The sequence below is a fragment of the Oerskovia enterophila genome, from assembly GCF_001692445.1.
In the GTDB taxonomy this organism is placed as follows: Bacteria; Actinomycetota; Actinomycetes; order Actinomycetales; family Cellulomonadaceae; genus Oerskovia; species Oerskovia enterophila.
Window position 1 is genome coordinate 1 of sequence record NZ_MAQA01000013.1, and the last position, 57,671, is coordinate 57,671.

Genomic DNA, 57,671 nt, shown 5'->3' on the forward strand with positions numbered 1-57,671 from the left:
CCGTCCCCCGTCACGCAGCCTCCTGCCCGGCCCCCCGCCGAACCCACCTCGCCGACGCAGGGCGCGCCGGTCGTGCTGACGAGCAACGGGGACGACTTCGGCGACCTGGTGGTCGGTCGGGCCGGGGTCGTCGGGTTCTCGCTCGCGAACCCGGCGGGGGCAAGGATCTCCGCGCTGCGCGCCGAGATCCTCCTACCGCCCGGAGTCACTCTCGCCGATCGACGAAGCACGGTGTCCGACGGCGTGGGGTGGGTGTGCACGGCGAAGGAGGGCGAGGGCTCGGTGTCGTGCGGGCTCGACGAGCTCCTCCCGGGGGCGACCACCACGGCCGTCGTCCCCGTCGACGTCTCCCCCGCCCTCGTCGACCACGTCGTCCCGGCCACGATCCACGTGAGCGGCCCCGGCATGAAGGATCTCGAGATCGTGCAGGACCTCCACGTCACCGCGCAGGGTATGGGGGCGCGGTTCGTCGCGGCGGGCGGGTTCGCGGTGACCGAGGTCGGCGCACCCGTGTTGCACTGCGCGGCCCACCTCACAGGGTGCTCGCAGGTCGCTGCCGGTGCGACGACCGGGTCCGCGCGGAACAACAACGCGTGGTCCATGGTGGCCGTGGACGAGCGAGGCACGGGGACGACGTCGTCGAGCGCGGTGCTCCGCCTCCCGGCCGGGTCACAGGTCGTCTCGGCACGGCTCTACTGGGCGGGCCGGTGCGCGTCCGATCCTCGCAAGGTCCGGATCCAGCCCCCGGGGACCGGAGCGTTCGCACCGGCCGGACGGGCCGAGGACGCCGATCTCGACCGGAGCGGCACCGACTACCAGGCGAGCATCGACGTGACCGCGGTCGTCGCGGCCCACGGCGCCGGCGAGTGGGCGGTCGCGGACGTGTGCGCGACCCCGGGGACGGGACGCTACGGCGGATGGGCCCTCGTCGTCGTCCACACCGACCCCGCCGCGGACGACCTCGTGGTCCTCTTCGACGGGTACGCCCCCGTCCTGTCGCCAGCCGCACCTCGCACGTTCACGGTCGCAGGCCGTGCGGGGGCATCGGCACGCGTCGGGGCCGTCGCCTGGGAGGGCGACGCCGGGAGCGCGGGCGACAGACTCCTCTTCGACGACGTGCCCCTCACCCCGAGGACGTGGTCGCCCACCGGCCCGCCTCGTGCGGGGTCGGCCGGGAACGCGTTCGACTCGACCGCGACGGGATCTCGCTACGTCAACTCGCTCGGGGTGGACGTCAAAGCCTTCGAGGGGGCGCGATTCGCCACCTCCCGGGCCACGGTCACCGCGACGACGACCGGCGACCAGTACTTCGTCGGTGCCCTCACGGTCTCGACCCCGCTCGGGACGACGGCGTCTCCCTGAGCGGGCTCGCTGGACGACGTGCGATGGTGCCGCACCGGGCGCTGGTGCGGCACCACGTCTCGATCTCATCCCACGCGGAGCCCGCCGACCAGACAGGGACGGGTGATCCTGCGGGTGATCACCGTCGTCCCGCCCAGGGAAACAGCGAGAGAGCGCGATCCCACGCGGCATAGAGTTCATCCAATGTCAGGAAACCTTGCAGTCGGTCGCGCCCGCTGGTCGTTGATGGCGCTCTTCGCGCTCTTCGGCATCGTGGGCACGAGCTGGATGACGCGGCTGCCCTCGATCCGCGACGCGCTCGGGGTCTCGTCGGCCCAGCTCGGGCTGATCCTCATCGTGGGCGCGGTCGGCGCCCTGTTCGCGGTGGTCTCGACGGGCGCGATCGTGTCCCGGTTCGGCAGCCGCAGCACCCTCGTGGCGGCCACGGCGCTCAACCTCGTGGCCCTGCTGCTCGTCGCGTGGGGCACCGCGGCGGGCAGCGTCGGGATCTTCGCGGTCGGCGCCTTCCTCAACGGCGTGAGCGGCGCGCTCATGAACGTGCCCATCAACCTCAACGGCGCGCTCGTCGAACAGCAGGTGGGGCGCGCGATCCTGCCGCACTTCCACGCGGCCTTCTCGATCGGTGCGGGCGCGGGCGCCCTCGTGGGTGCAGCGTTCTCCGCAGCCCACATCCACATCTCGGTACAGCTCGTGATCGTCACGGTCGCGGTCGCGGTCGCGCGCGCCCTGACGATCGGACCCGCGACGGTGTTCGCTCCCGAGCGTCGGGCTGGTGCCACGACCACGCCGGGCGTGAGCCCGGCCGACCTCGAGCACGACCTCGCCGAGTCCCCCGCGGGCGGTGCGACCGAGCCCGCGGTGTCGGGGGCCGTCGTCGACGCGGCGGACGGCGCGGCCGGCGCGGAGGCATCGCGAGCCGCCGCCGGAGCCGCCTCGGCCGGTGCGACCGGCGGATCCGACGGTGGCAGCACTGCCCGTGGCGCCCGGGACACGGCGCAGAAGCCGCCCCGGCGCGGCGCGGGCATGCGCTCGGCCCTGTCCGCGTGGCGCGAGCCGCGGACCATCCTCATCGGCCTGGTCCTGCTGGCTTCGTCGCTGTCCGAGGGGTCGGCGGGCAACTGGCTCTCGATCGCCATGGTCGACGGCTTCGAGGTGCGCGAGGCGGTGGGCGCCATGGCCTACGGGACGTTCGTGGGTGCCATGACCGTCTTCCGCTTCGCCGGGACGGGCCTCATCGACCGGTTCGGTCGCGTCACGGTGCTGCGCGCCTCGGGCGTCTCGGCCCTCGTGGGCCTCCTGCTGTTCGGCCTGGCCCCGCAGATCTGGCTCGCATGGTTCGGGATCGTGCTGTGGGGCTGCGGCGCGGCCCTGGCCAACCCGATCGCGATCGCCGCGGCGTCCGACGACCCGCTGCGCTCGCCCGCACGCGTGTCCGTCGTGACGTCGTTCAGCTCGTTCGCCCAGCTCACCGCTCCCCCGGTGCTCGGCCTCCTCGCCGACGAGATCGGGGGCCGCTACGCGCTCCTGACCATCTGCGCGGCCATGGTGCTGAGCCTCGCGCTCGCCGGTCAGGTCAAGCCACTGCCTCGCGAGGCACGGACCCTCGTGCCCGAGCGCGCGTGACCGGGTCCGGGCTCGCGGTGCGCACTGCCGGAGCGGCGGGCACTGACGGAGCGGCCGGGGCTGCCGGGGCTGCCGGGGCTGCCGGGCCCTTCGGCGGTGCCCGCACACCCCCTGACGACACGGTCTGACGGCCACTTCGGCGGGAGGCGCCGCACCCGGCGCGACGTCGGCCGCCCCACCGCCGAGCATCACGTCATGACATGCCCGAATCCGCCTGTTCGCACGGATTCCAGCCCGTCCATGCTTGGTATCTTGGGGGGTCACCCCAGAGGAGGTCGAGCAGTCCTATGATCCGCATCGGCGTGGTCGACGACGAGTCGGCGAGCAGGCAGATCGTGCTCGATCACCTCGATCGCTACCAGGCGGAGAACGACGTGACGTTCGACGTCCGCACGTTCACCGACGGACGCGAGCTCGTCACGGGGTATCGACCCGAGTTCGACATCCTGTTCCTCGACGTCCAGATGAACGACCTCGACGGCCTGGACACCGCCCGGCACATCCGCACGCTCGACACGCGGGTCGTCATCGTGTTCGTCACCAACATGGCCCAGTACGCGATCCACGGCTACGAGGTCGACGCCCTGAGCTATCTCGTCAAGCCCGTCCCCTGGTTCGCGTTCTCTCAGGAGCTGCGCCGCAGCATCGAGCGCGTCCGGCGCAGCGGGACCGACTCGGTCATGCTGACCGTGAACGGCGAGCTGGCCCGCGTCGACCTCCTCGACGTCGTCTACGTCGAGAGCATCAAGCACCGGGTGGTCGTGCACGCGGTCGACCGGACGTACTCGTTCACGGGCACCCTCAAGGCGTTCGAGGCCGACCTCGGCGAGAAGGGGTTCTTCCGGAGCAACAGCTGCTACCTGGTGAACATGCGCCACGTGACGGCCGTCAAGCAGAGCACGTGCGTCATGCTCGGCGGGGACGAGCTCCAGATCAGCCGCCCGCGCAAGCGCGCGTTCCTCGATGCGCTCGCCGACCACGTCGGAGGGCACGTCGCGTGATCGGGGATCTCCCGACCGACATCCCCCGCGGCTTCACGGCCTTCGCCGAGTGGTCCGCGTGCCTCGTCTACATCCTGCTCCTGCGCAAGCGGTTCACCCCGCCGATCCTGGCGCTGTCCCTCGGCCTGGGCCTGGGTCTCCTGTGGGCCGTCCAGACGTTCGCGGGCGGTCTGCCGATCGCCCTGTGGACCGCCGGCATGGCGATGGCCGTGGCCGCGATGTTCGGCGTGGTCGTGGTCTGTGCCGACGTCTCGACGCGCGAGGCCGGGTACTTCACGGCGCGCGCGTTCGTGCTCGCCGAGCTCGTCGCGTCGCTCCACTGGCAGCTCTACAGCTATGCCGTGGACCAGGGCTTCACGGGGGTCGGCATCCAGGTGGGGCTCCTGGTCCTGGTGTACGGCGCGGCCTTCACCGCGGCCTACCTCATCGAGCGGAGACACTTCCCGCCCGACCAGCGGCTCGACGTCGACCGGCGCGGCCTGCTGAGCGCGGCCTCGATCGCCGCTGTCACGTTCCTCATGAGCAACGTGAGCTTCGTGAGCTCTAACACCCCGTTCAGCGCGCAGTTCGGTCCCGAGATCTTCTACATCCGCACGCTCGTCGACCTCGCGGGGTATGTCGCTCTCTATGCGCAGCAGGGGCAGCGGCTCGAGCTCCAGCGCGCGGTCGAGGTCGAGGCGATGAACCGGATGCTGCGTTCCCAGCACGAGCAGTACCTGCACTCCAAGCGGAACATCGACATCGTCCACCGCAAGTACCACGACCTCAAGCACTTCGTCACGGCGATCCGGTCGGAGAACGACCCGGACGCGAAGGCGTCGTACCTCGACCAGCTCGAGGAGAGCATCCAGGGCTACGGTGCCCAGGTCGAGACAGGGAACGCCGTGCTCGACACGATCCTGACGTCCAGGACGGCACAGTGCGCCGAGCTCGGGATCACCCTGACGTGCGTGGTCGACGGCGCAGCACTGTCCTTCATGGACGCCATGGGACTGAGCGCGTTGTTCGGGAACGCGCTCGACAACGCGATCGAGAGCAGCGCGACCCTGCCGGACCCGGAGAACCGCCTCGTCCGCGTCGCGGTCTACACCCAGAACTCGCTCGTCCTGGTGCGCTTCGAGAACTACCACGTGGGCGACCTGGAGTTCGACGACGGGATCCCGCGCACCACCAAGGGCGACGCGCTCAACCACGGGTACGGCCTGCGAAACATGCGCCAGGTCGTCGAGGGCTACGGCGGGTCCCTCACGGTGCACGCAGAGTCCGGGTGGTTCGTGGTGCGGGCCCTGATCCCGCTCCCCGAGCGCTGAGGGCGGGGGCCCTGATACGGGGCCGGGCGCCCAGGTGCCCAGGTGCCCAGGTGCCCAGGTGCCCAGGTGCCCAGGTGCCCAGGTGCCCAGGTGCCCAGGTGCCCAGGTGCCCAGGTGCCCAGGTGCCCAGGTGCAGGGTCTCCTCCCCCGAGGGGAGGGTGTTGTTTTCGTGTAGCCACCACATTTGTGGTGGCTACACGAAAACACCACCGGGGGATCTTGCTGTCGGCCGGCCAAGGTCCCGACGCGTGGGCGGGCGCTAGTTGAAGCCGATGACGCGTTGGGCGGTCTTGTAGGCCAGGACGGAGATGCCGCGTCCGGGGCGTCCGGGCAGGTTGGAGATCTGGTGCAAGGTCGTGCGACGCAGGCGCCGGTACAGGGCGGGGTCCTGGGTGCGGACCTCGGCCCAGAAGGTGTCCTTCTTGGCCAGGGACTGGGGCGTGCCCGAGCGCAGCAGCAGCATCGAGGAGACCATGCTCACGATGTTGATGTAGTGCAGCATGTAGCGCTGCAGGGCCCGGGGAGCGCTAGGGTCGGCGCGCACCGCGCGTAGGTGGTTCATCATGGCGCGGTTGATGCGCAGCTGTTGATCCACCCGCGAGATCATGACGTCCTCGTTGACGGACTGGTCCGCGCGCCCGATGTAGTACCGGTACAGGTCCACGTCCAGGTAGTACAAGGTCCGCACCGCGGGCAGGGGCGCGTAGGCGTAGAGGTTGTCGACGTAGAACGAGTGCTCGGGCAGGACCAGACCCACCTCGCGCAGCAGGTCGGTGCGGTAGATCAACGAGTGCATCAAGATGTACTGCGACTTACGGAAACGTCCGACCTGGTCCCAGCCCATGACCCGGTTCCTGGGCAGCGCGTTGGTGTAACGCACCGCGGTCTTCTTACGCTTGTCGACCTTCTCGTAGACGAAGTTCGAGACCAGCACGTCCACCCCGGTCCCGGCCGCGGCGAACCCGCCCAACGTCTCCAGGACCCGGCGGTAGGCGTCCGGGTCGAGCCAGTCGTCGGAGTCCACGATCTTGATGAACCGCCCCGACGCGTGCCCGAGCCCGGTGTTGATCGCCGCCCCGTGCCCACCGTTGACCTGATGGATCGCGGTCACGACCCCCGGATACGCGTCCGCGTACCGGTCCGCGACCGCCCCCGTGGCATCGAAGGACCCGTCGTTCACGATCAAGATCTCGACCAGGTCACCACCAGGCAACAACGACTCGATGCACCGCTCCATGTACGCCGCAGAGTTGTAGCACGGCACCACGATCGTCAACAGCTTGCTCATCAGGACAACACTCTTCAGACTTCCTGGCCCGCACGGGCCGACGACGCATCCACCCCAGCAGACCCACCAGACCCACCAGGCCCAGCCGGGTCAGGCATCTCAGCGGGCTCGGGCTCACGCTTGAAGATGACCTTGAAGATCGGGAAGAACACCCAGAAGGATAGAACGGCGTTGATCATCATCGTGACCATGTCGGCCACCGTCTCCCCCGTCTTGCCCATCCCCCACGTGTCGATCAACAGCTCGTACACCGGCGCCTTGTACCACCCCTGCAACGCCGCCGCCGCGAACGTGATCACCACGTACGCCACCGTGTACCAGAACGCCGCCCGCCAGATGTTCGTGTTCGACTTGAACGTCACGTTGCGCTGAGCGAAGAAGTTGATCACCTGCGCGATCAACAACGTCACCTGCACCGCCAAGAAGTACGCCAACCCACCCCCACCCTCAGGCAACCCACCCGCGGCATAGTCGAACAGGTAGAACGGCGACCCATCCGGATTCGACCCCACCGCCAACACCTGAAAGCTCGTGTCCACCAACGACGTCATCCCGAACACAGCCTTGAACGCCGGCATCAACGCCAGCTGCAACACCGTCACACCATTGCTCAACACGAAGAACACCACGAACTGAGCCAACCCCGGCCGACGCTCCGCGAACGACGACCACCCCACCCGCAACCGACCGAACATCCGGGGCTTGCCCCCGGAGAGCGGGGTCTGGGCCGTGGTCGGCGCCGCCGTCTCCAGGGTCGGCGTCGGGGCCGCCTCCGTCTCGCCGCTCATCGGCGCGCCAGCTCGGAGCGCATGCGGCGGGTGGACCGTCGGTTCCGGAAGAACGCCGAGACGAGGTCTCCGACGCCCCGGAAGAAGCGGCCGTTGACGATCGTGACCAGCGCGGCGGCCATGTCCATGCTCACGGCGCCGTTCGTCATCTTCGCGATGGCGCGGAACGGCATCCCGCGCAGGAACAGCAGGTTCAGGTCGGGGGTGCCCTTGGCCTCGGCGCGGGCGATCCGTCGCGCCAGCTCGCGGTATGCGAGCCGGGCCAGGGGGCTGCGCGCGTGCTCCAGGTCCGACAGGGGGCTGTTGACCCCGAGCGGCCCGGTCGCTCGGCCCCTGGCTGCCAGCGGGCGACCCAGGAGGGAAGCGAACACGTCGTCGGGCACGTCCGTGACCGCACCGGTCCGGTACTGCTGCGGCACGGCCGTCGCGGCAGCGCCGGGAGCGGTTCCCGTCAGGACGTGCTCGGCCGCGAGCAGCACGGTCTCGACGTCGGAGCCGACCTCGAGGGACCACGTGCCGCCCTCGGTCTCCCAGGTTCCCGTCGCCGTCGAGAAGTGGCGGAAGGTGAAGCGGTCGAACGCGATGCGCGCGCGCTGGGACTCCCCCGGCTCGAGGTGGACCTTCGCGAAGCCCTTGAGCTCGCGCACGGGGCGGTGCACGCCGTCGGTCTCCCGTCGGCCCACGTACAGCTGCGCGACCTCGGCTCCCGCGACGTCCCCCGTGTTGGTCAGGGTGAACGTCACGCCCTCGGCGTCGACCTCGAGGTCCGCGTACGCGAACGTGGTGTAGCTCAGCCCGAACCCGAACGGGAAGGCCACCGGCGCACCGACGCTCGAGTAGTAGCGGTAGCCCACGTAGGGGCCCTCGCGGTACTCGGCGTCGACCCCCTCACCCGGGTAGTAACGGTACGTCGGGGTGTCCTCGAGCCGGACGGGGTACGTCTCCGCGAGGCGACCGGACGGGTTCACCGCACCGGTCAGCACCCGGACCACCGCCTCGGCGCCCCCCTGCCCGCCGAGGTAGCCGTGGACCAGGGCGGAGCACTGCGAGAGCCAGGGCACCTCGACGACCGAACCTGCACTGAGGACGACGACGATCCGGCTCGTGACCGAGGAGATCCGCGCCAGGAGCTCGACCTGGCTCGAGGGAAGCCGCAGGTGCGAGCGGTCCTGGCCCTCGGACTCGCTGATCTCGTCGAGCCCCAGGTAGAGCAGGACGACGTCGGCCGACCGGGCCGCGTCGACGGCCTCGGCGACGAGCGTCGGGTCCGACGCCCCGCCGCGCGTGAAGCCCTGTGCGGTCGCGACGACCTCGAGGTCGGAGCCGGCGAGCGCGTCGAGCGCCGTCGTGAGCCGGGTCGGGTTGACGACCGAGGAGCCGGCCCCCTGGTAGCGCGGCGTGGACGCGAAGTCGCCCACGACCGCGACCCGGGTGCCCGCAGCGAGCGGCAGGACACGGTCCTCGTTGCGCAGCAGCACGGCGCTCTGTTCGGCAGCTGTGCGCGCGAGCTCGTGGTGGGCGTCAGGGTCGACCTCGCGGCTCGCTCCCCCGATCCGGCTCACGAGGACCTTCATCTCCTCGACCCGCGCGTCGAGGTCGGCCATGTCGAGGTCGCCTCGACCGACTGCGTCCACGATCTGCGCGGCGGAGTCGAGCCCCGGCGACGGCATCTCGAGCGTCCCGCCCCGACGCACTGCCTCGACCGCGTCGTTGCCACCGCCCCAGTCGGTCACGACGGCCCCGTCGAACCCCCACTCGTCGCGCAGGACCTGCTGGAGCAGGAACGGGTTCTCGTTGGCGTAGGTGCCGTTGAGCAGGTTGTAGCTCGACATGATCGAGTACGGCGCGGACTCACGGACGACGACCTCGAAGCCCGTCAGGTAGATCTCGCGCAACGTCCGCTCGTCGACCACGGAGTCGCTCGTCATGCGACGCAGCTCCTGGCTGTTGGCCGCGAAGTGCTTGGGGCATGCCGCGACGCCGCGCGACTGGATGCCGCGCACGTAGCCTGCCGCGAGACGTCCGGAGAGCAGCGGGTCCTCGGAGAAGTACTCGAAGTTGCGCCCGCACAGCGGGCTGCGCTTGACGTTGAGCCCCGGGCCGAGGAGCACGTCGACCCCCTGGTCGGCGGCCTCGGCACCGAGCGCCTCACCCACGGACCGCGCGAGCTCGGGGTCCCAGCTGTTGGCGACCGTGGCCGCGGTCGGGAAGCAGGTCGCGGGCTGCGAGGCGCCGAGACCGAGGTGGTCGGCCGAGCCCGTCTGCTTGCGGACGCCATGAGGCCCGTCGGACAGCCACAGCGTCCGGATCCCGTGCCGCGGTACCGCACGTGTCTCCCAGACGCTCTCCCCGCTCAGGAGTGCGGCCTTCTCGAGCGTCGTCAGTTCTTCCGTCATGGTCTGCTTCCGTTCGCCCCGCGGCACGTGTGCGGCTCGCGGGTGTACTGGTGTGGTTCTGTCTCGCCTGCTCGTCCGGACGGTCCGCGACGGCCCGGCTCCGGGACGGGGACTACGTCGCGTGGGCAGGGACCCGCTCGACGGCGTCCGGCACCGGGCCGGAGTCGCCGTCACCGTCGCTACCCGGCCCGGGCTCCTGCCTGAAGATGATCTTGAGGATCGGGAAGTACACGACGACCGAGATCAGCGCGTTGACGATCATCGTGACGACGTCGGCCCCGGCCTCCCCCGTGCTGCCCCAGCGGTCGACCATGAACTGGTAGATCGGGTCCTTGTAGAACCCTTGGAGCGCTGCGGCGGCAAAGGTGATGACGACGTACGCGACCGTGTACCAGGCCGCCGCGCGCCAGATGTTCGTGCTGGACTTGAAGGTGATGTTGCGCTGGGCGAAGAAGTTGATGACCTGGGCGACGAGCAGGGTGATCTGCACCGCCAGGAAGTAGGCGAGCCCTCCGCCGCCGTCCGGCAGCGCCCCCGCCGCGTAGTCGAAGATGAAGAAGGTCGAGCCGTCGGCGTTCGTGTTCACGGCGAACGCCTGGAACGACTGATCCACGAGCGACGTCATCGTGAAGACCCACTTGATCAGGGGCATGAGCGCCAGCTGGAGCACGGTCATACCGGTGCTCAGGAGCGAGAAGACGACGAACTGTGCGACGGCCGGACGCCTCTCCGAGAAGTCGTTCCACGACCTGAGCACGCGCGTCTCCCTGATGCTGTTCGGTCTGTCCACCTGCGTGTCTCCTTCGACTGTCCACGAGCTGTCGCAGGGACGAGGCCGCTCGCCCTCACCGCCGATGCGGGGAGGACGTGAACGACGTCCCGGGTCGCGACCACCTCCGCGCGGGGCTGCGACGCCCGACGACCGGTGGGTGGCGCCCGAGGGCGACTGGTAACGAACTCATCACAGCCCACACCCGACGAGGCGCCGAGCCGGTTTGCATAACCTGTCGGTTCTGGCGCACAAACTGTCGCGCGCCCCGGCCGGGGACCGACCAGCGACGCGTCCTCCTGGGGCCGGGCGCAGGGGAACCACGGCGGTGCGGGGAAGCCGTCGGAAGCCGGGCTCGGGGGATCGTCCGGCTCACCGACAGGCCGACCGGCCCGGTCCTGGTGGCGTTCGGGAGCCGGCCTCGCCGTGGGAGCGCGTCGCGCCGCCCGCACGTGGGAGCGGCGGTCGCCGCGGGCCGCTCGTGCGCAACCGACAGCGGCGCCTTCCGGGGACCCCCTGCTCCCCCGGAAGCGCCGCGCGGGCGCGCTCGGACGGGACGCACGACCCCCAAGGCCTCGACCGTCACGAGCTACGACACCCGTACTCTACTGACGGCAAAGTCGCCTCGAGGTCGAAGTTCCCGCAGATGAGAGAGCTCTCATGTGAACTGCACCACATCGTCACGAACGGTGCCCCTGATCCCCGTCCGCACCCCACGCACGTCAACCCGGCCCAGCCCGCGCGGCACCGGACCGGTCGCGGCAAGCCCCGCCGTCGGGCCTGTGAGATCTCTCCCTGCGGAGTGCCACCAGCACCCGCCCGTTCCTGGGACAATCGAGAGGTGACGACACACGAGAACCCTCCGGGCGAGCGGCTCAGCCGCGCGTTCCAGCACCGACTCAACGAGCTCTTCGCGACCCGACAGCGTGCCGGACGCGGCGCGACCAACCGCGAGGTCGCGAACTGGATGACCGAGCACGGCTACGCCGTCAAGGAGGCCTACCTCAGCGCGCTCCGCGGCGGCCACCGCACCTCGCCCTCGCTGCGCATCATCGAAGGCCTCGCGGCGTACTTCGGCGTCGAGCCCAAGGACCTCCTCGACACGGGAGAGGACCCCAAGAAGGAGCTCCGGCTCGCCCTCAACGACCACGGCGTCGAGGCCTTCGCGCTGCGCGCCGAGGGCCTGTCCGCGGAGAACGTGCGCGCCGTGACCCAGCTCCTGGACCAGATGCGCCGGATGCAGTCGCTCCCGGCCGTCGATCCCGTCGACGAGTCGTGAACGAGCATCGCACCCGCCTGACCGCGGCAGGACTCGACCGAGCCCGCAGCATCGACGACGCCCGGCGCATCGTCGCGACCCTGCGCGAGCGGCCCATCGACGTCGTCGACGGCCCACTGGGTGAGGGGATCTCGGGGATGTGGCTGAGCATGCCCGACGGCGAGAAGATCATCGTCAACTCCGAGGCGACCCTGTCCGAGCGCCACCGGCACCACATCATCGCGCACGAGCTGGTCCACATCCTCGACGCGTGCGACGACCCCGACGCCCCGCCGCCCGGACCCCAGCGACGCAACCGCTACGAGGACCCGGTCGAGCACCGTGCCGAGTCGATCGCGAGCGAGCTCATGATGTCGATCGAGGCCACGGGCGGTGTCGCGCACCGCCTCGCCGGCATGGAGCGGTACCGGTGACCCTGCTCGCCTTCGCTCTCTTCGCCGGGGCCGCGCTCTGGACGGCTCTGCGCCACCGATCGCAGCACCGCGGGGACTACGCCCTGACCTGGGGGCTCGCGCTCGTGGCCGCTGCCTCGGCGCTGCGCATCAGCCAGGTCGAGTCGTTCCTGCTCGAGCACGCGCCCCCCGGCGCCCACGAGCTCGCCAAGCACGCCCTGCTCGTCGCCGGCTGCCTGTGCATCGCGGCGTGGGTCCAGGGCACCCAGGGGCCTCGGCCTCGTCCGACGTACCTCGCCTCGGGGATCGTCGGGGTCGTCGGGGTGCTCGTGCTCGTCTTCGCGCTCAACGGCCCGTGGGAGCGGCAGGACTTCGACCTGCAGACCGGCGGCAAGCCCTGGATGGCCCTGTACTGGGCCGCGTACTACGGGGCGTTCCTCTGGGCCACGGCGACGTTCGGCGTCTCGACCGTCCGGAACCGGCAGGACCGTCCCCGTAGCGACCGCTGGGGCATGGACCTCGCCGCCGCGGGTGCGTTCGTCGGGGTGCTGTGGGCACTCCTGAGCGCCGTCAACATCGTCCTGCAGGAGCCGGGGGCGATCGAGCAGTACCGACTCCTCGGGATCCGCACGCGGTACCTGATCGCGGCGTCGAGCATCCTGCTCACGCTCGGGATCATGGGGCACCTGCTCTCGGCCGCACGGACCCGGCGACGCCGCCGGGCCGACCTGAGCGCGCTGCACGCGCACCTGGTCGACGCCGTCGCGGAGTCCCGCCTGTCGTCCGTGCGCCCCGAGGTCGCCGAGTACCACCGGACCATCGAGATCATGGACGCGCTCGCGACGCTGGCCCGCTACTCGGCCCCCCAGGACGCCGCGCAGGTCCGGACCCTGGTCGGCGACGCGCCCGAGCCCGTGCTGCGGGCGCTGCAGATCGACCTCGCCGCGACCCGGCGCGGCATGGACGAGCGACCAGAGGTCCCCGCGGACTGGAGCGCCTGGGCCGAGGACGACCACGCCCTGCGCCACCTGGGCAGGGCGTTCCGTGAGCAGACGAGCGAGAAGCGCGCGGTCGTGCTCGCCGGAGTCCTCGGCACCGAGCAGGAGCCGCGATGACGCCCCCGGCCGGAGGGGCGGTCACCGCAGCCCCACCCCGCTGGGCCGTCGTCGTGACGGAGGTCCTCGCGCCGGGCTACACGGTCGCGGCTCTCGTCCTGGCCGCGGCCCTGTACGCGTCGCCCGGTCTGGCCGGCGCGCGCTACGTGGTGCTCGCGGTCCTGCTCTGCGGCGGGCTGCCCTACCTGTTCGTCCACGGGCTCGCGCGGGCCGAGGTCCTGGAGTCCCGTCACGTGCGCCCCCGGGCCCAGCGCCTCGTGGTCTTCGCAGGGCTCCTCGTCATCGAGGTCACGGCGATCCTCGTCCTGCACCTCGCGGGAGCGCCTCCCCTGCTCCCCCGGCTCCTCGCGGCCTACCTCGCGGGGATCGTCGCGATCGCCCTGGTCACCCCGTTCGTGCGCGCCTCGGTGCACACCGCCGTGTTCTCGGTCGCCGCGGGCGTCTCCACGGCCCTGTCCTGGTGGCTGGCGGCCGCGCTCCTGGCCGTCGCGGTCGTCGTCGGGCTCTCCCGCCTCGCGGTGCACGACCACTCCCGCCGCGAGGTCGTGACGGGACTCGTGCTCGGCGCCTCGGTGGGGGCCGCGGCCGCCGCGGCTCTCCTCGGCTGACGTCCGGCGCGGCACCGGCGCCCGACACGTCTGAGCGCGCCCGTCCGGACAGGTACCGGACCTCACGCGGCGAGCCGATATCCCTTGACCTTCCCCGTACTGCGCGCGATCCTCGATCCATGCCGACGACGCCCCTCCTCGTGCCGCTGCCCGCTGCGACCACGCGACCAGCGGGCAGGCAGCAGGAGCTCCGGCCCCGGCGACCTCGCCCGGCGCCATGACGAGCGCACTGCTCGCCGGGCTCGTCGCGGGCTACGCGATCGCCATCCCGGTGGGCGCGATCGCCGTCTACCTCGTGACGCTCACGGCCCGCACGCGTTTCGCGGTCGGGGCGGCCGCGGGCCTCGGCACCGCGACGGCCGACGGCATCTACGCGACGGTCGCGGTCGTCGCGGGGGCCGTCGTCGCCCCGCTCGTCGCAGCCGTCCGCACGCCGCTGACCTGGGCGTCGGTCGCGGTCCTCGCCGTCCTCGCGTGGCGCACGTTCCGCCCCGCGCTCCAGCGCGTCCTGCCCGACGGCGCCACGCCCCGTCCGGCGACCGCCGACACCACTCCCGTGCGGGCCTACGCGACGCTGCTCGGCCTCACCCTGGTCAACCCCGCGACCGTGATCTACTTCGCCGTCCTCGTGGCCGGTGGCGCGCTGAGCCCCGACGCGACGGGCGCGGAGCGAGCGGTCTTCGTGCTCGCCGCGTTCGTCGCGTCCGCGAGCTGGCAGATGCTCGTCGCCGGTGGTGGCGCGGTGCTCGGGCGCGCCCTCACGAACGACACCGGCCAGCGCGTCACCGCTGCCGTGGGCGGCCTGGTGATCCTCGCGCTCGCGGTGCACCTGGCGCTCGGGGCCTGACGCGAGGGCGTCAGGCCCCGACGAGGTCCGCCGGAGCGAACGTCCGGACCGCAGCCCGGAAGTACTGCTCTGCGCGCTCGCGCGCCTCGCCCCGCGAGCACTGCGCTTCTTCGAGACCTCGCGTCCCGCCGTGCGCGAGCTCGAGCTCCTCGGTCACGAACCGGCCGATCGCGGCACCGGCCGTTCCCGTCCCCATCTCGCGGGTCACGGCCTTGAGCGCGACGAGCTCGCCGACGGCATCCTGCACGGTCGACGAGGCCTCACCCTGCGCGAGCAGGGTGAGCAGGTCGAGGGGTGGGTTGCTCGCGTCCGGGTGGACCCGCAGCCACCGCAGCACCGCGGCGGGCCGCAACGCGTAGAAGACCTTCTTGAGGGAGACGTCACCGCCCTCCCACCGGTCGCGCTGCCGACTGCCGAGGTACGCGTAGTGCCGGACCAGGGCTCCACGGTCGACGACGTCGGAGGCGAGCGCCCGCAGACCGTCGCGGAAGTCCTCGTCGCCGCGGTACACGATCCCCGACTCCAACCACTCGACGATCGTCGCGTTCCCCTTCACCAGGAGCTGCACCGCCTTGACGAGGTCCCAGCCGTTGACGTCGAGGACCGCGTCGAGCGGGGTCTCCAGGACGTCGCGGCGCGGCCACGGCCCGAGGTAGTCCTCGGGAGCGCGGACGTACACGAACCGGCAGTCGTAGTCGCTGTCGGGCGACGGGAAGCCCCACGCCCTGCTCCCGCTCTCGACCGCCCACGGGATCGCGACGCGCTCGGTCACGGTGAGGGTCTCGAGGCGGTCGTCGATCGAGGCGACCACCGCGGGGTCGAGAGACGAGGGGAGGAAGCGCATCCCGGGAGACTAGCCGCTGCGCGCGCCGGCTCCCCAGGCAATTCTCGTGGGCCTTGTCGGTCGGTCCTGCCGGTGGAGCATCGCCCGAGCAGGCCCTCCTTCCGCAACGCCGAGGCCCCGGTGGCCGGCCGCGCGAGGAGCGCGGCCGGCCACCGGGGCCTTCGTCGAACTGTCAGCGCGGATCAGACGTCCGTGCTGTCACCGATCCGGTGCACGAGGATCGAGTTCGTCGTGCCGGGCTGGCCCACCGGGGCGCCCGAGACGACGACCACGAGGTCGCCGACCTCGGCGAGGCCGTTGGCCTGCAGGGTCGTGTCGACCTGGCCGACCATCGCGTCGGTGTTCGCGACCTCGGGCACCTGGTACGACTGGGTGCCCCACGTGAGCGACAGGACGTTGCGCACGTGCTCGCGCGGCGTGAACGCGAGCAGCGGGATCGACGAGCGCAGGCGCGACATGCGTCGCGCCGAGTCGCCCGACTGCGTGAAGGTCGCGAGGTACTTCGCGCCCAGGACCTCACCGATCTCGGCAGCGGCACGCGTGATGGCGCCACCGCGCGTGTGCGGGGTCGAGCCGAGCGGCGCCATGCGCTCACGGCCGGCTTCCTCGGTCGCCTCGATGATGCGGGCCATGGTCTCGACCGTCAGGATCGGGAAGTCGCCCACGCTCGTCTCGCCCGAGAGCATGACGGCGTCGGCCCCGTCGAGGACCGCGTTGGCGCAGTCCGACGCCTCGGCGCGCGTGGGGCGCGGCGAGTTCGTCATGGACTCGAGCACCTGCGTCGCCACGATGACCGGCTTGGCGTTGCGACGAGCGAGCTCGACGATGCGCTTCTGCACGAGCGGGACCTGCTCGAGCGGGAGCTCGACCGCGAGGTCACCACGGGCGACCATGACGCCGTCGAACGCGTCGATGATCTCCGCGAGGTTCTCGACGGCCTGCGGCTTCTCGATCTTGGCGATGACGGGGACCGAGCGGCCCTCCTCGTCCATGATCGTCTTGACGTCGTCGAAGTCGGCCGCAGAACGGACGAACGACAGCGCGATGATGTCCGCACCGAGGCGGAGCGCCCAGCGCAGGTCGTCGCGGTCCTTCTCGGACAGCGCCGGCACGGAGACCGCGACACCCGGCAGGTTCAGACCCTTGTTGTTGGAGACCGGTCCGGCCACCTCGACACGGGTGACGACCTGGGGGCCCTCGACCGCGGTGACGCGGACGAGCACCTTGCCGTCGTCGATCAGGATCGGGTCGCCGACGCGCGCGTCCCCGGGCAGACCCTTGTGGGTCGTGGAGACGAGCTCCTTGGTGCCCACGACGTCCTCGGTCGTGATCGTGAAGGTGTCGCCCTCGTTGAGCCAGTGCTTCTCGTCGCCGCCGAAGCGACCCAGGCGGATCTTGGGCCCCTGGAGGTCGACGAGCACAGCCACGGAGCGGCCCGATGCCGCTGCGGCCTCGCGCACGCCGTGGTAGACGGCCTCGTGCTCCTCGGCACTGCCGTGGCTGCGGTTGATCCGCGCCACGTCCATCCCGGCGTCGACGAGCGCCCGGAGCTGTTCCTTCGACTCGGTCGCGGGTCCGATGGTGCAAACGATCTTTGCTCTGCGCATTTCTCCAGCCTCGTTGTTCCTTCGTGTCCGGCGGAACCGGACCGCCTCGGGCCCCTGCCTGGGCCCCGTCTCCACCCCGGACGTCCTCGCGGACGCCGGGGCGCGTCTCACACTCTTGTCATGCTCTCAGCGACACGGTCGATGCGCGCACCGGGGCAGGGAGCTCGGTGCGTCCCTGCAGGTACGCGTCGGCCGACGCGGCCGCGGCACGACCCTCGGCGATGGCCCACACGATGAGCGACTGCCCGCGTCCCGCGTCACCGGCGACGAACACGCCGGGAACGGTGGTCGCGAAGTCGTCGCCGCGTGCGACCAGGCCACGAGCCGTGAGCCCGATCTCCGACTGCGCCGAGAGCGTCTGGGTCTCCGGTCCCGTGAAGCCCATGGCCACGAGCACGAGATCGGCAGGGATCTCCTTCTCGGTGCCGGCCTTCGGGACGCGACGCCCGTCCGGGAGGTACTCGGTCTCGGCGACGCGCAGGGCGCGCACCCGACCGTCCTCGCCCGCCAAGAAGTCGACCGTCGACGCCAGGTAGGCCCGCTCGCCGCCCTCCTCGTGCGAGGAGGAGACCTCGAAGAGGATCGGGTCGGTCGGCCAGGGCTGCGTCGCCGAACGCTCGAGCGGCGGCCTCTTGCCGATCGCGAGCGTCGTGACGCTCGCCGCCCCCTGCCGGAGCGAGGTGCCCAGGCAGTCGGAGCCGGTGTCGCCGCCACCGATGACGATCACGTTCTTGCCCGTCGCGAGGATCTGGTCCTCGACCACGCCGCCCGCGACCACCGTGTTGGCCTGGTGCAGGAACTCCATGGCGAAGTGCACGCCGGGGAGGTCGTTGCCCGGGACCTGCAGGGCACGCGGGACCGTCGCGCCGGTCGCGAGGACCACGGCGTCGAAGCGACGTCGCAGCTCGTCCCAGGTGATGTCCACGCCGATCTCGACGCCCGGGCGGAAGCGGGTGCCCTCGGCCTCCATCTGCGCCAGGCGACGGTCGATGTGCAGCTTCTCGAGCTTGAAGTCCGGGATGCCGAACCGCAGCAGACCGCCGATCGCCGCGTCACGCTCGTAGACGACGACCGTGTGACCGGCACGGGTGAGCTGCTGGGCCGCGGCCAGGCCCGCGGGCCCCGAACCGACGACCGCGACCGTCGACCCCGTCAGACGCTGCGGCACCTGCGGCGTGACCAGCCCGCGGGCGAACGCCTCGTCGATGATCGAGACCTCGACGTTCTTGATGGTCACGGCCGGCTGGTTGATGCCGAGCACGCAGCTCGACTCGCACGGCGCCGGGCACACACGTCCCGTGAACTCCGGGAAGTTGTTGGTCTCGTGCAGCCGTTCGCTGGCCTCGGCCCACTGGTCGCGCCAGACCAGGTCGTTCCACTCGGGGATGAGGTTCCCGAGGGGGCAGCCCTGGTGGCAGAACGGGATGCCGCAGTCCATGCAGCGGCCCGCCTGCTCCTTGAGGAACGGCTGCCCCTCGACCAGGTGCTCGTGCACGTCGCGCCAGTCGCGCAGCCGGACCTCGACCGGACGGTTGGGCGGGAGCTCGCGCTCCCGCACCTTCAGGAATCCACGGGGATCAGCCACGAGCCACCTCCAAGATCTGGTCCCACACGCCGGGGGCGGCGGGGTCGAGCCCGTCGAGCTCGGCCTGCGCGAGCGCCTTGCGCACGCGGGCGAACTCGGCGGGCAGGATGCGCGTGAAGCGAGCACGCGCAGCGTCGAAGTCCTCGAGCAGCTCGGCCGCGACCGTCGAGCCCGTCTCCTCCAGGTGCGTGCGGACCAGGCCCTCGACGAGAGCCGCGTCCGCGTCGTCGAGCGGGTCGAGCAGGAGCTCGCCCGTCGCGACCGCAGCGGTGTTCATGGCCGCGGGCCGCAGGTCCAGCACGTAGGCCGTCCCTCCGGACATGCCCGCGCCGAGGTTGCGTCCGGTCGGGCCGAGGATCAGCACCGCACCACCGGTCATGTACTCGAGCCCGTGGTCGCCCACCCCCTCGACGACGAGCGTCGCCCCGGAGTTGCGGACCGCGAAGCGCTCGCCCACGAGCCCGCGCAGGAGGATCTGCCCGGACGTCGCGCCGTAGCCGATGACGTTGCCCGCCACGACGTTGCTCGACCCCGTGAGGACTGCCGAGCGGTCGGGACGGACGATGATGCGTCCACCCGAGAGGCCCTTGCCCACGTAGTCGTTCGCGTCGCCGAAGAGACGCAGCGTGATGCCGCGGGGCAGGAACGCCCCCATGGACTGACCGGCGGACCCCGTGAGGGAGACGTCGATCGTGTCGTCGGCCAGCCCCTCGCCGCGGTACCGCTTGGTCACCTCGTGACCGAGCATGGTGCCCACGGTGCGGTTGACGTTGCGGATCGGCAGGGCGATCCGGACCGGCTCGCGGTTCTCCAGGGCGTCGGCGGCCAGCGTGATGAGCTGGTTGTCGAGCGCCTTGTCGAGGCCGTGGTCCTGGGTCGTCGTGTTGCGCAGCGACGAGCCCTCGAGCGGCTGAGGCTTCTCGAGCACGGGCGCGAGGTCGAGACCCTGCGCCTTCCAGTGCTCGATCGCCTGCCGGGTGTCGAGCGCCTCGACGTGTCCCACGGCCTCCTCGATCGACCGGAACCCCAGGCGCGCCAGGTGCTCGCGCACCTCCTCGGCGATGAACTCGAAGAAGTTCACGACGAACTCGGGCTTGCCCGTGAAGCGTGCCCGCAGCTCGGGGTTCTGGGTGGCGACGCCCACCGGACAGGTGTCCAGGTGGCACACGCGCATCATGACGCAGCCGGAGACGACCATGGGAGCGGTCGCGAAGCCGAACTCCTCGGCACCGAGCAGCGCACCGACGACCACGTCGCGGCCCGTCTTCATCTGCCCGTCGACCTGCACCACGATGCGGTCGCGCAGGTTGTTCAGCACGAGCGTCTGCTGGGTCTCGGCCAGGCCGAGCTCCCACGGGGTGCCCGCGTGCTTGAGCGAGGTCAACGGGCTCGCGCCCGTGCCGCCGTCGTGCCCCGAGATGAGGACGACGTCCGCGTGCGCCTTGGACACACCGGTCGCGACCGTCCCCACGCCGAACTCGCTCACGAGCTTGACGTGCACACGAGCCGACGGGTTCGCGTTCTTGGCGTCGTGGATGAGCTGCGCCAGGTCCTCGATCGAGTAGATGTCGTGGTGCGGCGGCGGCGAGATGAGCCCGACGCCCGGCGTCGAGTGCCGGGTCCGGGCGATCCACGGGTAGACCTTGTGCCCGGGCAGCTGACCGCCCTCGCCGGGCTTGGCACCCTGGGCGAGCTTGATCTGGATGTCGTCCGCCGCGGTCAGGTACTCCGACGTGACGCCGAACCGGCCCGAGGCGATCTGCTTGACCTTCGAGCGACGCTCCGGGTCGTACAGACGCTCCGGCTCCTCGCCGCCCTCGCCCGTGTTCGAGCGACCACCCAGGCGGTTCATGGCGATGGCCAGGGTCTCGTGCGTCTCGGCCGAGATCGAGCCGTACGACATGGCGCCCGTGTTGAAGCGCTTGACGATCTCGCTGACCGGCTCGACCTCGTCGATCGAGATCTCCGGGCGCTGACCGTCCTTGAACTCCAGGAGCCCGCGCAGCGTCATGAGACGCGTCGACTGGTCGTCGACGCGCTGCGTGTACTGGCGGAAGATGTCGTACCGGCGCTCACGCGTCGCGTGCTGCAGCCGGAAGACCGTCTCCGGGTCGAACAGGTGCTCCTCGCCGTCACGGCGCCACTGGTACTCGCCGCCCGTGGTGAGACGGACGTGCGCCTGGTGGTTGCCCGAAGCCGGGTAGGCCTCGGCGTGACGGGCCGCGACCTCGGCCGCGAGCACGTCGAGACCGATGCCTCCCAGACGGCTCGTGGTGCCAGCGAAGTAGTCCGCGACGAGCTCGTGCGACAGACCGAGCGCCTCGAAGACCTGTGCCCCGCGGTACGAGGAGATGGTCGAGATGCCCATCTTGCTCATGACCTTCAGGACGCCCTTGCCGAGCGCCTTGATGAGGTTCTTGACCGCCTTCTCCGGCTCGACCGTGACGAACCCGGACTTGGCGAGGTCCTCGACGGACTCCATCGCGAGGTACGGGTTGACCGCCGCGGCGCCGTAGCCGATGAGGAGCGCCACGTGGTGCACCTCCCGGACGTCCCCGGCCTCCACGACGAGCGAGACCTGGGTACGGGTGTGCCTGCGCAGCAGGTGGTGGTGCACCGCGCTCGACAGGAGCAGCGACGGGATGGGCGCGAGCTCCTGGTTGGAGTCGCGGTCGGAGAGCACGATGAAGCTCGCGCCGTCGGCGACGTGGTCGTCGACCTCGGCGAAGATCTCCTCGAGCCGCGCGTGCAGAGCCTCTCCCCCGCCGCTGACGGGGTAGAGCCCCTTGACCGTGACAGCCCGGAAGATGCCCTCGAGGCCCGGGTCGCGGTCGACGCGCAGGATCTTCGCGAGCTCGTCGTTGTCCAGCACCGGGAAGGGCAGGATCAGCTTGCGCGCGTGCAGCGGGCTGTCGTCCAGGAGGTTCGGCTCAGGACCGATCGCACCGCCGATCGACGTGACCAGCTCCTCGCGGATCGCGTCGAGCGGCGGGTTGGTCACCTGCGCGAACATCTGCGTGAAGTAGTCGAACAAGAGGCGAGGACGGCTGGACAGCACCGCGATGGGCGTGTCCGTCCCCATCGCGCCGAGCGGCTCGGCGCCCGTGCTCGCCATGGGGGTCAGCAGGATCCGCAGCTCTTCCTCGGTGTACCCGAAGGCGCGCTGACGACGCTGGACCGAGGCGGGGCTGTGCGCCACGTGCTCGCGCTCGGGCAGGTTCTCGAGGTAGACCGAGTTCTCGGCGACCCACTGCGCGTAGGGGCGCTGGGCGGCGAGCTGGCCCTTGACCTCCTCGTCCTCGATGATCCGGCCCTGGCCGGTGTCGACGAGGAACATGCGCCCCGGCTCGAGGCGCCCCTTGCGGACGATCGTGGCCGGGTCGAGGTCCAGGACGCCGGCCTCGGAGGCCAGGACGACGAGGCCGTCCTCGGTCACCCAGTAGCGCCCCGGGCGCAGCCCGTTGCGGTCCAGCACGGCACCGATGAGGGTCCCGTCGGTGAAGTTGAGGCAGGCGGGCCCGTCCCACGGCTCCATGAGCGTGGAGTGGTACTCGTAGAAGGCCCGGCGGTCCGGGTCCATCTCGGCGTGGTTCTCCCAGGCCTCGGGCGCCATCATGAGGACGGCGTGAGGCAGGGAACGGCCCGAGAGGTGCAGGAGCTCGAGCACCTCGTCGAAGCTCGCCGAGTCGCTCGACCCCTCCGAGCACACGGGCAGCAGCGGGGCGAGGTCGCCCAGCTTGTCGCTCGCGAGCATGCCCTGACGCGCGGCCATCCAGTTGCGGTTGCCGCGCACCGTGTTGATCTCGCCGTTGTGCGCGATCATGCGGAACGGCTGCGCGAGCGGCCAGGACGGGAACGTGTTGGTCGAGAAGCGCGAGTGGACGAGCGCGAGCTCGCTCGCGTAGCGCGGGTCCGAGAGGTCCGGGAAGAACGGCTCGAGCTGCGCGACGGTCAGCATGCCCTTGTAGGTGAGCGTGCGGGACGACAACGAGGCGAAGAACAGACCGAGCTCGTGCTCGGCGCGCTTGCGCAGGCGATAGGTGCGCCGGTCCAGGTCGAGCCCGGACAGCTCCCGCGTCAGGTCCGCCACGACGAGCTGGCGGAACGTCGGCATGGAGGCCCGCGCGCTCGGCCCCACGAGGTCGGCGGTCACGGGCACGTCACGCCACGCGAGGACGACGAGTCGTTCCTCGGCCGCGAGGGCCTCGACCTGTCGCACGACCTCGGCGGCGGCCTCCGCGTCCTGGGGAAGGAAGGCCATGCCGATCGCGTAGTGCCCGGCCGGCGGGAGGTCCACGTCGACCACGTCCCGCACGAAGGCGTCGGGGATCTGGGTCAGGATGCCTGCCCCGTCTCCGCTGTTCTCCTCGGCGCCGACGGCGCCGCGGTGGTCCAGGTTGAGCAGGGCCGTGAGCCCCGCGTCAACGATGTCGCGTCCGGGTGTGCCGCGGAGCGTCGCCACGAAGGCGACGCCGCACGCGTCGTGCTCGGCCACAGGGTCATACAGGCCCTGTGCCGAAGGCGCAGCAGCCCGGTGCAGCGGCGTGGTCATCAACACCGTCCTCACAGGCGCCCGGCCATGGGCCGGGCTTTGATCCAACTTGGGGGATTGTGGGACTTCATCGGCCCAACGGACATGACTGAACCATCTGGACGGTTGTCCAGCGGGTTCGCCTATGAAAAGACGGGTGCCTCAGTGACCTGGGTCGGGTCGGCCAGCACCTGCCTGCTCGGGCTCCGCAGCATCGAGCGATACTGTCTCTTCGCGCCCTGGGTGTCGGCGCCCGATAACGATAAACGCTATCAACGCACAGACTCCGACCAGGATGGAGGTCCAGACGTTCAGTCGGAGACCGAGCACCAGCTCGGCAGTGTCGATGCGAAGCATCTCGATCCACACGCGGCCAAGCGTGTAGAAGAGAACGTACAGCCAGAATACCCGACCATGACCCAACCTGAAGCGACGGTCGAGGTAGATGAGCAGGAACGCCGCAGCGACGTTCCACAGGAGCTCGTAGAGGAACGTCGGGTGGAACAGCGTCCCGGACTCGTAGCCTGCCGGGAGGTACTGGTCGGAGATCTGCAGACCCCACGGGAGCGTGGTCGCGCTGCCGAACAGCTCCTGGTTGAACCAGTTGCCGAGCCGGCCGATCGCCTGGGCGAGCAGCAGCCCCGGTGCGAGCGCGTCGGCGAACGCCGCGAAGCTCACCTTCTGGCGCCGGCAGCCGATGTAGGCACCCACCGCGCCGAGCGCGATGGCCCCCCAGATCCCGAGGCCGCCGTCCCAGATCCGCAGCGCCTTGAGCGGGTCGCCGTCCGGGCCCCAGTACGGGTCCGGCGTCGAGATGACGTGGTAGAGGCGTCCGCCGACGATCCCGAACGGCACGGCCCAGAAGGCGATCTCCAGGACGTCGTCGGGGTCGCCGCCGCGCTCGGCCCAGCGCTTGCGGGTGAGCCACACCGCGACGGCGATACCGGCCAGGATCGCGAGCGCGTAGGCGCGCAGCGGGAAGGGCCCCAGGTACCAGGTGTGCTGGGACGGGCTGGGGATCGAGGCGACCAGCGGCCCGACGGCGGACACGAGCCCGTTCATGACGTCACCTTCCCGGAGGTCTCGTCGCTCGACCGAGCGGAGCGGACACCGCGCGCGAGGTCGCGAGCGACCTCGCGCACCTTCTCGAGCCGCTCCTCCCAGGGCTCGTCGCCCAGGAGCGGGCGGACGAACGCGGAACCGACGATCACGCCGTCGGCGTAGCGACCGACCTGCGCGGCCTGCGCACCGGTCGAGACGCCGAGACCGACGCACACGTGCTCGCCGCCCGCTGCCCGCGTCGCCGCGACCAGCTCCTCGGCCTTGCTGCCGACCTCGGACCGGACCCCGGTCACGCCCATGGTCGAGGCCGCGTAGACGAAGCCGCGCGAGGCGGCAGCCGTGAGGCGCAGGCGCTCGGGGGTCGAGCTCGGGGCGACGAGGAAGACCTTGTCGAGACCGTGGGCGTCCGCGGCTGCGATCCACTCCCCCGCCTCGTCCGGGATGAGGTCTGCCGTGATGAGCCCGGCGCCACCGGCCGCGGCCAGGTCGCGTGCGAAGCTCTCCACGCCGTAGCGCAGCACCGGGTTCCAGTAGGTCATGACCAGGACCGGCACGCCCAGCGCAGCCACGGCCTGGACGGCCGTGAAGACGTCGCGGACGCGCGTGCCGGCCTCGAGCGAGTGCTCGACCGCCCGCTGGATGACGGGACCGTCCATGACGGGGTCCGTGTAGGGCAGGCCGAGCTCGATGATGTCGACGCCGGACTCGACGAGCGCCTTCGCGACCTCCACCGTCCCCTCGACGCTCGGGTAGCCCACGGGCAGGTAGCCGATGAGGGCAGCGCGCCCCTGGGCGGACAGCTCCTCGATCAGCGCCGCGGTGCGATGGGGCGCCTGGACGCCTCCGACGGTCGCGCTCACAAGCTGCTCCCTTCGCCGTCGACCACGGTGTCCGCGTCGATCAGGTCGAACCACCGTGCCGCCGTCGCGACGTCCTTGTCCCCGCGCCCGGAGAGGTTCACCAGGATCACGGTGTCCTCCTTGCCCGCGGCCCGTGCCTCACGGCCGATCCGCAGCGCACCGGCGAGCGCGTGCGCCGACTCGATGGCCGGGATGATCCCCTCGGTACGGCACAGGAGCCGGAAGGCCTCCATGGCCTCGACGTCCGAGACGGGCTCGTAGGTCGCTCGGCCCAGGTCGTGCAGCCACGAGTGGGCCGGGCCCACGCTCGGGTAGTCCAGCCCGGCCGAGATCGAGTGGCTGGGCAGGGTCTGCCCGTCCTCGTCCTGGAGCAGGTAGGACCGGGCACCGTGGAGCACCCCGGGGGCGCCCCCGCTGAACCGGGCCGCGTGCTTGCCCGTCGAGACGCCCTCTCCTCCGGCCTCGAAGCCGTAGAGCGCCACGTCCTTGTCGTCGAGGAACGCGTTGAACAGGCCGAGCGCGTTCGACCCGCCGCCCACGCACGCCGCGAGGGCGTCGGGGAGCCGCCCGATCCGGTCGAGGATCTGAGCGCGCGCCTCCTCGCCGATGATCCGGTGGAAGTCGCGGACCATCTCCGGGAACGGGTGAGGGCCGGTCACGGTCCCCAGCAGGTAGTGCGTCGAGTCGACGTTCGCGACCCAGTCGCGCAGCGCCTCGTTGATCGCGTCCTTGAGCGTGCGCGAACCGATGGTCACCGGGACCACCGTCGCGCCGAGGAGCCGCATGCGCGCGACGTTGAGCGCCTGGCGCTCGGTGTCCTCCTCGCCCATGTAGACCACGCACTCGAGGTCCATGAGTGCGGCGGCCGTGGCCGTGGCGACACCGTGCTGCCCGGCCCCCGTCTCGGCGATCACGCGCTTCTTGCCCATGCGCTTGACCAGCAGGGCCTGCCCGAGCACGTTGTTGATCTTGTGCGAGCCGGTGTGGTTGAGGTCCTCACGCTTGAGGAACACCCGCGCTCCCCCGGCGTGCTCCGCGAAGCGGGGCACCTCCGTCAGGGGGTTGGGGCGGCCCGTGTACTCGCGGTGGAGCCGGGCGAGCTCGTCCTGGAACGTCGGGTCGACGACCGCCTTGCGGTACTCGGCCTCGAGCTCGTCGAGCGCGGCGATCAGCGCTTCCGGGACGAACCGTCCGCCGAAGTCCCCGAAGTACGGGCCCTGCTGGTTCTGCAGGGAAGGTGTTGCGTCGGGCACGCGGCCTGACCTCCTCGGTGCGGGATCTACGTTGTCTGGGGTGGGATCAGGGCCGGACGGACCACAGGGACGGGTGCGAGCCCGCCGCCACGAGGTCGGCGACCGAGGCGCGCGGAGCGTCGTCCGTGACCAGGGCCTCGCCGACGAGGACGGCGTGCGCCCCCGACCGTGCGTAGTCCATCACGTCGTGCGGTCCGCGGACACCCGACTCGGCGATCCGGACCAGCTCGTCCGGGATGGCCGGGGCCAGTCGTGCGAACGTGGTCCGGTCGACCTCGAGCGTCTTGAGGTCGCGCGCGTTGACCCCGATCACCCGGGCACCCGCGTCGATCGCGCGCGTGACCTCGTCGAGCGTGTGCACCTCGACGAGAGCCGTCATGCCGAGCGAGTGGACCCGCTCGACGAGCGACGTCAGCACCGTCTGCTCGAGGGCCGCGACGATCAGCAGGACGAGGTCCGCGCCGTGGGCCCGAGCCTCCCAGACCTGGTACGGGGTCACGACGAAGTCCTTGCGCAGGACGGGGATGTCCACCTTCGCACGGACCGCGTCGAGGTCCGCGAGGCTGCCGTTGAAGCGGCGCTGCTCGGTCAGCACCGAGATGACGGCCGCGCCGCCCTTCTCGTACTCCGAGGCGAGCGAGGCCGGGTCCGCGATGGCCGCCAGGTTCCCCTTGCTGGGGCTCGACCGCTTGACCTCGGCGATGACAGCGACAGCGTCCTCGGCCTTGAGGCGGCTGACGCAGTCGAGGGCGCCGGGCGCGCGGGCGGCGCGCTCCTTCAGCTCGTCCAGGGTGGTCTTCGCCTGGCGCTCCGCAAGATCCTCGCGGACTCCCGCGACGATGTCCTCCAGAACCGTCATGTGATATCTCCCCGTGCTCGTCGTCGACTCCGTGCCAGCTCAGGTACGCGGGTCCGCTGCCGTGACCGTGACGAGTCGTCTGCAGCGTCTCTCCGCGAACCATTGACAGGGAGATACCTGCCATCGTAGGGCCGCCCGAGAGTGACCAGGGACACGTGTCACCCCGCGAGATGCGCGCCAGACCCTTGACGACCTGTCAGGACGGCCCGAGGAACGGCACCATCGCGGGGATGTTCCGCGCGACGCCGAAGCCCACCAGGACCACCAGGGCGGCGACGCCCGTCCACGCGGGCACCGCTCGGGCACGGGTACCGGTCCAGGCTCGACGCAGCCACAGGACCCAGGCCACGACGAGGAACGGCACGACGACCACCCACAGGGGGTTCATGGCCCAGGCCCCGGCGATGTCGCCCGTCGCGAGGTCGTGGGTGGCCCGCAGCCCCCCGCACGCGGGGCAGGCCCAGCCCGTGAGCGCCAGGAGGGGGCACAGCGGATAGCCGCCCTCGTGCGGGTCCACGAGCGCGAGGACGAGGGTCGCCCCCGCGACGACGCCGCCGGCGACGAGCGGCGCTACGCCGGCTCGCCACCGGCCGACGGGCACGGCAGACGTCCCCGCGGGCTCACCGCCCACGGGGCCCGCCGCTCGCGGCTCAGCCGTAGTACCCCTCCTGGAAGCCGGCCTGGAAGTCGGGCGAGGCGATGATCGCGATCACGAGGATCAGGCCGAGGACCGAGAGTACGATCCCGACCCAGCCGAGGATCACTCCGGCGAGCGCAAGACCACCGTTGTTGGCCTCGCCCGCCGCCACGGCCCGCTTGGCCTTGCTCCCGACGATGACCGCTGGGATCCCGGTGAAGAATCCGCAGGACAGGACGATCGACGCGATGCCCAGCACGAACGCCCAGATCCCCAGGTCGTTGCGGGGGAAGTACCCGTAGGCACCGCCGGGTACCGGCGCGGCGCCGTACGGCGTGGCGCCGTAGGGCGGCTGTCCAGGTGCACCGTACGGCTGCTGCGGGGCAGCGTAGGGCGGCTGCTGCGCGGGCGCACCGTACTGCGGGTACCCGCTGTCCGGCGTGCCGGGCGCCGGGGCGCCGTAGGGAGACGGGCTCTGCTGCGGGTAGCCCGGGTACGCGGGAGGTACCGGGCCCTGCTGGCCCGTTCCCTCCGGCTCCTCGCCGGCGGGACGGTACGGGTCCGTCGGAGGGGTGGGGGGATAGCTCATGGGACGTCTGCTCTCTGCTGGGAAGGCCGGGTCACGCCCGGGTCGACCGGTGGTACGGCACGCGCCCCGCACCCCGGGGGGTGCGCGGCGCGCGGCGACGGTCCGGGCTCTCGCCCGGGTGACGTCAGCTCTGAGCGGCCTTCGGCTGGCCGTAGCCCATGTTGCGCAGGACCAGGCCGCCGACGAGCGCGAGCGCGACGACACCCATACCGACCCAGAACATCCACACGGCGGCGATCGCCACGGCGACCCCGGCGACGACCGCACCGACGATGATGCCGATCATGGTGAACCACGCCGCCACGGTGTGACCGTGGTTCGTGGGAGGTGCCGACGGCGGCAGGTAGGAGATCTCGGTGGTCTGCGGCGTCTTCTCGGCCATGGGGGTGTGCCTTTCGTCAAGATGTGCGTCCAGCCTATCGGACGCCGGTCGGTCTGTTCGTGCGGACGGGAGGTGATGCTCAGCGGTCTGTGGGGTCCTCGCCGCGGGTCAGCGAGTCCCACGTCTCCTGCTCGTCGGGCTCGTCGGCCGGCGCCACTTCGGTGCGCCCTGCCGCCTGGGCCGCCGAGGCCGTCGTCGCGGGGCTCGAGGGGGTGCCCGTCCCGGCTCCGGCGTCGGACACCTCGGGTGCGGCGGCGTGTGTCCCGGCGTCGGGCCGGACGATCTCGTGGCGCGCGGACACGCGCCCCCACGTGGGCGAGGAGACCGCGGCCCACACGGCCGCGAGGACCACCAGCACGCCGACCGCCAGCGCCACCGCGGGCCAGGGCGTGAGCGTCACGGCGCTCGTCATCTCGGTGACGCCGGTCGCCTCGGCGACCGCCGACGTCGCTGCGGGCACGGGGTCGCGCAGGATCGCGGCGGCCGACGCGCTCACGACGACGCCGCTCGCTGCGGCCACGACCAGGACGACCCAGCGCCCGACCCGGCCCACGAGTCCCAGCGCCAGGGCGGCGGCCACGACGACCAGGGCCCCCGCGCCCACTCCCGGCGCCGCCGTGGTCCCGGTGACGTGCACCTGGACGTCGGCGTCGAGGGCCGTCGCCCCCGAGGTGCGCAGCCACGTCGGGGCGGCCGCCGCGAGGGCGCCGGCACCGAGCACGAGCAGCAGCAGGATCGCGCTACGGCGGGCAAGCCGCCACGAGCGGGGCGTCCGAGCCGCCCCTGCGGCCGGCTGGGCGGCGGGCACGGTCGCTCCGGGGCCGCTCACGCCAGGCTCCGCAGCCGGGCCGCGAGCTGGACCGCCCGGACCGCCGCGGCGGCCTTGTTGCGCGACTCCTCGTACTCGAGGGCCGGCACCGAATCGGCCACGATCCCGCCCCCGGCCTGGACGCTCGCGCGTCCGTCGCGGATCAGGGCGGTGCGGATCGCGATGGCCATGTCCATGTTGCCGTCGAAGTCGAAGTAGCCGACGGTCCCGCCGTAGATCCCGCGCGAGGCCGGCTCGAGCTCGTCGATCAGGGCGATCGCCCGCGGCTTGGGCGCGCCCGAGAGCGTGCCCGCGGGGAACGTCGCGCGCAGCACGTCGAGCGCCCTGGCCCCCTGGCGCAGCGTCCCGACCACGGTCGAGCACAGGTGCATGATGTGGCTGAAGCGCTTGGTCACCATGAACTCGACGACCTCTACCGAGGCCGGCTCGCACACCTTCACCAGGTCGTTGCGCGAGAGGTCCACGAGCATGAGGTGCTCGGCACGCTCCTTGGGGTCCGCGAGGAGCTCCTCGCCCAGCGCGACGTCCTGCTCGGGCGTCGCGCCGCGCGGGCGCGACCCCGCGATCGGGAACGTGACCACGTGCCCGTCGTCGACCTTGACGAGCGTCTCGGGGCTCGAGCCGACCACCGCGAAGTCCGAGCCGTCGGCGTCCGTGAGCTGGAAGTAGTACATGTACGGGCTCGGGTTGATGGTCCGCAGGGCCCGGTAGACGTCGAGCGGCGAGGCCGGGCAGTCCAGGTCGAGCCGCTGGGAGATCACGATCTGGAAGACCTCGCCGTCACGGATCGCGTCCTTGCCGGCGAGCACCGCGGTCTCGAACTCCTCGCGCGTCGAGCGGAACTCGAGCTCCGGTTCGGCGACGTCCGCGACCACCGCGGCCGACGATCCTCCCCCGGTCCCCGCCACGAGCTCGCGCTGCATGCGGTCGAGGCGCGAGACCGCGTCGGCGTACGCCTCGTCGACGCGCTCGTCGGTGTCGTCGAAGTTGATCGCGTTGGCCACGAGCCACACGCTGCCCTCGCGGTGGTCCACGACCGCGAGGTCGGTCGCGAGGCACAGCGTGACCTCGGGCACGCCCAGCTCGTCGGGTGCGTTCGCGGGCAGCGTGGACTCCCAGTGACGCACGACGTCCCACCCCAGCGCACCCGCGAGTCCGCCGGTCAGGGGCGGCAGCCCGTCGATCGCGGGGGTGCGCAGCGCGTCGAGCGTCCGCTCGAGCACGTCCACGACGTCGCCCGTGGTCGGGACGCCCGCGGGCACGTCCCCGGTCCAGACGGCCTGGCCGTCGCGCGCCGTGAGCGTCGCACGCGACGCGACCCCCACGAACGAGTAGCGCGCCCAGCTGCCGTCGACCTCGGCGGACTCCAGCACGAACGTCCCGGGCCGCCCCTGCGCGAGGGTGCGGTACAGGCCCACGGGCGTGACGTCGTCGGCCAGGAGGCGGCGCACCACCGGGACCACGCGACGCGAGGTCGCGAGCGCACGGAAGCCCTCGACCGCGGGCCAGGTCTCGCCCCAGGGCAGGCCGGCCGCAGGGACCGCGGGGGCGGTCGGGTCGATCGGGGGCGTCGAGCCGGTCACAGCGTCTTCTCCTCGGAGGTCTCGTTCTCGGGGCGGTGGCCCACCGCAGCGCCCAGGTCGCCGCCGGCCTCGAAGCACGTGCGGGCGCCCGTGTGGCAGGCCGCGCCCACCTGGTCGGCACGGACCAGGAGCGCGTCACCGTCGCAGTCGATCGCGACGGACTTGACCCACTGCGCGTGGCCCGACGTGTCGCCCTTGCGCCAGTACTCCTGCCGCGAGCGCGACCAGAAGGTCACGCGTCCCGTCGTCAGCGTCCGGCGCAGCGCCTCGTCGTCCATCCAGCCGAGCATGAGCACCTCGCCCGTGTCGTGCTGCTGGACGATCGCGGCGACCAGCCCGTCCGCGTCCCGCTTGAGACGGGCGGCGAGCGGTGCGGGCAGCGTGTCGGCGACGTCGCGGGACCGCTCGGCGGCGAGGGGCGGGTCTGCGGGGACGGGCTCGGCGGTGTTCTGGGGCACCCGAGAATCCTGCCAGATCCCCAGGGTCCCCGGGTCCCCGTCCCGCTCAGCGGTCCGGGCGGCCCGGGAGGCCGTCCGTCCGTCCCCGTCGGGGGCCCGCTCGCCCCGCTGCTCGGTCATCGGGTCTGCGCGACCCAGGACGCGTGCATCGAGGCGTAGACGCCGCCCGCGGCCGCGAGCTCGGCGTGCGGCCCGACCTCGACCACGTGGCCTGCGTCGACGACCACGACGAGGTCCGCGGCCTCGGCGGTCGAGAGCCGGTGCGCGATCGTGATGGTGCTGCGTCCTGCGGTCAGCGAGTCGAGGGCTCGGGCGATACGCACCTCGGTCGCGGGGTCGACCGCGGACGTCGCCTCGTCGAGGACCAGCAGGTCGGCCTCGGCGAGGTACGCACGGGCGATCGCGACGAGCTGTCGCTCGCCCGCGGACAGAGCCTCACCACGCTGCCCGACGGCGGAGCCCAGCCCGTCCGGCAGGTCCGCGACCCAGTCGGTCAGGCCGAGCTCGGCGACCGCGGCGTCGATGCGGTCCGCGTGCCGGGCCGCGGTCTGCGCCGGGGTCTCGCCCGTGCCCGCCTCGTCCGGGGCACCCGGGGCACCTGCCGACGTGTCCCGCACGCCGTAGGCGATGTTCTCGGCGAGCGTCCCGTCGAACAGGAACCCCTCCTGCGGGACGAGGACCACACGCTCGCGCAGGCTCGCCGCCGACAGGTCGCGCAGGTCCACCCCGTCGAGCCGGACCGCGCCGGACGTGGGGTCCATGAGCCGGGTGACGAGCTTGGCGATCGTCGTCTTGCCCGAGCCCGTCGCGCCCACGACCGCGACCGAGGTACGGGCCGGGAAGTCGAGGTCCACGCCGTGCAGCACCTCGGGGCCGTCGGGGTAGGCGAACCGGACGTCCTCGAGCCGCACGTGCGCGGGGCCCCGGGGAGAACGCACGCCCTGGGCGCCCTTGTCGACCACCTGGACGGGAGTCTCGACGACGGCCAGCACGCGACGCCAGCCCGCGACGGCGTTCTGCAGCTCGTTGAGGATCTCGGTCGCCATCTGCACCGGCCCCGTGAAGAGCTGGACCAGGAAGAGGAACGCGAGCAGCTGACCCGCGGTGATGGACCCGTCGATGCCGAGCAGCGTACCGACGACCACCACGACGGCCAGCACGAGGTTCGCGACGAGCACACCGCTCGAGAAGACCGTCGAGACGAGCACCTGCGCGCGGACCATGCCCTTGCGCGTGCTCTCGACCGCGGCGTCCACGCGGCGCGCGGTGCGCTCCCCGACGCCGTAGGCGCGGATCGTCTCGGCGCCCACGACCGACTCGGAGATGGCCCCGAGCATCGCGCCGACGCGCTCGCGCAGCGCCGTGTAGGCGCCGTTGACGCGGCCCTGGGCGGGGCGGAGGATCAGGAAGAGCGGCACGAAGCAGGCCCACACGAGCAGCGTGAGCTGCCACGAGTAGAACGCCATGAGGAGCGTCGCGGCACCGATCTGCAGCACCGAGACGAGCAGCATGATGCCGCCCCACTGGACGAACAGCGAGATGGTGTCGACGTCGCTCGTGACGCGCGAGACCAGGGCCCCGCGACGCTCGGTGCTCTGCGTGAGGACCGAGAGGTCGTGCACGTGCCGGAAGGCCCGCACGCGCAGGCTCGCGAGCCCCGCCTCGGTCGAGCGGAAGAGCCGGACGTTGACGAGCGCCGAGCACAGCCCCGCGACCACCAGGACGAGCGCGGCGGCACCGACCAGCAGCGCCACCCGGCTCGTGTCGGGACCACCCGGGGCCATGATGCCGCTGTCGACCGTCTGCTGGACGGTGATGGGGACGACGATCCGCCCGAGGGCCGCGACGACGGCCAGGAGCAGCGTTCCCCAGATGCCCACGAGGATCTCTGGCGACATCTGGACGCCCTTGCGCAGGGTCGCGAAGACGCCCAGCGAGCTCGCCGAGGCGATCCGGGCGCCGGTCGCGTCCTCGACGACGACCTCGGGCTTGGCCTTGGCCCCGCGGCGGCGGCCGCGAGCCGACGTGGGTGTGGTGGTGGTGCTCACTCGGTCACGGTCCCTTCCTCGGCGTGGCGCACGATCTCGTCGGTCTCTTCCTGCTCGCGGCGTTCGACGTCCTCCCGGTCGCCGCGGCTCGCCGTCCCGTCGAGCCCGTCCGGCCCGTCGAGCCCGTCCGGCCCGTCGAGCTCCTCCGCCTCGGCCTCGGCCCGGCGCTCGGCCTCGCGCTGGTAGGCCGTGGCGAGCTCGCGGTAGCCCGCGTCGCGGGCGAGCAGCTCGGTGTGCGTCCCGACGTCGACCACGCGCCCCGACTCGACGTGGACGACCTGGTCCGCGAGCGCGACGCTCGACATGCGGTAGGCGACCATGACGACCGTGGGGTGCTCCGCCGTCGGGCCCGGAGCCGTAGGACCCTCCCCGCGCAGGCCCGCGAGGATCTGCTGCTCCACGCGCGGGTCGACGGCGGAGGTCGCGTCGTCGAGCACCAGCAGGCGCGGGGAGCGCACCAGGGCGCGCGCGATCGCGAGCCGCTGACGCTGCCCGCCCGACAGGTTCGAGCCGCGCTCGCCCAGGGGCGAGTCGAGACCACCGGGCAGGCGGGAGACCACGTCGTCGACCTTGGCCAGGCGCAGCGCGTCCCACACCTGCTCGTCGGTGGGGCCCTCGCCCTGGTCCGCGAGCGTCACGTTGGAACGCACCGTGTCCTCGAAGATGAAGGTCGACTGCGCGACGAGCGCGACCTGACCCGTCAGGTCGGACGCGAGCGCCTCGCGCACGTCCACGCCGTCGATGAGCACCCGGCCGCGCGTGGGGTCGGACAGGCGCGCCAGGAGCGAGACGAGCGTGGTCTTGCCCGCACCCGTGGGCCCGACGACCGCGACAGTGCGGCCCGGAGCCAGGTCGAGCTCGATGTCGTCGAGCAGCGTGACGTCGCGGCCCCCCGCTCGCACGTCGACGCCCACGCCCTCGAACCGCACCGCGGCACCGCCCGTCGCGGCGGGCAGCCGCTGCTCGCCCGCGACCGGGATGCCCGGCGCGTCGAGCACGCTCGCGATGCGCTCGTAGCCGACGAGCGCGCGCGGCAGCTCGCCCAGGACCCAGCCGAACGCACGGACCGGGACGGCCATGATGGTCAGCAGGTAGGCGGCCGTCACGACCTCGCCCGTGTCGACCGCACCGGCCGCGACGCGCGCGGCCCCCACACCCAGCACCAGGAGCGTGCCGAGCGAGGGCAGGAGCTCGATGACCGGGTCGAAGAACGCCCGCACGACGCCCACCCGGACGTTGGCGGCCCGCAGCTCGTCGGTCCGCGCGGCGAAGCGCTGCTCCTCGCGGGCCTCGGTGCCGAGCGACTTGACGAGCAGCGCGGCCTCGAAGCTCTCGTGCGCGACGTCCGAGACCTCTGCCCGCAGCTGCTGCGCGTGCGTGATCGCGGGCGACATGTACTTCTGGAACACGACGTTGACCACGATCGCGAGCGGGATCACGACCAGAGCGGCGCACGCGAGCCACACGTCGATGCGGAAGAGCATGACCGCCGACACGCCGATCATCACGACCACGCCGAGCGCGAAGGGCAGCGGGTTGAAGACGCCCGTGGCCGCCTCGACGTCGGAGTTCGCGTTCGACAGCAGCTGGCCCGCCGGGTGCGCCCGGTGCCACGACATGGGCAGGCGCAGGTACTGGTGCGTGACCGCGGTGCGGTGCCCGGCCTGGATGTTCGCGTAGCCGTAGCCCGCGAAGATGCGGCGGCCGGCGACCGTGAGCGCGAGCGTGAGCGCGATCGCGACCAGGACGAGGCCCGCGACCCACAGGTCGTCGCGCGCGTCCGCGTCGCCTGCGAGCGCCGGGACGACGACCTCGTCCGTCACGCGGCCGACCGCGAGGCTGATGAGGACCGTCGTCGCGCCGAACAGCGCGGAGGCCGTGATCGCCAGGACGTAGACGCGCCACTCCGACCGCATGCCGCGCCCCATGAGCTGGAGCGAGCGGCGGGTCCGCGAGCCGGTCAGGGCGTGCCGTTCGCGCGCCGCGGGCCCGGGGGGCGTCCCTGGTCCGTCGGCTGCGCCACGTCCCGTGGACGGCGCACGGCCGGGACGGGAGGCTCCGCCGGTGGAGGAGGGCTGGTGCGGGCTGGCGCCGTCCGGACGGCCGGGCGCTGCGCCGGTGGGCGCGTCCTGGGTCCGAGGCGTGGTGTTCGTGGGGGTGCTCCGTCGCGCGGACACGGACGATCCTCGTCTTTCGTGGGGGTTGGCACGATCTTCTCACACGGGACACTCCGTCCCGCGTGCGAGCATGGCCTGATGCAGCCCACCGCCTGGCACGCCCACGAGCGCGCCTCCCTCGTCCACGCACTCACGCAGGCCGGCCCCGACGCCCCGACCCTGTGCGACGGGTGGCAGACACGTCACCTCGCCGCACACATGATCCTGCGCGAGCACCAGCCCTGGACCCAGGCGGGCGCGAACGGCGGCCCGCTGCACGACTGGTCCGACTCCAGGCTCCAGGACCTCGCGGCGACCGCGCTCGCGCCGGGTGGGTACGCCGCGCTGCTCGCGCGCATCGAGCAGGCGCCCGCCTCGTGGAGCCCGTGGTCGTGGGCCGGGAACCTCGTGAACCTCGTCGAGTACTTCGTGCACACCGAGGACGTGCGGCGGGGCACCTGGGCCGGAGGCCCAGGAGGCGCCGGCGCTGCTGTCGACCAGCCGCGCGACCTCTCCCCCGGGCTCGAGGACGCCCTGTGGGCGCAGCTGCGGCGCGGCGCGCGCCTGTTCTACCGGCGGTCCCCCGTGGGTGTCGTGCTCGTGGTGCCCGGCGGCCCGCGCCTCGCGGTCAAGGCCCCGCCGACACGGCCGACCGACGACGGCCGTCTGCCCGGCACGGTGGTCGTCACGGGCGAAGTGGGCGAGCTCGTGCTCCACGCGTTCGGCCGAGGCCTCCACGCGGGTCTGACCCTCCAGGGCGACGTCGCCGACCGTGCGGCGCTCGACGCCGTGGTGCCGGGTCCGCGCTCGGGCGAGTGACGCCGTCGGGCGCTCTGCTCGTTCTGCCTCCCCGGGTGCGGGGGGCGCGTGGGGCGCGCCGGGACCTCCCGGCGCGCCCCACGACCGGACCTCAGCGGACCAGGACGCCCGCTTCGCGCATGTGCGCCTTGACGTCGCCGATCGTCAGCGTCCGGAAGTGGAAGACGCTCGCCGCGAGGACCGCGTCGGCCCCTGCCTGAGCCGCCTGCGCGAAGTGCTCCGGGGTGCCCGCTCCTCCGCTCGCGATGAGCGGGACGCTCACCTCGGGGCGCACGGCCGCGAACATCTCCAGGTCGAACCCGCTCGTCATGCCGTCGGCGTCCATCGAGTTCAGCAGGATCTCCCCCGCCCCCAGCCGCGCCGCGCGCGCGGCCCACTCGACGGCGTCGATGCCCGTGCCGCGGCGGCCGCCGTGCGTGGTCACCTCGTAGCCCGACTCGGTGCGGGTCTCGCCGGTCACGCGACGGGCGTCGACCGAGAGCACGAGCACCTGGCTGCCGAACCGGTCCGCGATCTCCGCGATGAGCTCGGGACGGGCGATCGCGGCCGTGTTGACGCCCACCTTGTCCGCGCCCGCGCGCAGCAGCTTGTCCACGTCGTCCGTGGTGCGCACACCGCCCCCGACCGTGAGCGGCACGAAGACCTGCTCGGCCGTGCGCCGCACCACGTCGTACGTGGTCTCGCGGTTGCCCGACGACGCCGAGACGTCGAGGAACGTCAGCTCGTCGGCCCCCTCGGCGTCGTAGCGGGCCGCGAGCTCGACCGGGTCGCCCGCGTCCCGCAGGTTCTCGAAGTTGACCCCCTTGACGACGCGACCGGCGTCGACGTCCAGGCAGGGGATGACACGGACCGTGACCGACATGAGCTATTGACCTTCCGTCTGACCTTCGGAGCCCGGGGTCTCGTCGACCACCGGGAAGTGTGCGTCCAGGACGTCCACGACGTAGACCAGGGTCTCGTCCGCGTACGGCTTGGCGGTCCCCGCGTAGGCGAGCGACGGGGGGACGACCAGCAGCACCTGGCTGCCGACGCTCTGCTCGAGCAGGCCCTGCTCCCACCCCTCGATGATCTGGCCGATGCCGACCATGGTCGAGGCGGGCAGGGCCCCGGGCGTCCAGTTCGAGTCGACGACCTCGCCCGTGGACCACGCGACCCCCGTGAAGCGGACCGTGATGACCTGGCCCGCCTCGATCTGCACGCCGCCGCCCCGCACGAGAGGCTGGACGATCAGGTCGCCCGGCGGGGCCGTGCCCGCAGGCACCTCGACCGTCGGGGCGCCCTCGGCGTCGAGCGTCACGACCGGGAGCCCCTCGACCGGCGCGACCGCCTCCCCGCTCGCCCGGGAGGGCAGCACGTCGATCACGAGCACGACCGGGACGTCGTCCGTCTCCTCGAGGTACAGGACGCGGGCACCGACGCGCTGGCCCACGAGCGCGTCGACGACCTCCGACCCGAGGTCCTCGTCGGTGAGCTCGTGCGGCGCGGGAGCGTCGATGAACGTGCTCTGGATCACCGACCCGTCGCGCCCGTCGACCGCGTACATGTTCAGGAGCACCGGCTGTCCCTCGACGAGGGCCTCGCCCGTCCCGGGCACGAGGACCTCGGACCGCGTCTCGGGGATCGTCAGCGGCTGGTCGAACGCGACCACAGGGGGCTCGCCGAGCAGACCCGAGACCGCGACCTCGGTGTGGGCGGGAGCCGCGTTCCCCGTCGGTTCGGCGCAACCGGCGGCGGACACCGCGACCAGCAGGCCCAGGACGACGGCCGCAGACCGGCGGGACACACGACGCACGACGCTCCTCGGGCGGACGGGACAGGGAGCCACCACCTTAACGGTGGAGGCTCCCCGGCCGGTGCTCGGTCCGTCCCGCGGGCGGACCGCTCGTCACATCGACTCGATGAGCCGCTCGACCCTCTCGTCGACGTTCTGGAACGGGTCCTTGCACAGCACCGTGCGCTGCGCCTGGTCGTTGAGCTTGAGGTGCACCCAGTCGACCGTGTAGTCGCGGCGGGCCTCCTGCGCCTTGCGGACGAAGTCGCCCCGCAGCTTGGCGCGCGTCGTCTGGGGCGGGACGGCCGTGGACTCGAAGACCTCGAGGTCGGTCGTGATCCGCTCGACCATGCCGCGCGCCGCGAGCATGTTGTACAGGCCCTCGGTGCGCGAGATGTCGTGGTAGGCGAGGTCGAGCCGCGCGATGCGCGGGTCGTCGAGCTCCAGTCCGTGCTTCTCCTGGTAGCGCCGCAGGATCTTGAGCTTGATGACCCAGTCGAGCTCGCGGTCGACGAGCGAGAGGTCGTCGGTCTCCAGCGCCCGCAGCCCGCGCTCCCACAGGTCCAGGACCTGCTTGACGACGGGCGTGGGCGTCTCGTTCGCGTCGACGTACTCCTTGACCCGCTGGAGGTACTCACCCTGCAGGTCCACCGCGGTCACGGTGCGCCCGTTCGCCATCTGCACGGGGTGACGGCCCGTCATGTCGTGGCTGATCTCGCGGATCGACCGGATGGGGTTCTCGAGCGCCATGTCCCGCATGGGCACCCCGGCCTCGATCATGCGCAGGATCAGGTCGGTCGCCCCGACCTTGAGCATGGTCGTGGTCTCGGCCATGGACGAGTCCCCGACGATCACGTGCAGGCGCCGGTACTGCTCGGCGTCGGCGTGGGGCTCGTCGCGCGTGTTGATGATGGGGCGCGAGCGCGTGGTCGCGCTCGAGACCGACTCCCAGATGTGGTCCGCGCGCTGCGACAGCGCGAAGATCGCCCCGCGCGGCGTCGCGAGGATCTTGCCCGCCCCCGTGAGCACCTGGCGCGTGATGAGGAACGGCACCAGCACGTCGGAGAGCCGGGAGAAGTCCCCCTGGCGGCGCACGAGGTAGTTCTCGTGGCAGCCGTAGGAGTTGCCCGCCGAGTCGGTGTTGTTCTTGAACAGGTGGATCCGACCGGGCAGGCCCTCGTGCTCGAGCCTCTCCTGGGCGTCCGCGACGAGCCCCTCGAGGATGCGTTCGCCGCCCCGGTCGTAGGCCACGAGCTGGCGCACGTCGTCGCACTCGGCCGTCGCGTACTCGGGGTGGGACCCGACGTCGAGGTACAGGCGAGACCCGTTGCGCAGGAACACGTTCGACGACCGGCCCCACGCGACGACCTTGCGGAACAGGTAGCGCGCGACCTCGTCCGCGGAGAGCCCGCGCCCGTCGTCGGACGCGCACGTCACGCCGTACTCGGTCTCGAGACCGAAGATCCTACGGTCCATGCGGAGCCTCCTCTGGCTTCTGCTCGAGCAGTCCGGACAGCACCGTGCCGGTCAACCGGCGGAACGCCCGCCGGGGGCGCGTGCGGTCGAGCACCGCGACCTCGAGCTGGCTCGCGGGGATGGCCTGCTCGCCCTCCGGGGCGTCACGAGCGTCCGCACCCCCGAGCGTCGACACCGCGAGGCGCAAGACCTCGGGCAGCGTCATCCCGGGGTGCCACGCCTCGCCCAGGTCTCGGCCGAGCTGCTCGGCCTGGCCGCCCATCACGACGAACCCGGTCTCGTCCGCGACCGACCCGTCGTAGGACAGGCGGTAGATCTGGTCCTGCGCGGGGCTCGGGCCCACCTCGGCCACGACCAGCTCGACCTCGAGGGGCTTGGACTCGGTCGTGAAGACCGTGCCGAGCGTCTGCGCGTAGGCGTTCGCGAGCCCCCGCGCGTTGACGTCGGCCCGGTCGTAGGAGTAGCCGCGCAGGTCGGCGTAGCGCACGCCCGCGACCCGCAGGTTCTCGAACTCGTTGTACTTGCCCACGGCCGCGAACGCGATGCGGTCGTAGATCTCCGAGATCTTGTGCAGCGACCTCGACGGGTTGTGCGTCGCGAACGCGATGCCCTGGTCGTAGGCGAGCACGACGACCGAGCGGCCGCGGGCGATGCCCTTGCGCGCGAAGTCCGCCCGGTCCTTCATGAGCTGCTCGGGCGAGACGTAGAACGGCATGCTCACTGTGCGTCACCTCCCTGTCCTGCGGTCCGTGGCACCCGGGGGCGCGCGGCGCGGTTCCCGTCGGCCTGCTCGGTGCGCTCGGCGACGATCTGCGCGGCGACCGTTGCGAGCTCGTCGTCGGGCACGCGCCGGTACCCGTCGGCCGTCACGGTGACGACCACGGGCCAGATCTGCCGGACGGCGTCGGGGCCGCCCGTCGCCGAGTCGTCGTCGGCCGCGTCGTAGAGCGCCTCGACCGCGACGTGCACCGCTCCCTGGGCGTCGAGCCCCGGGTGCCAGCGCTTCTTGAGCGAGCCGCGGGCGAAGACCGAGCCCGAGCCCACGCTGTGGTGGTCCCTCTCCTCGTAGCGCCCGCCCGTGACGTCGTACGAGAAGATGCGGCCCGTCCCGCGGTCCAGGTCGTAGCCCGCGAACAACGGCACCACGGCCAGCCCCTGCATCGCGAGACCGAGGTTCTGGCGGATCATGGTCGAGAGCCGGTTCGCCTTGCCGTCGAGCGAGAGCAGCGCGCCCTCGATCTTCTCGTAGTGCTCGAGCTCGAGCTGGAAGAGCCGCACGAGCTCGACGGCGATCCCGGCGGTGCCCGCGATGCCCACCGCGGAGAACTCGTCGGCCGGGAAGACCTTCTCGATCTCCCGGTTCGCGATCATCGAGCCCATCGTGGCGCGGCGGTCGCCCGCCATGACCACGCCGACCTCACCTCCCGAGCCCGCAGGCCCGGCGTCCCCGAAGGTCAGGGCGACGATCGTGGTCGCGTGGGGCGCGAGCTGGGCCCCCGACCCGGCGGCGGCGTGCCCCGTGGCCCCGGCCGCGCCGGCCCGGTGGGACGGCAGGAGGTCGGGGGCGTGATTCGCGAGGAACTCCACGAACGACGAGGAGCCCGGGGTGGTGAAGGCGTGCGGCAGACGCCCGGAGAAGTCCATGGTCATCAGCTCCCGGCCCCTCTCGGCTACTCGCCGCCCTTCTGGACGAAGCCCCTGACGAAGGACTCGGCGTTGGACTCGAGGACCTCGTCGATCTCCTCCAGGAGCGAGTCGACCTCCGCGTCCCGGCTCTGCGCCTGCGGGGCGACGGGCGCGGGCGCCGCGTCGTCGTCGGGACGGCGGTCCTCGTGCGATGCGCTGGTGCGTTCCTGGGCCATCTTCGCCTCCTGGGTGTGTCGATCCTGCTGACGTGCGGTGCTGACGTGCCTTCACGCGGCGGACCCGCCGTGCACGGGGACCGCGTCTTCTCGAAGCCTAGGCTCTCCGGCCGGGTCCGCGCCGGACCGCGCCGCGGGCGCGAGTCATCGGGACGTCCCGGACAGGCCCGTGAGCAGCGCCCCGGCGTCCTTGCTCGCCTCGAGCAGCGCGCCGATGTGCGCCCGGGTCCCGCGCAGCGGGTCGAGCATGGGGACGCGCTGGAGCGAGGGGGCGCCCGCGACGTCGAAGATCACCGAGTCCCAGCTCGCGGCCGAGACCTCGTCGCCGAACCGCGCCATGACCTCTCCCCGGAAGTACGCCCGGGTGTCCTCGGGCGCGTGGTGGACGGCCTGGGAGACCGCGCGCTCGTCGACGAGCCGCTCGGCGGCCCCCGCCGCGAGCAGCCGGTGGTAGATGCTGCGCTCGGGGCGCACGTCGGACCACTGGAGGTCCATCGCGGCGAGCCGCGGGTGGTCCCAGTCGAGGTGGTCGCGCCGACGCAGGCGGTCGAGCAGACGGAGCTTGGCGACCCACTCGACCTCCCGGGCGCACGACGCCGGGTCCGTCCCGAGGCGGGACAGGACCGAGTCCCAGCGGTCCAGGACGGCGCGGGTCTCGTCGTCGAGCGTCCCCAGGTGCTCCGCGGCCCGGCGGGCCACGTCGGCATAGACGCGCTGGACCTCGAGCGCCGTCAGGCGCCGCCCGTCCGCGAGCAGGAGCGGCGCCGTGAGGTCGAGGTCACGGCTGACCTTCTGCACGTCGGACACCGGGTCGTGCAGGCGCAGGGCCGCGAGCTCGGCACGCAACGAGGCGCCGGAGGCCCCCTCGACCGCGGAGAGCGCGTCGAGCTGCTCGACCACGAACAGCACGAGCGACGTGGTGCCGAGCTTGAGGTAGGTCGCGACCTCGAACAGGTTCGCGTCCCCGATGATCAGGTGCAGGCGGCGCCAGCGCTGGCGGTCGGCGTGCGGCTCGTCGCGCGTGTTGACGATGGGACGGCGCAAGGTCGTCTCGAGGCCGACCTCGGCCTCCATGTAGTCGGCACGCTGCGAGAGCTGGAAGCCCGGCTCCTGGCCCACAGAGCCCAGGCCGACGCGACCCGAGCCCGTGAACACCTGGCGTGTCACGAGGAAGGGCGTGAGCAGCTCGACGAGCGTCGCGAACGGCACGGCCCGGTCCACGAGGTAGTTCTCGTGCGTGCCGTAGGACGCGCCCTTGCCGTCGACGTTGTTCTTGTAGAGCGCGACCTCCGCCCCCGGGACGGCGCCCAGCTCGCGCGAGGCCGCGAGCATGATGCGCTCGCCCGCGACGTCCCAGCAGACCGCGTCGGTCGGGTTCGTCACCTCGGGCGAGGAGTACTCGGGGTGCGCGTGGTCCACGTACAGGCGCGCACCGTTGGTCAGGATGACGTTCGCGGCGCTCGGGTCGTCGTAGTCCTCGTGCGTGGGCCGGGCGACCTCCTGGAACGACGCGGCGCCCGCCGGGTCCCGGGGCACGGGGCCCGACGGCGCGGGCCGGGTCGGGTCGTCCGTCAGCAGCGAGGGGTGGGCCGCGGCGCGCTGGAGGTGGAAGCCCCGGGCGTCCTGGAGCGGGTCCTCGTCGTCGTAGTCCCAGCGGGCCTTGCCGCGGGCTCCGTCCGCGCGGGCCGCGAGCGCCCGGTAGGTCGTCACGACCTGGCTCGACAGGAGCATCGGGTTCGCCTGCGGACGCCCCGGTTGCAGCACGCCGTACTCGGTCTCGATCCCCATCACGCGTCGCACGGTCACGAGCACCACCCTATGTCGGGGTCCCGACGGCGGGGCGGGCTGTCCACGGCTCGGTGACCGCCGTACCCGGGTGCGCCACCCCCGGGACGCGTGCCAGGCCCGGCGGCGTGCTGCGCCGTCGGGCCTGGGCGTGCTGCGTGGCGCCTCGCGCCGGCACCCGTGCTTACAGGTACTGCCCCGTGCTCGTGACCGTGTCGATCGTGCGTGCCACGGCCCCCGCCCCGTCGCCCTTCTTCTGGACGATCGTGCGGATGAAGACGATGCGCTCGCCCTTCTTGCCCGAGATGCGCGCCCAGTCGTCCGGGTTGGTGGTGTTCGGCAGGTCCTCGTTCTCCTTGAACTCGTCGACGCACGCCGCGAGCAGGTGCTCGACCCGGATGCCGCGCTGACCGGTCGCCAGGAGGTCCTTGATCGCCGACTTCTTGGCGCGGTCCACGACGTTCTGGATCATGGCCCCCGAGTTGAAGTCCTTGAAGTACAGGACCTCCTTGTCGCCGCTCGCGTACGTGACCTCGAGGAACTGGTTCTCGTCCTCCTGGGAGTACATGCGCTCGACCACGCTCGTGATCATGGCGTCGATCGCCCCCTGGGCGCTGCCCCCGTGCTCGGCGAGGTCCTCGGGGTGGATCGGCAGGTCGGTCGTCAGGTACTTCGCGAAGATCTCCTTGGCACCCTCCGCATCCGGTCGCTCGATCTTGATCTTCACGTCGAGACGACCGGGCCGCAGGATCGCGGGGTCGATCATGTCCTCGCGGTTGGACGCGCCGATGACGATCACGTTGTCGAGGCGCTCGACGCCGTCGATCTCGCTCAGGAGCTGGGGCACGATCGTGGTCTCGACGTCCGAGGACAGCCCGGTGCCGCGCGTGCGGAACAGCGACTCCATCTCGTCGAAGAAGACCACGACGGGCGTGCCCTGCGAGGCCTTCTCCCGGGCACGGGCAAAGATCAGCCGGATGTGGCGCTCGGTCTCCCCCACGTACTTGTTGAGCAGCTCGGGGCCCTTGACGTTGAGGAAGTAGCTCTTGGCGCCGTCCGGGTCCGAGACGACCTCCTCGCCCGCGAGCTCGCCCGCCGCGGCCCGCGCCTTGGCGACCGTGTGCGCGAGCGAGTTGGCCACGGCCTTGGCGATGAGCGTCTTGCCGCACCCGGGAGGCCCGTACAGCAGGACGCCCTTGGGCGGGCGCAGCCCGTGCTCGCGGAACAGGTCCGGGTGGCTGAACGGCAGCTCGACCGCGTCGCGGATCTGCTCGATCTGCGGGCCCAGGCCGCCGATGTCCGAGTAGTCGATGTCGGGGACCTCCTCGAGGACCAGCTCCTCGACCTCGGACTTGGGCACGATCTCGAACACGAAGCCGCTGCGCGTGTCGATCGTGAGCGAGTCGCCGATCCGCAGGGGTGCGTCGGCGAGCGAGCCCGCGAGACGGACCACGCGCTCCTCGTCCGAGCGCCCGACGACGAGTGCACGGTCCGAGCCCAGGAGCTCCTTGACGGTCACGAGCTCCCCGACCTGCTCGTAGCCGCCCGCCGAGACCACGGTCATGGCCTCGTTGAGCTTGACCTCCTGGCCGGGGTGCAGCGTCGACAGGTCGAGGCTGGGGCTCGCGCCCACGTGCATCTTGCGGCCCGCGGCGGAGACGTCGACCGTCCCGTCCGGGTGGGCCCCGAGGAAGACCGCGTACGTCCCGGGCGGCTTGGCGAGCTCGTCGATCTGACGCTTGAGGTCGATGATCTGGTCCCGCGCCGCACGCAGCGCCTCCGCGAGCCGCTCGTTCTTGGCCGACAGGATCGCCTGCTGGCGTTCGCCGTCACGGTTCGGGGTCTGTCCAGGTGTCAGTCCAGGTGTCTCGGTCATCCGGCTTCTCCCTCTCGCCTGGCGCCGTCAGGAGGTCGTGCGGTCGACCCCGTCACCGGCGCGTCACCGACCTCCGGCAGCCCGGTGATCGAGGCTCGACCTTACGCACAAGACCTGGGCGGCCGCTGCAGGGACACCCCTGCTGAGACCGTCGTTCCTCAATCGTTGTCGACGGCGTCCGAAACGTCCAGGGTGTCCACGGGGGCGTCGTCCTCGACGAGGGCCGCGGCGTCCGCGGCCTCGTCCTCGGGGGCCGGCACGAGCGGCTGGCCCGTGCGCGGGTCGAGCTGGGGGCCCTGGCCGACGTCGCGGCGCACGCGGCGCACGCGCTTGTCGGAGACCGACCGCTCGCCCAGGTCCTCGGGCGTCCACTCCTCCGCGACGGGGTACGAGCCCTTGGCGGGGCGACGCTTGCGCAGCGGCGCGACCGTGCCGTCGGCCAGGCGGCGCGCCGTGAGCAGGAAGCCCGTGTGCCCGACCATGCGGTGCTGCGGGCGCACCGCGAGGCCCTCGAGGTGCCAGCCGCGGACCAGGGACTCCCAGGCCGACGGCTCGGCGTAGCGCCCGTCGGCACGCAGGTCCTCGGCGAGGCGCGAGAGCTGGGTCGCGGTCGCGACGTAGCAGATCAGCACGCCGCCGGGCGCGAGCGCGTCGGCGACCGCGTCGAGGTTCTCCCAGGGCGCGAGCATGTCGAGCACGACCCGGTCGATCGAGCCGTTCTCCGCGACCTGGGGCAGCACGTCGGACAGGTCGCCGACCGAGAGCTCCCAGGCCGGGTGCTCACCGCCGAAGAACAGCTCGACGTTGCCGCGCGCGATCGCGGCGAAGTCCTCGCGGCGCTCGATCGAGTGCACCGAGCCCTGGTCGCCGACCGCGCGCAGGAGCGACATGGTCAGCGCGCCCGAGCCGACGCCGGCCTCGATGACGCGCGCGCCGGGGTAGATGTCGGCCATCGCGACGATCTGGCCCGCGTCCTTGGGGTAGACCACGGCCGCGCCGCGCGGCATCGACAGGACGTAGTCGGCCAGCAGCGGGCGCAGCGCGAGGTACTCGATGCCCGCGGTGTTGCGCACGACCGAGCCCTCGGGCAGGCCGACCAGGTCCTCGTGGTTGAGGTAGCCGCGGTGCGTGTGGAACGTGGCGCCTGCACACCATCACGCTCGCGACGACGTGGCTCACGTCGAGCAGCCCGACGACGCGCCCGGCGTCCGTCACCACGAGCAGGGGCGCGTCCCGCGTCGCGGAGGCCACGGCGTCGAGCATGGCCTGGCCCGCGAGGTGCACGTCCACCTGTGCGGTGGGCGGCAGCCCGACGGCGACCGCCCCGACCGGGGTGAGCGGCGCCTGGGCGGGGGGCACGGCCGCGACGGCCGCGGGGTCGGCGTAGGCCACGGGCCGCCCGAGCGTGTCGGTGAGCACGACGTGTCCCGCGCCCGCCCGCTGGGCGGCCGCGACGGCGTCGGACACCGTGGTGGCCACGGGCACCGCGACGGCCGGGTACGCGAGCGAGGCGACCGTGAGACCCGCGACCGCCTCGCGCGTGCGGCCGTTGGTGATCGCGGCCCCTGCCCCGGACCACAGGAACGCACCGATCAGCGCGGACCACGCGACCGTGAAGAAGTCCACCTGGTACCCGTTGAGCAGGGGCCAGCCCAGGGCCCACACCACCACGCCCACGGCCATGACGCGCCCGACCCAGCCCGCGACGATCGTGCCCCGGGTCCGGGACCCCGTGACGGCCCAGACCGCCGACTCGAGGATCTGTCCGCCGTCGAGCGGCAGGCCCGGCAGCAGGTTGAAGACGCCCACGAACGCGTTGGAGAACGCCGCCGCGTACAGCAGCAGGGCGGGGACGGTCATGGTCGGCTGCGCCTGGAACGCGAACCAGCACACGACCGCGAGGAGCAGGTTCGTCAGCGGGCCCACGACCGAGATGAGGATCCCGTCCAGGGGACGTCGCGAGGTCCCCGAGTAGGCGGTGTGCCCGCCCCAGATCGTCACCGCGAGCTCGGTGACCTCGTGGCCCCGCGACTTGGCGACCACGGCGTGGGCGACCTCGTGCAGGAAGACCGAGACGAACAGCAGCAGGACGAACACGAACGAGACCAGGTAGATCCCCACGCCCAGGCCCGGCGCGAAGCTGCGCACGGTCGGGGCGAACAGGAGCGTCAGGACGGCCGCGGCGAGGAACCACGAGGGCGTGAGGATGACGGGCGCGCCCGACACCCGGCCGATGACCCAGCCCTTCGTCAGGCGCGGGTCTCGGGGGGCGCGACGGGCCGGTGCCGGGGTGGTCTCCACGTCGACACCCTATGTCGGTCACCTGTGCCGAACCCGTGCTGTGGGCCGTGGCGGCCGTGTGGGCGTCGACACGTAGGCTCGACGCATGACGTCCCTCGCCCCCGACCTCGTCGGCACCGACTCCCCCGACGTGACGGTCGAGCCCGTCGGCGACTCCCCCCGTGAGCGTCGGCGCCCGGCGCTGTCGCCGTCGCGGGCGAACGACTTCATGCAGTGCCCGCTGCTGTTCCGGTTCCGTGTCGTGGACCGGCTCCCCGAGCCGCCCAGCGCTGCGGCCGCGCGCGGCACCCTGGTCCACTCGGTGCTCGAGCGGCTGTACGACGCCCCGGTGGGCGAGCGCACGCTCGCGGCCGCCCAGGCCATGGTCCCGGGCGAGTGGGACCGCCTCCAGGAGGCCGAGCCCCGGTACGCCGAGCTCTTCGCGGGCGCCGGCGAGGCGGGCAGCGCGCCGGAGGGCGCGGTCCAGGAGTGGCTCGAGGGCGCCGGGAACCTCCTGGGCACCTACTTCACGCTCGAGGACCCCAACCGCCTCGAGCCGGCCGAGCGCGAGATGTTCGTCGAGACCCAGCTCGAGGACGGCCCGCTCCTGCGCGGCATCGTGGACCGGCTCGACGTCGCCCCGAACGGCGCGATGCGGGTCGTGGACTACAAGACGGGCAAGACTCCCCGGCCCCAGTACCAAGGGTCGGCGCTGTTCCAGATGCGCTTCTACGGCCTGGTGCTGTGGCGCGAGCGGGGCGAGATCCCCAAGATGCTCCAGCTCGTCTACCTGGGCGACGGCCAGGTGCTGCGCGCAGAGCCGCAGGAGGCGGACCTCCTGGCGGTCGAGGAGCAGGTGCGGACGCTGTGGTCCTCGATCACGCAGGCTGCCCGCAGCGGGCAATGGGCCCCGCGCAAGACCCCGCTGTGCGGGTGGTGCGCGCACCAGGCCCTGTGCCCGCAGTTCGGCGGCACGCCTCCGGAGATCCCCGAGGGTGCGATCGAGCTGACGCTCGGGATCGCCCCGGAGGCGGCCGCTTCCTAGCCCGTCAGTCCTCGATGAGGTCGACCACGTCGCCCGCGAGGATGCGCGAGAGCATGTCGACGTCGACGAGCGCGAGCGACGGCGTGCGGCTCAGCCCGGGCAGGACCGGCACGGGGACCACGGCCTCGACACCGAGCGTCGCCGCGCCCGCGGCCTGCGCCGACCCGATGCCCGTGGGCGAGTCCTCGATCGCCACGCAGCGGGTCACGTCGACGCCCAGCCTCTCGGCCGCCACGAGGTACGGCTCGGGGTGCGGCTTGCCGTGCGTGACCTCGTCGCCGCACACCAGGGTCTCGAACGACCCGGGCGGGGTCATGCCCACGACGGGCTCGGCGAGCGAGCGGTAGGACATGGTCACCAGGGCGCACGGCACGCCGCGCTCCCGGAGCTCGGCGAGCAGCTCGCGCGCACCGGGCTGCCACGGGACCTCGACCTCGACCTGCTCGATCACCCGCGAGATGAGGAAGTCGATGATCTGCTCGGAGGGTAGGTCGACGCCCGCGGCCTGGAGGATCGTGGCCGACTCGGTCAGGGGGTTGCCGACCATCTGCAGGGCCTGCTCGTGCGACCAGGTGCCGCCGTGCGCCTCGACGAGCTCGTGCTCCGCGGCGATCCAGTACGGCTCGGTGTCGACGAGCGTGCCGTCCATGTCCCACAGGACGGCTTGTGGCAGTGCGAGCGCCTCGCGAGGGGCGCTGTCGGTACGGGTGAGATCGGGTGCTTCCAGGGGGTTCAACGCATTCTCCATGCTCGGGGGGACGGTTCGTGGCCGTCCCCGCCACCTTAGCCCGCGTGCTCGCGAGGCCCGCGAGCCCGTGCTGCCCGGTCCGGTCGCTCACGCGGCCTAGGCTGGGACGATGAACGAGACCCCGGAACCGATCGACCCGGCCGACCTGCCCGAGCCGACCACCCCGGCACTACCCCCGTCGTCGGCCGACGAGCCTCGACAGGCCGTGATGCTGGCGGCGTTCGAGGGGTGGAACGACGCAGGGGGCGCAGCGACCGCCGCGCTCCTGCACCTGCACGACGTCTGGGGCGCGGAGGAGATCGCGGCGATCGACCCCGAGGAGTACCACGACTTCCAGGTCAACCGCCCGGTCGTGACCACCTCGGACGACGGCCGACGGGAGATCACGTGGCCCACCACGACCGTGACCGCGGTGACCGTGCCCGCCAGCGGGCGACGCGTGGTCCTGGTGCACGGGATCGAGCCGTCGATGCGCTGGCGCACGTTCTGCCGCGAGCTGCTCGACATCGCCGAGCGCGAGGGGGTCACGACCGTCGTGACGATCGGCGCGCTGCTCGCCGACGTGCCGCACACGCGCCCCATCCCCATGACGGCCACGTCGGAGAGCGTGGGCCTGCGGGCTGTCCTCGACGTCGAGCAGAGCTCGTACGAGGGCCCCACGGGGATCGTCGGTGTGCTCCAGCACGCGGCCGCCGAGCGCGGCATGCAGTCGGTGTCGTTGTGGGCGGCCGTGCCGCACTACGTCGCGAACTCGCCGTCCCCCAAGGCCACGCTCGCGATCCTGGCGCGGGTCGAGGAGCTCCTGTCGGACCCCGTCCCGCTGGGCGACCTGCCCGAGGAGGCCGTGGCCTGGCAGCACGGCGTCGACGAGCTCGCGGCCGAGGACGCCGAGATCGCCGAGTACGTGCAGCAGCTCGAGGAGGCCAAGGACACGGCCGAGCTGCCCGAGGCGAGCGGCGAGGCGATCGCGCGCGAGTTCGAGCGCTACCTGCGCCGCCGCGACAACGGGTCGGGCGGGCCGCTGCCCTAGCGAAGGCCCCGGGCAGCGCGGCCCAGGACGACTGCGGCCCGCGGCACCTCCCTCAGGGGAGGCGCCGCGGGCCGCGGCGTTCACCGGCCGGCTGCACCGGCCGTCCGGCAGGCTCTAGAGACGCACCCCGAGCAGGGCGTTGACCATCCGCGAGATCACGCCGGGGGCGCCCTCGGTGTCTTCCGAGGTGTCCCGGCCCTCCGCGAGCGAGACGTCGGCCCACGCGTCGACGGCCGCGAGCGCCGTGGGCGCGTCGAGGTCGTTCGCGAGGGCCTCGCGCACGGCGGCGAGGGTCGCGTCGGCGTCGGGTCCACCGTTGCCGGACACGGCCGAGCGCCACCGCTCGAGGCGTTCGACGGCGGCCGGGAGGTCGGCGTCGGTCCACTCCCACTCGGAGCGGTAGTGGTGCGCGAGGAGCGCGAGGCGGATGGCCATGGGGTCGACGCCCGTGGCGCGCAGGGCCGAGACGAACACGAGGTTCCCGCGCGACTTGCTCATCTTCTCGCCCTGGTAGGCGACCAGACCGGCGTGCACGTGGTTGCGCGCACCGAACCCGTGGTCGAGCAGGCGGTCGTGCGAGGTCGACATCTCGTGGTGCGGGAAGAGCAGGTCGGCGCCGCCGCCCTGGATGTCGAAGGGCAGGCCCAGTCCGTCGCGGGCGATGACCGCGCACTCGATGTGCCAGCCGGGGCGTCCGGTGCCGAGGCTCGCGCCGTCCCACGAGGGCTCGCCCACGCGCTCGCGCCGCCACAGCAGCGGGTCGAGGGGGTCCTTCTTGCCGTCGCGCTCGGGGTCTCCTCCGCGCTCGCCGAAGAGCCGCACCATGTCGTCGCGGCTGAGCCGCGAGACGGCGCCGAAGCGCGCGTCGGCGCTCAGGTCCGCGTACACGTCGCCGAGCTCGGGGGCGTCACCGCCCGCGCCGGGCTCGACCGGGACGCGGTAGGCGAAGCCGTCCTCGATGAGCGCCTCGACGGCCTGGACCACGTCCGGGATGGCCTCGACCGCGCCGCGGTACACCTCGGGGGGCACGACGCCGAGAGCGGTCATGTCCTCGGCCAGCAGGGCCGTCTGCTCGACCGCGAGGTCCCACCAGTCCACGCCCGTCGCGGTCGCGCGCTCGAGCAGCGGGTCGTCGACGTCGGTCACGTTGGACGCGTGCGTCACGGTGTGACCCGCGTCGCGCCATGCACGGTTGAGGAGGTCGAAACCGACGTAGGTCGCGGCGTGCCCGATGTGGGTCGCGTCGTACGGGGTGATCCCGCAGACGTACATGGTCGCGGTGTCCCCTTCCGCGGCGACGACGAGCTCCCCGGTGGTGCTGTCGTGCACCTGGATCGGGAGGCCGCGGCCGGGCAGGGACGGGATCTGAGGCATGGGCCAGGAGTGCACGCGACAACCTTAACCGCGAACGGTCACCCGGGTTTCGCGGTGCCCGCGGGTCGAGGCGCCCGACGACGACGCCGCACCCGCCCCGGTGGCGCGCCTGCGCCGTCGGGCCAGAATGCAGGGGTGAGCCAACCCACACGACCTGACGACCCCCGCCCCACCGGAGGACGGCCCGAGGAACCGGGCTCCCCGCGCTCGGAGCCCCCCCGGTACAAGGAGCTGTGGGTCGAGGGGCCCGACGGGCGCGTGACGCCCGTGTCCCGCCCCGGGGACGGGTCGGGCCGGTGGGCGGACGCCGAGGACTCGCCGGGCAGCAGCGGGAGCCCGGGCAGCGGCGGCGAGACCTCGGGCACCGGCCCGGGCGGCACCCGCTGGTACGAGGTGCGCACGCTCGAGGACTTCGTGAGCGCCGCGGACGCGCTCGGCGTCGGGCTCGCGAGCCAGGTGGGCCGCGGGCACCTGCCGGTCCACGTTCGCCACGTCAAGCACCCCCTGGCGCACGTGGAGCACATCGGGATGGACTGGCTCCTGGTCGTCACGCCCACCGTGTCGTTCTCCGAGGAGGACCGTCAGGTCAGCACGGGCAGCTTCTGCCTCCTCGTGGGCCCCGACGTGGTCGTCACGGTCGAGAAGGGCACCGCGGGCGTCCACGACCGCATGCGTGAGCACCTGACGGGCCCGTCGCACGGACGCAGCACGGGGTTCCGCCACGTCGCGGAGGAGGCCCTGTTCGCGCTCGTGTCCACGTCCTCGGACGTCGAGCTCGCGCTCGGCGACGCGGTCGCCGAGGTCGAGAAGATCGTGTTCGAGACCAGGCGGCGCACCGACCCGGTCCTGCCCATCTACGACCTCAAGCGCGAGATCACCGAGGCCCGTCGCGCGCTGCTGCCCATCACGGCCGAGCTCCCCGAGCTGGTCTCGGGCAGCGCCCGCTCCCGCATCACGTTCGACAAGCGGCTCATGGAGCGCCTCGTGTCGACCGTCGAGCGGATCGACCGCCACCTCGACGCGCACGACGACCTGCTGTCCGACATGCTCTCGGTGCACCTGTCCCAGGTGTCGGTGCGCCAGAACGAGGACATGCGCACGATCAGCGCCTGGGCCGCGATCCTCGTGTTCCCCACGATCGTGGGCGGGATCTACGGCATGAACTTCGACCACATGCCCGAGCTGCACTGGACCCTGGGCTATCCACTGGCCATCGCGATCATGGTGCTCGGCTGCTTCGGGCTCTACGGCGCGTTCAAGAAGGTCGGCTGGATGTAGCGGGTCAGGCGAGCGGCTGGAGCACACCGACCGTGAGCAGGACCACGACGACCGCCGCGAGCACGAGCCGGTAGATCACGAACGGCTTGTAGCTGAACGTCGAGACGATCTTGAGGAACGCGATGATCACGAGGTAGCCCACGACGAACGCGACCAGGGTCGCGATGAGCGTCGCGCCGAACCCGGGAGAGCCCGGGACGGGCTCGCCCGTGACCGACTTGGCGAGCTGGTAGAACCCCGAGCCCAGGACCGCGGGGATCGCGAGCAGGAACGAGTAGCGGGCCGCGGCCTCTCGCGTGAAGCCCATGAGCAGGCCCGCCGTGATGGTGCCGCCCGACCGGGACACGCCGGGGACCAGGGCGAGCGCCTGCGCCAGCCCGAACCCGACGGCCTGGCGCGGGGTCAGCTCGTCGAGCGTGCGCGTCTTGGCGCCGACCCGGTCCGCGAACCCGAGGAGCAGGGCGAAGACCGTCAGGGTGAGGGCCGTGATGTACAGGTTGCGCAGCGACGCCTCGATCGCGTCCTGGAACGCCAGGCCCAGGACCACGATGGGGATCGAGCCGAGCGCGATGAACCACGCCATGGCCGCGTGGTGGTCGTGCTTGCCCATGCGGGCGCGCCAGTCGTTGCCGTGGGCGCCGCGCAGCGAGCGCCACCAGGCCGAGCAGATCGTGGCGATGTCGCGCCGGAAGTAGATGATCACGGCGGTCTCGGTACCGATCTGGGTGATCGCGGTGAAGGCCGCCCCCGGGTCGGCCGAGCCGATGAGCTCACCGACGATGCGCAGGTGCGCGCTCGAGGACACCGGCAAGAACTCGGTCAGGCCCTGGACGAGGCCGAGGAGGATCGCTTCCCACGCATTCACGAGCGGTCACGATACCCGCCGTACCACCGCTCCCCAGGACCGACAGGCCTCGCGGGGACGACCGTCGTCGAGCCGTCACGTGCCGGCCGTCTCCAGGACACCGCCCGGACACGTCCGCGCAGAGCGACGGACCTCACCCTGGCGACGCGCGCCACGTCCGGGCGGGGCGCGCCCCTGGCCGGTAATCTGCCGCGCATGGAACTTCGTCAGCTCGGTCGTACCGGCCTGCGCGTCTCCCCCCTGGGCCTCGGGACCATGACGTGGGGCCGCGACACCGACGAGATCGACGCCGCGGAGCAGCTCCGCGACTTCGTCGACGCCGGGGGGAACCTCGTCGACACCGCCGCCTCCTACGGGGGCGGCGACAGCGAGTCGATGATCGGCTCGATCCTCTCGGGCAAGGTCGACCGGCGCGACGTGCTGCTGTGCACCAAGGCAGGCATCCGGACCACTGCCGACGGCAACGCGGTCGACGCCTCGCGCGGCGCGCTGCTCGACTCGCTCGACGCCTCGCTCGAACGCCTGGGCACCGACCACGTCGACCTCTTCCTGGTCCACACGCCCGACCCGCGCACGCCGTTCGCCGAGACGCTCTCCGCGCTGCGGCTCGCGGTCACCACCGGACGTGCGCGCTACGTGGGCCTGTCCAACCACCCGGGGTGGGCCGCCGCTCGGGCCGCCGCGTCGCTCGACGCGCACGGCGACGTCGGGCTCGCCGCGGTCGAGCTCGAGTACTCGCTGCTCCAGCGCGGGATCGAGCGCGACGTCGTGCCTGCTGCGACCGAGATGGGGTTCGGGGTGCTCGCGTGGTCGCCCCTGGGGCGCGGGGTACTCACGGGCAAGTACCGCAGCTCGCTGCCCGCGGACTCGCGCGGTGCGTCCTCGCACCTCGCCGGGTTCGTGCAGCCCTACCTGGACGGCGAGTCGTCGGGGATCGTGGAGGCCGTGGCCACGGCCGCGAACGGCCTGGGCCGCGCGCCCCTGGACGTCGCCCTGGCCTGGCTCCTCGAGCGGCCGGGAGTGTCGAGCGCGATCGTCGGTGCGCGCACCCCTGCGCAGCTGCGCGCGTCGCTCGCGGCCTGCGACCTCGAGCTGCCCGACGCGGTGCACTACGCGCTCGACGACGTCAGCGCCCTGCCGCTCGGGTACCCCGAGCGCTGGTGAAGGTCAGCGGCTGACCCCGTCGGTCAGGTCGACCTGGTCGAGCTCCTCGTCCTGGTCGTCGAAGTCCTGCTCGTCGCCCTCGTCACCCTCGTCGTCCTCGTCGTCTCCGTCGGCTCCGTCGTCTTCACCTTCGTCGTCGTCGTCCTCGGCGAGGTAGAACGGGGTGGCCTCGCCGTGCACCTGGGCGAGCGCCTCGTCGTACACCTCGTAGGCGTCGGCGAGCACGTAGTAGGCGTCGTCGACCGCCGGGTCGTCCTCGCCACGGCGAGCGGCGACCGCGGTGTAGTGGGCCTCGAGGGCCGCGATGAATCGATCGAGAGCGGCGCGCGGGTCAGCGGTCATACCCTGACGGTAGACCTGAGCGAGGCACAATGGCACTCGGAATCCCTCGGCGGGAGGGTGAGGTACGGCTCACCGCTCCCCCGGCTCGGAACGAACGCGTGGACGGTGACGGATGACGAGCACGACCCCTCGGCAGCGGACCGGCTGGGCCGAGAACGGCGGCCAGTACGAGTACCGGGTGCTCACGATCGACCGGTCGGTGAGCCGCCACGACGCGGTCCGCCTCCTGACCGACGAGGCCGAGCACGGGCACTGGGAGCTCGAGCGCACGCGCCTGTACGTGGGCGGTGAGCGGCGCGTGTGGCTGCGCCGCAAGATCATCCGGGTGCGCTCGACCCTCTGAGACTCCCGACCGGCCGCCCCTGCCCGCCGGGCTCGCCGACGGGCAGGGATCGTCGCCTCAGCAGGTCCGCAGCAGGCGGTCCAGGACGCGCACGCCGAACTTCAGGGACGCGACGGGCACGCGCTCGTCGACCCCGTGGAACATGCCCGAGAAGTCCAGGTCCGCGGGGAGCTGGAGCGGGGCGAACCCGTAGCCCGTGATGCCGAGCCGCGCGAGCGACTTGTTGTCGGTCCCGCCCGAGAGCGTGTACGGCAGGACCGTGGCGCCCGGATCCTCGGCGTGCAGCGACGCGATCATGGCGTCGACCAGGTCGCCCTCGAAGGGCACCTCGAGCGAGATGTCGCGGTGGATGGGCTCGATCCGCACGTGCTCGCCCACGAGCCCCTCGATGACCGCGAAGCCCTCGTCCTCGTGGCCCGGCAGCAGGCGCGCGTCGATCGCGGCCTCGGCGCGCCCGGGGATGACGTTGGCCTTGTAGCCGGCACCGAGCTGAGTGGGGTTGGACGTGTGGCGGACGGTCGCGCCGACGAACCGCGAGGCCGGGCCGAGGGCCGCGACGAGCGCGTCGATGCTCGCCTCGTCGCGGGGGTCGTAGGGCAGGTCGGTCAGCTCGGCCACACCGCGCAGCAGCGCGTCGACCGTGGGCGTGATGGTGTACGGCCACTGGTAGGCGCCAATCCGCGCGACCGCGGCCGCGAGGTGCGTCACGGCGTTGTCGGCGTTGACCTGCGAGCCGTGCCCGGCGCGTCCCTCGGCGACGAGCCGGAGCCAGGCGATGCCCTTCTCGGCGGTCTGGAGCAGGTAGGCACGCTTGCCGTCGATGTCGACCGAGAAGCCGCCGACCTCGCTGATGGCCTCGGTCGCGCCCTCGAAGATCTCGGGGCGGTGGTCCACGGCCCAGCTCGCGCCGTACGTGCCGCCGGCCTCCTCGTCGGCGAAGAACGCCACGACGACGTCGCGCGCGGGCTTGCGTCCCTCACGGACCATCTGGCGCACGACCGCGAGGATCATCGCGTCCATGTCCTTCATGTCGACCGCACCGCGCCCCCACAGCAGCCCGTCCTTCTCCTCGCCCGCGAACGGGTCGACCGACCAGTCGGAGGCCTGGGCGGGCACGACGTCGAGGTGCCCGTGCAGGACGAGCGCGGGTCGCGTGGGGTCCTGACCCGGCAGGCGCACGACGACGCTCGCACGCCCCGGCGCGGACTCGAACAGCTCGGGGCTCAGCCCGACCTCGTGGAGCGAGGCCATGACGTACTCGGCCGCGGCCCGCTCGCCCGGGCCGGACCCGTCCCCGAAGTTCGACGTGTCGATGCGCAGCAGGTCCTGGCAGATGCGCGCGACCTCCTCCTCGGCGGTCGGGTGGGCCGGGGGGTTCGCGGAGTGGGCGTGGCTCGTCATGGCCACACCGTACCCGGTGGGTTCGCCGCCCTCGAAGCGTTCGCGAGGTGTCTCGCCCCGCGAACGCACGAGCGCCCGGGATGTGGTCAGACCTCAGCCGTGGTGTCCCTCGCCGGTGAGCGGCGAGCGCCGCGGACCGGTCCCGCCGCGG

At 72.2% G+C, this 57,671-nt stretch carries 49 protein-coding genes and 2 pseudogenes (1 of these 51 running past the window's edge); 15 read left to right on the forward strand and 36 right to left on the reverse strand.

Going from position 1 to position 57,671, the window contains the following annotated elements:
* The 4 genes from OERS_RS07070 to OERS_RS07085 form a co-directional block, all read left to right on the forward strand.
* The coding region (locus OERS_RS07070; protein WP_211268449.1) for a hypothetical protein at positions 1–1,362 on the forward strand (1,362 nt) is incomplete at its 5' end.
* 183 nt (positions 1,363–1,545) lie between these two features.
* Positions 1,546–2,985, forward strand: a complete 1,440-nt coding sequence (locus OERS_RS07075) for an MFS transporter (protein ID WP_082849101.1) — start codon at positions 1,546–1,548, stop codon at positions 2,983–2,985.
* A gap of 287 nt (positions 2,986–3,272) precedes the next feature.
* Positions 3,273–3,986, forward strand: a complete 714-nt coding sequence (locus OERS_RS07080) for a LytR/AlgR family response regulator transcription factor (protein ID WP_056648283.1) — start codon at positions 3,273–3,275, stop codon at positions 3,984–3,986.
* Positions 3,983–5,296 (forward strand): sensor histidine kinase, encoded by a 1,314-nt coding sequence (locus OERS_RS07085; RefSeq protein WP_068625268.1) that lies wholly within the window; start codon positions 3,983–3,985, stop codon positions 5,294–5,296. The genes OERS_RS07080 and OERS_RS07085 overlap by 4 nt, the downstream gene beginning before the upstream one ends.
* 259 nt (positions 5,297–5,555) lie before the next feature.
* On the opposite strand, the gene OERS_RS07090 is transcribed toward OERS_RS07085, so the two are convergent.
* From OERS_RS07090 to OERS_RS07105, 4 genes are all read right to left on the reverse strand, one after another.
* Complete coding sequence (locus OERS_RS07090) at positions 5,556–6,584, reverse strand: glycosyltransferase family 2 protein (RefSeq protein ID WP_068625269.1); 1,029 nt, start codon at positions 6,582–6,584, stop codon at positions 5,556–5,558.
* A 14-nt stretch (positions 6,585–6,598) separates the two neighbouring features.
* On the reverse strand, positions 6,599–7,372 hold the full coding sequence (locus OERS_RS07095) for a hypothetical protein (protein ID WP_068625270.1): 774 nt from the start codon (positions 7,370–7,372) through the stop codon (positions 6,599–6,601).
* Positions 7,369–9,768: a glycoside hydrolase family 3 C-terminal domain-containing protein gene (locus tag OERS_RS07100; RefSeq protein ID WP_068625271.1), complete on the reverse strand. Its 2,400-nt coding sequence runs from the start codon at positions 9,766–9,768 to the stop codon at positions 7,369–7,371. The genes OERS_RS07095 and OERS_RS07100 overlap by 4 nt, the downstream gene beginning before the upstream one ends.
* Positions 9,769–9,880: 112 nt before the next feature.
* Positions 9,881–10,558 carry a hypothetical protein gene (locus OERS_RS07105; RefSeq protein ID WP_068625272.1) on the reverse strand — a complete coding sequence of 226 codons (678 nt, stop codon included), beginning with the start codon at positions 10,556–10,558 and terminating at the stop codon, positions 9,881–9,883.
* An 820-nt stretch (positions 10,559–11,378) separates the two neighbouring features.
* Here OERS_RS07105 and OERS_RS07110 point away from each other — a divergent pair.
* From OERS_RS07110 to OERS_RS07130, 5 genes are all read left to right on the forward strand, one after another.
* Positions 11,379–11,816, forward strand: coding sequence for a hypothetical protein (locus OERS_RS07110; protein ID WP_056764849.1), 438 nt, complete (start codon positions 11,379–11,381; stop codon positions 11,814–11,816).
* Entirely contained in the window at positions 11,813–12,229 is a 417-nt protein-coding gene (locus tag OERS_RS07115; protein WP_056646861.1) for a hypothetical protein, read from the forward strand. The genes OERS_RS07110 and OERS_RS07115 overlap by 4 nt, the downstream gene beginning before the upstream one ends.
* The gene (locus OERS_RS07120) at positions 12,226–13,323 is read left to right on the forward strand and encodes a DUF6545 domain-containing protein (protein ID WP_056764851.1); all 1,098 of its coding nucleotides are present in this window, start codon (positions 12,226–12,228) and stop codon (positions 13,321–13,323) included. Before OERS_RS07115 ends, OERS_RS07120 begins: the two co-directional genes overlap by 4 nt.
* Positions 13,320–13,931, forward strand: coding sequence for a hypothetical protein (locus OERS_RS07125; RefSeq protein WP_068625273.1), 612 nt, complete (start codon positions 13,320–13,322; stop codon positions 13,929–13,931). Before OERS_RS07120 ends, OERS_RS07125 begins: the two co-directional genes overlap by 4 nt.
* Before the next feature lie 217 nt (positions 13,932–14,148).
* The gene (locus tag OERS_RS07130) at positions 14,149–14,778 is read left to right on the forward strand and encodes a LysE/ArgO family amino acid transporter (RefSeq protein ID WP_056646872.1); all 630 of its coding nucleotides are present in this window, start codon (positions 14,149–14,151) and stop codon (positions 14,776–14,778) included.
* A 10-nt stretch (positions 14,779–14,788) separates the two neighbouring features.
* On the opposite strand, the gene OERS_RS07135 is transcribed toward OERS_RS07130, so the two are convergent.
* The 16 genes from OERS_RS07135 to OERS_RS07210 all read right to left on the reverse strand — a co-directional run bounded on the left by OERS_RS07135 (position 14,789) and on the right by OERS_RS07210 (position 35,833).
* Entirely contained in the window at positions 14,789–15,622 is an 834-nt protein-coding gene (locus tag OERS_RS07135) for a nucleotidyltransferase domain-containing protein (protein WP_068625274.1), read from the reverse strand.
* Between the two features lie 182 nt (positions 15,623–15,804).
* The gene (pyk, locus tag OERS_RS07140; protein ID WP_068625275.1) at positions 15,805–17,229 is read right to left on the reverse strand and encodes a pyruvate kinase; all 1,425 of its coding nucleotides are present in this window, start codon (positions 17,227–17,229) and stop codon (positions 15,805–15,807) included.
* A gap of 118 nt (positions 17,230–17,347) precedes the next feature.
* A complete protein-coding gene (locus OERS_RS07145) occupies positions 17,348–18,814 on the reverse strand; it encodes a glutamate synthase subunit beta (protein ID WP_056646882.1) in 1,467 nt (488 codons plus the stop codon).
* The gene (gltB, locus tag OERS_RS07150) at positions 18,807–23,366 is read right to left on the reverse strand and encodes a glutamate synthase large subunit (RefSeq protein ID WP_068625276.1); all 4,560 of its coding nucleotides are present in this window, start codon (positions 23,364–23,366) and stop codon (positions 18,807–18,809) included. The genes OERS_RS07145 and gltB overlap by 8 nt, the downstream gene beginning before the upstream one ends.
* Positions 23,367–23,507: 141 nt before the next feature.
* Positions 23,508–24,407 (reverse strand): prolipoprotein diacylglyceryl transferase, encoded by a 900-nt coding sequence (lgt, locus tag OERS_RS07155; protein WP_068625277.1) that lies wholly within the window; start codon positions 24,405–24,407, stop codon positions 23,508–23,510.
* Entirely contained in the window at positions 24,404–25,267 is an 864-nt protein-coding gene (gene trpA, locus OERS_RS07160) for a tryptophan synthase subunit alpha (RefSeq protein ID WP_056646892.1), read from the reverse strand. The genes lgt and trpA overlap by 4 nt, the downstream gene beginning before the upstream one ends.
* On the reverse strand, positions 25,264–26,520 hold the full coding sequence (trpB, locus tag OERS_RS07165) for a tryptophan synthase subunit beta (RefSeq protein WP_056646895.1): 1,257 nt from the start codon (positions 26,518–26,520) through the stop codon (positions 25,264–25,266). Before trpB ends, trpA begins: the two co-directional genes overlap by 4 nt.
* A 46-nt stretch (positions 26,521–26,566) precedes the next feature.
* Positions 26,567–27,379: an indole-3-glycerol phosphate synthase TrpC gene (trpC, locus tag OERS_RS07170; protein WP_056646898.1), complete on the reverse strand. Its 813-nt coding sequence runs from the start codon at positions 27,377–27,379 to the stop codon at positions 26,567–26,569.
* 196 nt (positions 27,380–27,575) lie between these two features.
* Positions 27,576–28,010, reverse strand: a complete 435-nt coding sequence (locus OERS_RS07175) for a DUF2752 domain-containing protein (protein ID WP_248948429.1) — start codon at positions 28,008–28,010, stop codon at positions 27,576–27,578.
* A 19-nt stretch (positions 28,011–28,029) separates the two neighbouring features.
* Complete coding sequence (locus OERS_RS07180; RefSeq protein ID WP_068625278.1) at positions 28,030–28,605, reverse strand: DUF4190 domain-containing protein; 576 nt, start codon at positions 28,603–28,605, stop codon at positions 28,030–28,032.
* A 124-nt stretch (positions 28,606–28,729) separates the two neighbouring features.
* Positions 28,730–28,987, reverse strand: coding sequence for an HGxxPAAW family protein (locus tag OERS_RS07185; RefSeq protein ID WP_056646903.1), 258 nt, complete (start codon positions 28,985–28,987; stop codon positions 28,730–28,732).
* 79 nt (positions 28,988–29,066) lie between these two features.
* A complete protein-coding gene (locus tag OERS_RS07190) occupies positions 29,067–29,816 on the reverse strand; it encodes a Trp biosynthesis-associated membrane protein (protein ID WP_068625279.1) in 750 nt (249 codons plus the stop codon).
* The gene (locus OERS_RS07195; RefSeq protein ID WP_248948431.1) at positions 29,813–31,399 is read right to left on the reverse strand and encodes an anthranilate synthase component I; all 1,587 of its coding nucleotides are present in this window, start codon (positions 31,397–31,399) and stop codon (positions 29,813–29,815) included. The genes OERS_RS07190 and OERS_RS07195 overlap by 4 nt, the downstream gene beginning before the upstream one ends.
* Entirely contained in the window at positions 31,396–31,857 is a 462-nt protein-coding gene (hisI, locus tag OERS_RS07200; protein ID WP_139107737.1) for a phosphoribosyl-AMP cyclohydrolase, read from the reverse strand. Before hisI ends, OERS_RS07195 begins: the two co-directional genes overlap by 4 nt.
* A gap of 116 nt (positions 31,858–31,973) precedes the next feature.
* Positions 31,974–33,809 carry an ABC transporter ATP-binding protein gene (locus OERS_RS07205; protein ID WP_056647265.1) on the reverse strand — a complete coding sequence of 612 codons (1,836 nt, stop codon included), beginning with the start codon at positions 33,807–33,809 and terminating at the stop codon, positions 31,974–31,976.
* A gap of 92 nt (positions 33,810–33,901) precedes the next feature.
* Positions 33,902–35,833, reverse strand: coding sequence for an ABC transporter ATP-binding protein (locus OERS_RS07210; protein WP_082849143.1), 1,932 nt, complete (start codon positions 35,831–35,833; stop codon positions 33,902–33,904).
* A 327-nt stretch (positions 35,834–36,160) separates the two neighbouring features.
* Between OERS_RS07210 and OERS_RS07215 the strand changes: the two genes are divergently transcribed.
* Complete coding sequence (locus OERS_RS07215; RefSeq protein ID WP_068625280.1) at positions 36,161–36,880, forward strand: TIGR03085 family metal-binding protein; 720 nt, start codon at positions 36,161–36,163, stop codon at positions 36,878–36,880.
* 91 nt (positions 36,881–36,971) lie between these two features.
* Here the strand turns inward: OERS_RS07215 and hisF are convergent, their stop codons facing one another.
* From hisF to OERS_RS22390, 10 genes and pseudogenes are all read right to left on the reverse strand, one after another.
* Complete coding sequence (gene hisF / locus OERS_RS07220; protein WP_056646912.1) at positions 36,972–37,742, reverse strand: imidazole glycerol phosphate synthase subunit HisF; 771 nt, start codon at positions 37,740–37,742, stop codon at positions 36,972–36,974.
* A gap of 3 nt (positions 37,743–37,745) precedes the next feature.
* On the reverse strand, positions 37,746–38,672 hold the full coding sequence (locus OERS_RS07225) for an FKBP-type peptidyl-prolyl cis-trans isomerase (RefSeq protein WP_248948433.1): 927 nt from the start codon (positions 38,670–38,672) through the stop codon (positions 37,746–37,748).
* Between the two features lie 93 nt (positions 38,673–38,765).
* Entirely contained in the window at positions 38,766–40,127 is a 1,362-nt protein-coding gene (pafA, locus tag OERS_RS07230) for a Pup--protein ligase (RefSeq protein ID WP_056646915.1), read from the reverse strand.
* Positions 40,117–40,848, reverse strand: coding sequence for a proteasome subunit alpha (gene prcA, locus OERS_RS07235; protein ID WP_056646918.1), 732 nt, complete (start codon positions 40,846–40,848; stop codon positions 40,117–40,119). Before prcA ends, pafA begins: the two co-directional genes overlap by 11 nt.
* Entirely contained in the window at positions 40,845–41,777 is a 933-nt protein-coding gene (gene prcB, locus OERS_RS07240; RefSeq protein ID WP_068625281.1) for a proteasome subunit beta, read from the reverse strand. Before prcB ends, prcA begins: the two co-directional genes overlap by 4 nt.
* Before the next feature lie 20 nt (positions 41,778–41,797).
* A complete protein-coding gene (locus OERS_RS07245) occupies positions 41,798–41,989 on the reverse strand; it encodes a ubiquitin-like protein Pup (RefSeq protein ID WP_056764875.1) in 192 nt (63 codons plus the stop codon).
* Between the two features lie 144 nt (positions 41,990–42,133).
* Complete coding sequence (gene dop / locus OERS_RS07250) at positions 42,134–43,777, reverse strand: depupylase/deamidase Dop (protein WP_068625308.1); 1,644 nt, start codon at positions 43,775–43,777, stop codon at positions 42,134–42,136.
* 181 nt (positions 43,778–43,958) lie between these two features.
* Positions 43,959–45,650 carry a proteasome ATPase gene (arc, locus tag OERS_RS07255; protein WP_068625282.1) on the reverse strand — a complete coding sequence of 564 codons (1,692 nt, stop codon included), beginning with the start codon at positions 45,648–45,650 and terminating at the stop codon, positions 43,959–43,961.
* Between the two features lie 158 nt (positions 45,651–45,808).
* A pseudogene (locus OERS_RS07260) lies at positions 45,809–46,795 on the reverse strand (tRNA (adenine-N1)-methyltransferase); the annotation flags it as partial.
* 577 nt (positions 46,796–47,372) lie between these two features.
* Positions 47,373–47,951 (reverse strand): annotated as a pseudogene (locus OERS_RS22390) (site-2 protease family protein); the annotation flags it as partial.
* Positions 47,952–48,036: 85 nt separating this feature from the next.
* On the opposite strand from OERS_RS22390, the gene OERS_RS07265 reads away from it, so the two are divergent.
* Positions 48,037–48,975 (forward strand): RecB family exonuclease, encoded by a 939-nt coding sequence (locus OERS_RS07265; RefSeq protein ID WP_068625283.1) that lies wholly within the window; start codon positions 48,037–48,039, stop codon positions 48,973–48,975.
* Positions 48,976–48,979: 4 nt separating this feature from the next.
* On the opposite strand, the gene OERS_RS07270 is transcribed toward OERS_RS07265, so the two are convergent.
* Positions 48,980–49,711: an HAD family hydrolase gene (locus OERS_RS07270; protein ID WP_369818987.1), complete on the reverse strand. Its 732-nt coding sequence runs from the start codon at positions 49,709–49,711 to the stop codon at positions 48,980–48,982.
* 121 nt (positions 49,712–49,832) lie between these two features.
* Between OERS_RS07270 and OERS_RS07275 the strand changes: the two genes are divergently transcribed.
* Entirely contained in the window at positions 49,833–50,753 is a 921-nt protein-coding gene (locus tag OERS_RS07275) for a PAC2 family protein (RefSeq protein WP_082608563.1), read from the forward strand.
* A 114-nt stretch (positions 50,754–50,867) separates the two neighbouring features.
* Here the strand turns inward: OERS_RS07275 and mshC are convergent, their stop codons facing one another.
* Positions 50,868–52,142: a cysteine--1-D-myo-inosityl 2-amino-2-deoxy-alpha-D-glucopyranoside ligase gene (gene mshC / locus OERS_RS07280; RefSeq protein ID WP_068625284.1), complete on the reverse strand. Its 1,275-nt coding sequence runs from the start codon at positions 52,140–52,142 to the stop codon at positions 50,868–50,870.
* A gap of 120 nt (positions 52,143–52,262) precedes the next feature.
* Here mshC and OERS_RS07285 point away from each other — a divergent pair, with 120 nt between their 5' ends.
* Positions 52,263–53,405 carry a CorA family divalent cation transporter gene (locus OERS_RS07285; RefSeq protein ID WP_139107738.1) on the forward strand — a complete coding sequence of 381 codons (1,143 nt, stop codon included), beginning with the start codon at positions 52,263–52,265 and terminating at the stop codon, positions 53,403–53,405.
* Between the two features lie 4 nt (positions 53,406–53,409).
* Here the strand turns inward: OERS_RS07285 and OERS_RS07290 are convergent, their stop codons facing one another.
* On the reverse strand, positions 53,410–54,270 hold the full coding sequence (locus OERS_RS07290) for an undecaprenyl-diphosphate phosphatase (RefSeq protein WP_068625286.1): 861 nt from the start codon (positions 54,268–54,270) through the stop codon (positions 53,410–53,412).
* Between the two features lie 195 nt (positions 54,271–54,465).
* Here OERS_RS07290 and OERS_RS07295 point away from each other — a divergent pair, with 195 nt between their 5' ends.
* Entirely contained in the window at positions 54,466–55,434 is a 969-nt protein-coding gene (locus OERS_RS07295; RefSeq protein WP_068625287.1) for an aldo/keto reductase, read from the forward strand.
* 3 nt (positions 55,435–55,437) lie between these two features.
* On the opposite strand, the gene OERS_RS07300 is transcribed toward OERS_RS07295, so the two are convergent.
* On the reverse strand, positions 55,438–55,776 hold the full coding sequence (locus OERS_RS07300; RefSeq protein ID WP_068625288.1) for a primosomal protein: 339 nt from the start codon (positions 55,774–55,776) through the stop codon (positions 55,438–55,440).
* A 112-nt stretch (positions 55,777–55,888) separates the two neighbouring features.
* On the opposite strand from OERS_RS07300, the gene OERS_RS07305 reads away from it, so the two are divergent.
* On the forward strand, positions 55,889–56,119 hold the full coding sequence (locus OERS_RS07305) for a DUF5703 family protein (RefSeq protein WP_056646951.1): 231 nt from the start codon (positions 55,889–55,891) through the stop codon (positions 56,117–56,119).
* Positions 56,120–56,176: 57 nt separating this feature from the next.
* On the opposite strand, the gene OERS_RS07310 is transcribed toward OERS_RS07305, so the two are convergent.
* Positions 56,177–57,520, reverse strand: a complete 1,344-nt coding sequence (locus OERS_RS07310; RefSeq protein ID WP_056647283.1) for a M20/M25/M40 family metallo-hydrolase — start codon at positions 57,518–57,520, stop codon at positions 56,177–56,179.
* 93 nt (positions 57,521–57,613) lie between these two features.
* Positions 57,614–57,671: the final stretch of a multicopper oxidase family protein gene (locus OERS_RS07315; protein ID WP_068625289.1), read on the reverse strand. The gene runs 1,664 nt beyond the window's last position; 58 of the gene's 1,722 nt are visible here — the last part of the coding sequence; its start codon lies off the right edge, out of view; it ends in the stop codon at positions 57,614–57,616.

What these genes read in the sequence shown, in the direction of transcription:
- OERS_RS07075 (WP_082849101.1), top strand. Translation starts at nt 1,546, where the DNA reads ATGTCAGGAAACCTTGCAGTCGGTCGCGCCCGCTGGTCGTTGATGGCG.
- pafA (WP_056646915.1), bottom strand. Translation starts at nt 40,127, where the DNA reads ATGGACCGTAGGATCTTCGGTCTCGAGACCGAGTACGGCGTGACGTGC.
- OERS_RS07100 (WP_068625271.1), bottom strand. Translation starts at nt 9,768, where the DNA reads ATGACGGAAGAACTGACGACGCTCGAGAAGGCCGCACTCCTGAGCGGG.
- OERS_RS07295 (WP_068625287.1), top strand. Translation starts at nt 54,466, where the DNA reads ATGGAACTTCGTCAGCTCGGTCGTACCGGCCTGCGCGTCTCCCCCCTG.
- OERS_RS07215 (WP_068625280.1), top strand. Translation starts at nt 36,161, where the DNA reads ATGCAGCCCACCGCCTGGCACGCCCACGAGCGCGCCTCCCTCGTCCAC.
- OERS_RS07275 (WP_082608563.1), top strand. Translation starts at nt 49,833, where the DNA reads ATGAACGAGACCCCGGAACCGATCGACCCGGCCGACCTGCCCGAGCCG.
- arc (WP_068625282.1), bottom strand. Translation starts at nt 45,650, where the DNA reads ATGACCGAGACACCTGGACTGACACCTGGACAGACCCCGAACCGTGAC.
- trpC (WP_056646898.1), bottom strand. Translation starts at nt 27,379, where the DNA reads ATGACGGTTCTGGAGGACATCGTCGCGGGAGTCCGCGAGGATCTTGCG.
- OERS_RS07300 (WP_068625288.1), bottom strand. Translation starts at nt 55,776, where the DNA reads ATGACCGCTGACCCGCGCGCCGCTCTCGATCGATTCATCGCGGCCCTC.
- OERS_RS07130 (WP_056646872.1), top strand. Translation starts at nt 14,149, where the DNA reads ATGACGAGCGCACTGCTCGCCGGGCTCGTCGCGGGCTACGCGATCGCC.
- OERS_RS07180 (WP_068625278.1), bottom strand. Translation starts at nt 28,605, where the DNA reads ATGAGCTATCCCCCCACCCCTCCGACGGACCCGTACCGTCCCGCCGGC.
- dop (WP_068625308.1), bottom strand. Translation starts at nt 43,777, where the DNA reads ATGGGGATCGAGACCGAGTACGGCGTGCTGCAACCGGGGCGTCCGCAG.
- hisF (WP_056646912.1), bottom strand. Translation starts at nt 37,742, where the DNA reads ATGTCGGTCACGGTCCGTGTCATCCCCTGCCTGGACGTCGACGCCGGT.
- prcB (WP_068625281.1), bottom strand. Translation starts at nt 41,777, where the DNA reads ATGACCATGGACTTCTCCGGGCGTCTGCCGCACGCCTTCACCACCCCG.
- OERS_RS07245 (WP_056764875.1), bottom strand. Translation starts at nt 41,989, where the DNA reads ATGGCCCAGGAACGCACCAGCGCATCGCACGAGGACCGCCGTCCCGAC.
- OERS_RS07135 (WP_068625274.1), bottom strand. Translation starts at nt 15,622, where the DNA reads ATGCGCTTCCTCCCCTCGTCTCTCGACCCCGCGGTGGTCGCCTCGATC.
- OERS_RS07265 (WP_068625283.1), top strand. Translation starts at nt 48,037, where the DNA reads ATGACGTCCCTCGCCCCCGACCTCGTCGGCACCGACTCCCCCGACGTG.
- OERS_RS07305 (WP_056646951.1), top strand. Translation starts at nt 55,889, where the DNA reads ATGACGAGCACGACCCCTCGGCAGCGGACCGGCTGGGCCGAGAACGGC.
- OERS_RS07185 (WP_056646903.1), bottom strand. Translation starts at nt 28,987, where the DNA reads ATGGCCGAGAAGACGCCGCAGACCACCGAGATCTCCTACCTGCCGCCG.
- OERS_RS07310 (WP_056647283.1), bottom strand. Translation starts at nt 57,520, where the DNA reads ATGACGAGCCACGCCCACTCCGCGAACCCCCCGGCCCACCCGACCGCC.
- OERS_RS07125 (WP_068625273.1), top strand. Translation starts at nt 13,320, where the DNA reads ATGACGCCCCCGGCCGGAGGGGCGGTCACCGCAGCCCCACCCCGCTGG.
- gltB (WP_068625276.1), bottom strand. Translation starts at nt 23,366, where the DNA reads ATGACCACGCCGCTGCACCGGGCTGCTGCGCCTTCGGCACAGGGCCTG.
- pyk (WP_068625275.1), bottom strand. Translation starts at nt 17,229, where the DNA reads ATGCGCAGAGCAAAGATCGTTTGCACCATCGGACCCGCGACCGAGTCG.
- OERS_RS07095 (WP_068625270.1), bottom strand. Translation starts at nt 7,372, where the DNA reads ATGAGCGGCGAGACGGAGGCGGCCCCGACGCCGACCCTGGAGACGGCG.
- lgt (WP_068625277.1), bottom strand. Translation starts at nt 24,407, where the DNA reads ATGAACGGGCTCGTGTCCGCCGTCGGGCCGCTGGTCGCCTCGATCCCC.
- OERS_RS07080 (WP_056648283.1), top strand. Translation starts at nt 3,273, where the DNA reads ATGATCCGCATCGGCGTGGTCGACGACGAGTCGGCGAGCAGGCAGATC.
- OERS_RS07210 (WP_082849143.1), bottom strand. Translation starts at nt 35,833, where the DNA reads ATGGGGCGCGGCATGCGGTCGGAGTGGCGCGTCTACGTCCTGGCGATC.
- OERS_RS07090 (WP_068625269.1), bottom strand. Translation starts at nt 6,584, where the DNA reads ATGAGCAAGCTGTTGACGATCGTGGTGCCGTGCTACAACTCTGCGGCG.